52 protein-coding genes (1 of these 52 running past the window's edge) are annotated in these 57,671 nt (G+C 41.2%); 47 read left to right on the top strand and 5 right to left on the bottom strand.

Features of this window, described 5'->3' with window-relative positions; translation table 11 throughout:
• The 4 genes from MLE14_RS08895 to MLE14_RS08880 all read left to right on the top strand — a co-directional run.
• Window positions 1-124, top strand: the final stretch of a protein-coding gene (locus MLE14_RS08895; protein ID WP_243298011.1) for a sugar ABC transporter substrate-binding protein. Its footprint begins 1,121 nt before the window's first position; the window shows 124 of its 1,245 coding nt (coding positions 1,122-1,245); the start codon falls outside the window, past its left edge; it ends in the stop codon at window positions 122-124.
• Window positions 125-219: 95 nt separating this feature from the next.
• Window positions 220-1,173: a carbohydrate ABC transporter permease gene (locus MLE14_RS08890; protein WP_243298010.1), complete on the top strand. Its 954-nt coding sequence runs from the start codon at window positions 220-222 to the stop codon at window positions 1,171-1,173.
• 160 nt (window positions 1,174-1,333) lie between these two features.
• A complete protein-coding gene (locus tag MLE14_RS08885) occupies window positions 1,334-2,140 on the top strand; it encodes a carbohydrate ABC transporter permease (protein WP_243298009.1) in 807 nt (268 codons plus the stop codon).
• Between the two features lie 17 nt (window positions 2,141-2,157).
• Window positions 2,158-3,063: a Gfo/Idh/MocA family protein gene (locus MLE14_RS08880; RefSeq protein WP_243298008.1), complete on the top strand. Its 906-nt coding sequence runs from the start codon at window positions 2,158-2,160 to the stop codon at window positions 3,061-3,063.
• A 12-nt stretch (window positions 3,064-3,075) separates the two neighbouring features.
• Here MLE14_RS08880 and MLE14_RS08875 read toward each other — a convergent pair whose 3' ends face one another.
• The gene (locus MLE14_RS08875) at window positions 3,076-4,434 is read right to left on the bottom strand and encodes a hypothetical protein (RefSeq protein ID WP_243298007.1); all 1,359 of its coding nucleotides are present in this window, start codon (window positions 4,432-4,434) and stop codon (window positions 3,076-3,078) included.
• Between the two features lie 240 nt (window positions 4,435-4,674).
• On the opposite strand from MLE14_RS08875, the gene MLE14_RS08870 reads away from it, so the two are divergent.
• The 11 genes from MLE14_RS08870 (at window position 4,675) to MLE14_RS08820 (ending at window position 21,044) form a co-directional block, all read left to right on the top strand.
• On the top strand, window positions 4,675-5,691 hold the full coding sequence (locus MLE14_RS08870; protein WP_243298006.1) for an NAD-dependent epimerase/dehydratase family protein: 1,017 nt from the start codon (window positions 4,675-4,677) through the stop codon (window positions 5,689-5,691).
• Entirely contained in the window at window positions 5,692-6,744 is a 1,053-nt protein-coding gene (locus MLE14_RS08865; RefSeq protein ID WP_243298005.1) for a dihydrodipicolinate synthase family protein, read from the top strand.
• A gap of 14 nt (window positions 6,745-6,758) precedes the next feature.
• A complete protein-coding gene (locus MLE14_RS08860; protein ID WP_243298004.1) occupies window positions 6,759-11,651 on the top strand; it encodes a zinc-binding dehydrogenase in 4,893 nt (1,630 codons plus the stop codon).
• 702 nt (window positions 11,652-12,353) lie between these two features.
• Window positions 12,354-13,406, top strand: coding sequence for a Gfo/Idh/MocA family protein (locus MLE14_RS08855; protein WP_243298003.1), 1,053 nt, complete (start codon window positions 12,354-12,356; stop codon window positions 13,404-13,406).
• Between the two features lie 20 nt (window positions 13,407-13,426).
• Entirely contained in the window at window positions 13,427-14,479 is a 1,053-nt protein-coding gene (locus MLE14_RS08850; protein ID WP_243298002.1) for a Gfo/Idh/MocA family protein, read from the top strand.
• Window positions 14,479-16,026 carry an FAD-dependent oxidoreductase gene (locus tag MLE14_RS08845; RefSeq protein ID WP_243298047.1) on the top strand — a complete coding sequence of 516 codons (1,548 nt, stop codon included), beginning with the start codon at window positions 14,479-14,481 and terminating at the stop codon, window positions 16,024-16,026. Before MLE14_RS08850 ends, MLE14_RS08845 begins: the two co-directional genes overlap by 1 nt.
• 19 nt (window positions 16,027-16,045) lie before the next feature.
• On the top strand, window positions 16,046-17,029 hold the full coding sequence (locus tag MLE14_RS08840; RefSeq protein ID WP_243298001.1) for an acetylxylan esterase: 984 nt from the start codon (window positions 16,046-16,048) through the stop codon (window positions 17,027-17,029).
• Window positions 17,029-17,877 (top strand): sugar phosphate isomerase/epimerase family protein, encoded by an 849-nt coding sequence (locus MLE14_RS08835; protein ID WP_243298000.1) that lies wholly within the window; start codon window positions 17,029-17,031, stop codon window positions 17,875-17,877. The genes MLE14_RS08840 and MLE14_RS08835 overlap by 1 nt, the downstream gene beginning before the upstream one ends.
• Before the next feature lie 7 nt (window positions 17,878-17,884).
• Window positions 17,885-18,589, top strand: a complete 705-nt coding sequence (locus MLE14_RS08830; protein WP_243297999.1) for a hypothetical protein — start codon at window positions 17,885-17,887, stop codon at window positions 18,587-18,589.
• Window positions 18,586-19,560 carry a Gfo/Idh/MocA family protein gene (locus tag MLE14_RS08825; RefSeq protein WP_243297998.1) on the top strand — a complete coding sequence of 325 codons (975 nt, stop codon included), beginning with the start codon at window positions 18,586-18,588 and terminating at the stop codon, window positions 19,558-19,560. The genes MLE14_RS08830 and MLE14_RS08825 overlap by 4 nt, the downstream gene beginning before the upstream one ends.
• Before the next feature lie 1,067 nt (window positions 19,561-20,627).
• Window positions 20,628-21,044, top strand: coding sequence for a VOC family protein (locus tag MLE14_RS08820; protein WP_243297997.1), 417 nt, complete (start codon window positions 20,628-20,630; stop codon window positions 21,042-21,044).
• A 96-nt stretch (window positions 21,045-21,140) separates the two neighbouring features.
• On the opposite strand, the gene MLE14_RS08815 is transcribed toward MLE14_RS08820, so the two are convergent.
• On the bottom strand, window positions 21,141-21,557 hold the full coding sequence (locus MLE14_RS08815) for a VOC family protein (RefSeq protein ID WP_243297996.1): 417 nt from the start codon (window positions 21,555-21,557) through the stop codon (window positions 21,141-21,143).
• Between the two features lie 271 nt (window positions 21,558-21,828).
• On the opposite strand from MLE14_RS08815, the gene MLE14_RS08810 reads away from it, so the two are divergent.
• The 4 genes from MLE14_RS08810 (at window position 21,829) to MLE14_RS08795 (ending at window position 26,212) form a co-directional block, all read left to right on the top strand.
• A complete protein-coding gene (locus MLE14_RS08810) occupies window positions 21,829-22,623 on the top strand; it encodes a helix-turn-helix domain-containing protein (protein WP_243297995.1) in 795 nt (264 codons plus the stop codon).
• 96 nt (window positions 22,624-22,719) lie between these two features.
• Entirely contained in the window at window positions 22,720-24,192 is a 1,473-nt protein-coding gene (locus MLE14_RS08805; protein WP_243297994.1) for a DHA2 family efflux MFS transporter permease subunit, read from the top strand.
• A 165-nt stretch (window positions 24,193-24,357) separates the two neighbouring features.
• Window positions 24,358-25,122 carry a DUF2087 domain-containing protein gene (locus MLE14_RS08800; protein ID WP_243297993.1) on the top strand — a complete coding sequence of 255 codons (765 nt, stop codon included), beginning with the start codon at window positions 24,358-24,360 and terminating at the stop codon, window positions 25,120-25,122.
• A 295-nt stretch (window positions 25,123-25,417) separates the two neighbouring features.
• A complete protein-coding gene (locus MLE14_RS08795) occupies window positions 25,418-26,212 on the top strand; it encodes a LysM peptidoglycan-binding and 3D domain-containing protein (protein ID WP_243297992.1) in 795 nt (264 codons plus the stop codon).
• A gap of 63 nt (window positions 26,213-26,275) precedes the next feature.
• Here MLE14_RS08795 and MLE14_RS08790 read toward each other — a convergent pair whose 3' ends face one another.
• Complete coding sequence (locus tag MLE14_RS08790) at window positions 26,276-26,770, bottom strand: GNAT family N-acetyltransferase (protein ID WP_243297991.1); 495 nt, start codon at window positions 26,768-26,770, stop codon at window positions 26,276-26,278.
• Window positions 26,771-26,985: 215 nt separating this feature from the next.
• Between MLE14_RS08790 and MLE14_RS08785 the strand changes: the two genes are divergently transcribed.
• From MLE14_RS08785 to MLE14_RS08725, 13 genes are all read left to right on the top strand, one after another.
• Entirely contained in the window at window positions 26,986-28,329 is a 1,344-nt protein-coding gene (locus MLE14_RS08785) for a hypothetical protein (protein WP_243297990.1), read from the top strand.
• Window positions 28,278-29,018: a sensor histidine kinase gene (locus tag MLE14_RS08780; protein ID WP_243297989.1), complete on the top strand. Its 741-nt coding sequence runs from the start codon at window positions 28,278-28,280 to the stop codon at window positions 29,016-29,018. The genes MLE14_RS08785 and MLE14_RS08780 overlap by 52 nt, the downstream gene beginning before the upstream one ends.
• A gap of 19 nt (window positions 29,019-29,037) precedes the next feature.
• The gene (locus MLE14_RS08775; RefSeq protein ID WP_243297988.1) at window positions 29,038-29,685 is read left to right on the top strand and encodes a response regulator transcription factor; all 648 of its coding nucleotides are present in this window, start codon (window positions 29,038-29,040) and stop codon (window positions 29,683-29,685) included.
• A gap of 115 nt (window positions 29,686-29,800) precedes the next feature.
• On the top strand, window positions 29,801-30,460 hold the full coding sequence (locus MLE14_RS08770; protein WP_243297987.1) for a hypothetical protein: 660 nt from the start codon (window positions 29,801-29,803) through the stop codon (window positions 30,458-30,460).
• Window positions 30,461-30,542: 82 nt separating this feature from the next.
• Window positions 30,543-31,304 (top strand): hypothetical protein, encoded by a 762-nt coding sequence (locus MLE14_RS08765; protein WP_243297986.1) that lies wholly within the window; start codon window positions 30,543-30,545, stop codon window positions 31,302-31,304.
• A gap of 32 nt (window positions 31,305-31,336) precedes the next feature.
• On the top strand, window positions 31,337-31,567 hold the full coding sequence (locus MLE14_RS08760; protein ID WP_313897606.1) for an aminoglycoside 6-adenylyltransferase: 231 nt from the start codon (window positions 31,337-31,339) through the stop codon (window positions 31,565-31,567).
• Between the two features lie 97 nt (window positions 31,568-31,664).
• The gene (pfkB, locus tag MLE14_RS08755) at window positions 31,665-32,582 is read left to right on the top strand and encodes a 1-phosphofructokinase (protein ID WP_243297984.1); all 918 of its coding nucleotides are present in this window, start codon (window positions 31,665-31,667) and stop codon (window positions 32,580-32,582) included.
• A gap of 125 nt (window positions 32,583-32,707) precedes the next feature.
• Window positions 32,708-33,157, top strand: coding sequence for a cupredoxin domain-containing protein (locus tag MLE14_RS08750; RefSeq protein ID WP_243297983.1), 450 nt, complete (start codon window positions 32,708-32,710; stop codon window positions 33,155-33,157).
• Window positions 33,158-33,459: 302 nt separating this feature from the next.
• Complete coding sequence (locus tag MLE14_RS08745) at window positions 33,460-33,708, top strand: CsbA family protein (protein ID WP_243297982.1); 249 nt, start codon at window positions 33,460-33,462, stop codon at window positions 33,706-33,708.
• Between the two features lie 198 nt (window positions 33,709-33,906).
• Window positions 33,907-35,886, top strand: coding sequence for an excinuclease ABC subunit UvrB (gene uvrB / locus MLE14_RS08740; RefSeq protein WP_243297981.1), 1,980 nt, complete (start codon window positions 33,907-33,909; stop codon window positions 35,884-35,886).
• 7 nt (window positions 35,887-35,893) lie between these two features.
• Window positions 35,894-38,767 carry an excinuclease ABC subunit UvrA gene (uvrA, locus tag MLE14_RS08735; RefSeq protein WP_243297980.1) on the top strand — a complete coding sequence of 958 codons (2,874 nt, stop codon included), beginning with the start codon at window positions 35,894-35,896 and terminating at the stop codon, window positions 38,765-38,767.
• Between the two features lie 414 nt (window positions 38,768-39,181).
• Complete coding sequence (locus tag MLE14_RS08730) at window positions 39,182-40,351, top strand: DUF4097 family beta strand repeat-containing protein (RefSeq protein ID WP_243297979.1); 1,170 nt, start codon at window positions 39,182-39,184, stop codon at window positions 40,349-40,351.
• A gap of 54 nt (window positions 40,352-40,405) precedes the next feature.
• Entirely contained in the window at window positions 40,406-40,765 is a 360-nt protein-coding gene (locus MLE14_RS08725; protein ID WP_243297978.1) for a phage holin family protein, read from the top strand.
• A gap of 159 nt (window positions 40,766-40,924) precedes the next feature.
• Here the strand turns inward: MLE14_RS08725 and nagB are convergent, their stop codons facing one another.
• Window positions 40,925-41,686, bottom strand: a complete 762-nt coding sequence (gene nagB / locus MLE14_RS08720) for a glucosamine-6-phosphate deaminase (RefSeq protein ID WP_313897605.1) — start codon at window positions 41,684-41,686, stop codon at window positions 40,925-40,927.
• Between the two features lie 2 nt (window positions 41,687-41,688).
• Window positions 41,689-42,870 carry an N-acetylglucosamine-6-phosphate deacetylase gene (gene nagA / locus MLE14_RS08715; RefSeq protein ID WP_243297977.1) on the bottom strand — a complete coding sequence of 394 codons (1,182 nt, stop codon included), beginning with the start codon at window positions 42,868-42,870 and terminating at the stop codon, window positions 41,689-41,691.
• 387 nt (window positions 42,871-43,257) lie between these two features.
• On the opposite strand from nagA, the gene hprK reads away from it, so the two are divergent.
• The 15 genes from hprK (at window position 43,258) to trxB (ending at window position 57,370) form a co-directional block, all read left to right on the top strand.
• The gene (gene hprK / locus MLE14_RS08710) at window positions 43,258-44,193 is read left to right on the top strand and encodes an HPr(Ser) kinase/phosphatase (protein WP_243297976.1); all 936 of its coding nucleotides are present in this window, start codon (window positions 43,258-43,260) and stop codon (window positions 44,191-44,193) included.
• A gap of 16 nt (window positions 44,194-44,209) precedes the next feature.
• Window positions 44,210-45,022: a prolipoprotein diacylglyceryl transferase gene (gene lgt / locus MLE14_RS08705; RefSeq protein ID WP_243297975.1), complete on the top strand. Its 813-nt coding sequence runs from the start codon at window positions 44,210-44,212 to the stop codon at window positions 45,020-45,022.
• Between the two features lie 24 nt (window positions 45,023-45,046).
• Window positions 45,047-46,000, top strand: coding sequence for a nucleoside recognition domain-containing protein (locus MLE14_RS08700; RefSeq protein WP_243297974.1), 954 nt, complete (start codon window positions 45,047-45,049; stop codon window positions 45,998-46,000).
• Complete coding sequence (gene ppaX, locus MLE14_RS08695) at window positions 45,990-46,634, top strand: pyrophosphatase PpaX (RefSeq protein ID WP_243298045.1); 645 nt, start codon at window positions 45,990-45,992, stop codon at window positions 46,632-46,634. The genes MLE14_RS08700 and ppaX overlap by 11 nt, the downstream gene beginning before the upstream one ends.
• Complete coding sequence (locus MLE14_RS08690; protein ID WP_243297973.1) at window positions 46,634-47,170, top strand: acyltransferase; 537 nt, start codon at window positions 46,634-46,636, stop codon at window positions 47,168-47,170. Before ppaX ends, MLE14_RS08690 begins: the two co-directional genes overlap by 1 nt.
• A gap of 393 nt (window positions 47,171-47,563) precedes the next feature.
• Window positions 47,564-48,742: an ATP phosphoribosyltransferase regulatory subunit gene (locus MLE14_RS08685; RefSeq protein ID WP_243297972.1), complete on the top strand. Its 1,179-nt coding sequence runs from the start codon at window positions 47,564-47,566 to the stop codon at window positions 48,740-48,742.
• Window positions 48,739-49,377, top strand: coding sequence for an ATP phosphoribosyltransferase (gene hisG / locus MLE14_RS08680; RefSeq protein ID WP_243297971.1), 639 nt, complete (start codon window positions 48,739-48,741; stop codon window positions 49,375-49,377). Before MLE14_RS08685 ends, hisG begins: the two co-directional genes overlap by 4 nt.
• Window positions 49,378-50,652 carry a histidinol dehydrogenase gene (hisD, locus tag MLE14_RS08675; protein ID WP_243297970.1) on the top strand — a complete coding sequence of 425 codons (1,275 nt, stop codon included), beginning with the start codon at window positions 49,378-49,380 and terminating at the stop codon, window positions 50,650-50,652.
• Window positions 50,653-51,243, top strand: coding sequence for an imidazoleglycerol-phosphate dehydratase HisB (hisB, locus tag MLE14_RS08670; protein ID WP_243297969.1), 591 nt, complete (start codon window positions 50,653-50,655; stop codon window positions 51,241-51,243).
• Window positions 51,244-51,882, top strand: a complete 639-nt coding sequence (gene hisH / locus MLE14_RS08665) for an imidazole glycerol phosphate synthase subunit HisH (protein WP_243297968.1) — start codon at window positions 51,244-51,246, stop codon at window positions 51,880-51,882.
• The gene (hisA, locus tag MLE14_RS08660) at window positions 51,882-52,613 is read left to right on the top strand and encodes a 1-(5-phosphoribosyl)-5-[(5-phosphoribosylamino)methylideneamino]imidazole-4-carboxamide isomerase (protein ID WP_243297967.1); all 732 of its coding nucleotides are present in this window, start codon (window positions 51,882-51,884) and stop codon (window positions 52,611-52,613) included. Before hisH ends, hisA begins: the two co-directional genes overlap by 1 nt.
• Complete coding sequence (gene hisF / locus MLE14_RS08655) at window positions 52,610-53,368, top strand: imidazole glycerol phosphate synthase subunit HisF (protein ID WP_243297966.1); 759 nt, start codon at window positions 52,610-52,612, stop codon at window positions 53,366-53,368. The genes hisA and hisF overlap by 4 nt, the downstream gene beginning before the upstream one ends.
• Window positions 53,365-53,997 carry a bifunctional phosphoribosyl-AMP cyclohydrolase/phosphoribosyl-ATP diphosphatase HisIE gene (hisIE, locus tag MLE14_RS08650; RefSeq protein WP_243297965.1) on the top strand — a complete coding sequence of 211 codons (633 nt, stop codon included), beginning with the start codon at window positions 53,365-53,367 and terminating at the stop codon, window positions 53,995-53,997. Before hisF ends, hisIE begins: the two co-directional genes overlap by 4 nt.
• Before the next feature lie 825 nt (window positions 53,998-54,822).
• Entirely contained in the window at window positions 54,823-56,319 is a 1,497-nt protein-coding gene (locus tag MLE14_RS08645; protein ID WP_243297964.1) for a tetratricopeptide repeat protein, read from the top strand.
• A 97-nt stretch (window positions 56,320-56,416) separates the two neighbouring features.
• Window positions 56,417-57,370 carry a thioredoxin-disulfide reductase gene (trxB, locus tag MLE14_RS08640; protein ID WP_243297963.1) on the top strand — a complete coding sequence of 318 codons (954 nt, stop codon included), beginning with the start codon at window positions 56,417-56,419 and terminating at the stop codon, window positions 57,368-57,370.
• The last annotated feature ends 301 nt before the right edge of the window (window positions 57,371-57,671 follow it).

Below are 57,671 nucleotides of genomic sequence, written 5' to 3'. Positions count from 1 at the left end.
AATTGGCCGCGATATTATGTCACCGATTCAGGCAGAGGTTCAAGCGATGATGGCAGGAGAGAAGACACCTCAAGAAGCGGCTGATGCAGCTGCTGAAGCCATCAAAGCAAAATTAGGGCAATAAATAGGTAAAATGATAGTTTGACTCATACAAAATGGGGGTCAGACCCAGGTTTAATGGGGTCAGGCCCCTTACATATCTTCCAATGAAATAAGGTGATGATACTGATCAATCCAAAATTAGAAAATAAAGCGGTGATTTCAAAAAAGGTCAAACTGCCTTTAAAGGAGCGGATTAAGAAAGAGTGGAATCGGAATGCCATTGTGTATATCTTTTTAATTCCTGCATTGGTCCACTTTCTTATTTTTCAGGTGATTCCTTTTGCGTTCAGTTTTGTTCTCACTTTTATGGACTGGAGAGTGATTGGGACTTCTGAATTTGTAGGCTTCAAACATTGGGAGGCCTTTTTGAATGACAAGCTTGCCTGGAGAGCCATCTGGAATACGGTCTTATTTTCGATTTACTATATTATTCCTACCATGGCAATGGGGCTGATATTAGCCTTGATTATAAACTCTGGTATTCGATTTTCAAATCTATTTAAGGGAATCTTTTTTCTGCCGGTCGTAACCTCATTTGTTATCATTGCAGGCTTATGGGGCTGGTTATTTAGGGGAACCGAATCAGGCATGATTAACTATCTGTTAGGTCTTTTCGGTGTGGACCCCCAATTATTCCTGGCAGATTCAGGTCAGGCCCTTATGGTGCTGGCCGGTTTAAGTATCTTTAAGGTAAGCGGAAGTACCATGATTTATTATTTTGCAGGGCTGCAATCTATACCGAAGCAGTTATATGAAGCAGCGAAGATTGATGGGGCCTCCCGATCCAAAATTTTTTGGACCATCACGTTTCCGCTCTTGAAGCCAATTCATTTTTACGTAGCGATCATTACTACGATTGGTTCGTTTCAAGTATTTGATTCAACCTATCTCCTTACTGGCGGTGGACCCAATTACTCGACGACCACAATCGTGTACTATTTGTACGAGCAGGGATTTACGTCTCTTAACTTAAGCTATGCGTCCGTTCTGTCTTACGTTTTATTCTTTATTATCTTAACGATCTCGCTCATTCAAAGAAAATATTTAGGTAAAGATACCCCCATTTTCTAGTACTTTGCGTATAAAATTTTGGCAAAGAGGCGGATTCGACGTAGTGAAATTATTAGGAAAAAAGTATAAGTGCAACTACGCCTCTGTTCGTTCTTTGGCAAGGCTTGCCAATCGGCGAGTTTTCTTTACCTGCTAGAGTTACAGAAAGGAGTTTGGTCACTTGGTAAAACGGATTTTTTCATATACAGTGCTAGCCCTGTTCAGCATATGCTTTCTGCTTCCATTTTTGATTATGGTTCTGGGTTCCTTTAAGGATGTTCAATATGCTTTACTTGACCCATTATTTTGGATTCCGGATGATCCTACCTGGAAAAACTATATTTATATTTTTAATGATGGATTATTCCTGAGATGGATTTTTAATTCATTTGTCATTACGGTTATACCTGTGTTAAGTCAGATGTTGTTTTGTGCGATTTTAGGCTATATATTCGCGAAAAAGAAATTCTGGGGCAGGGAAGTCATTTTTTGGGTATTTATGGCGGTTATCATGATTCCGCAGCAGCTGCTCATTATTCCGAAGTACATTATGTTTGCGGATTTTGGCTGGATTAATACGTATTGGTCCTTAATTGTTCCTGAATTGTGGGGAATTATGGGGGTATTTTTAGTCAGACAATTCCTGCAAAACATCCCTAATGATATGGAAGAGGCTGCCTATATGGATGGAGCAAATGATATCCAGATTTTCTTTAAGGTTATTTTGCCTCTCTCTTTACCGGTTATTGCGACTGTCGGAACCTTTTCGTTTATTTCCAACTGGAATGATTTATTCCAGCCGCTGATTTACATGACCAATGAAAAAATGTTTCCAGTAACCGTTGGATTAGCATCCTTGCTTGGTAAGGAAGGAAACTTTGGCATCGAAATGGCCGGATCAACGATATCCTTTATCCCGACCTTCCTGATTTTCTTGTTCTTCCAGCGTTATTTCACAGAGGGAATCCAATTGTCTGGCTTAAAATAAACAAGGCGGTAGCGAACATGAGTGAATTTAAAATAGGCATGATTGGTCTGGATACCTCTCATTCTATTGCTTTTACTAGACTTTTACATGACACGAGTGATCCCCATTGGGTGGGTGGCGGCAAAATCGTAATGGCTTACCCCGGCGGATCTGAGGATTTTCAGCTAAGCTGGTCTCGTGTTCAAGGGTATACAAAGGATATGAAAACTAGATTCGGAGTTGAAATTACAGCTTCCATTGAAGATGTGGCTGCCGAATGTGACGCGATTTTACTTGTATCGGCAGATGGGAGAAAGCATTTGGAGCAATTCGCTTTGATCGCCCATTACCAAAAACCCGTTTTTATCGACAAACCATTTTGTGTGTGCAGCCGTGATGCGTATAAAATGCAACAATTGAGCTTGACCTATCAAACTCCCATCTTTAGCTGCTCAGCTCTTCGGTTTACGGAGAATTTAACACAAATTCTATCTAAAAAGGATCTAGGTCGGATAGTGGGTACAGATTGCATGGGACCATTAGATTTTGTTGAAACACAGCCAGGGTATTTTTGGTATGGGATTCATACGGTTGAAATGTTATTTGCGATTTTAGGAACTGGTGCAGACTCTGTTCGTGTATTCGAATCAGATGATCATGAATTTTTAATGGCCAGATGGAAGGATGGACGAATAGGAACCATTCGCGGTGATAAAAAAGGGAAGCTTCCATTTGGTGCGACCATTCATTTCGATTCTCGAAGTCAATATGTAAATGCCAGCCAAAATCAGACACCTTATTATGCTTCCCTTTTACAGCAAATAATAGGATTCTTTCAGGATCACGTTCCGAGAGTGGCGGTTGATGAGACAATTGAAATTATTAGATTCATAGAAGCTGCTAATGAAAGTAAGGAAACTGGCAAAGCAGTTCTCTTAAGATAACAGGTAAATCTGCTATTTAGCGACTTCATCCATGATAAAACTAAGCCTGTAGATGCGCCGTGGACGTCCTTTATATGTGATCTTTTCTTCACCGACAATATCAACGATTTCTGCATCCATCCATTTTAGCAAGATTCGATGAGCACTGCGGATTGTAATGTTAAGAGTTGATGCTAACTCCTGTGCCGTATAATCATATTTTTTATGCCGGGCAACCCTTGCCATTAATTTGGTCATATATGCAGCAGACATTCCGGCTTTTTCAGCTTTTTCTAACAGCTGTGCATCTGTGATTGATAAATCATATTGCTCGTATTGGGTGTCCGTTGTGATATCAACTGGTCCCAGAACGCTTTTATCTTCACGAACGATATAGCAAACGTTGCCTCCCAGTTCCTTTGCTTGGCCTAGAGCAAGGCGGGCATGGCTTCCGGCTTCCGCTGCTGTCCGGCCAAAGCCGACGCCAACACTAAGGGTAATTCCCATTTTATTGTTGGCTTCCTGAAGCAATGGGATAAATTTGTAACCCCTGGTTTCACGTTCAAATATGCCGCGTGTAGTGATAAAAGAGTACTCCTTGCCGCCTAAGCTGATTAAATGGCCGTCTAACTGTTTAATGTAATCCAATAACATTTGCTGGATTTGCAGTTTAAGCAGCTGGACATCGTGCTCTGAGGCATAGCCTTCAATCAGCTTTTTAAAATTATCTACATCAATTAGTCCGAACACAATTTGCGACTCTTTGTTTCTCCGTGTGGTAGTGGCCAGTAAAGCTCGCTCTAGCGATACAATCATATCCTGGTTCGTAGGAGTGACCCATTCATTTGGGATATTCATTTCCGTCAATTTAATGGATACCTCTTGGATTCCAGTAAGGGCAATTGCTCCATCCTGCTGATGGTTATGTACGTGGAATTTGATAATATCGCTGATCATCGGCGCTTGTGTGCTGCTCTTAAATACATTTAGCTCATATTGTTCTTCCTGCAGTTCATGGAGAATTTGTTCTACATATTTACGGTCAATCGTATCAATCGACAGCCGCTTTAAACCGTAGCTGTTTTTTACCATAAATAAGGAGCGATACAGGCCTGTCCCCATTAGAGGTACATAATGGACGGGTATAGGAAATTCTAATGTTTGTTTAGCCAATTTATAGAGGTGATATTCGGTGAACATTAATACATCGACATCGTGCATTAACTCTCTGGCCTCATCTGTGATATCGCTGTCGGGGGTAACGGTTGAGAAGATGGGTTTAAAATTAGGAAAGGATTTTAGCGTATATTTAATTTTTTGAATTAAAGCTTCTGGACCAATGACCCCTATGGTAATCTCTGAATGATCCTTTACTCCGTGATTGATTTGCATGTTCTGATCAACTCCTTATAGACACAATAAAGACACGTCTCTTAATAAATATATTAAAGATAATATAACTAATTGTCAAAATAGTTAAAAAATAATCTCTGGTAACATCTTCTTTTAGATTAAAAGACCATTTAAAGACTTGTCTTTTAATGAGTCGGTTCATAGAATGTAAGGTAATTATTCGCAATATTCTGTCATGAAGCGAAATAGAACTATTGATATTTAAAGAGGAGTGATGAAATGAAAACTGTTGCAGAATTAGAAGAATTTATGACGGCCCCGTCCAATCGGCTTGTAACTGATCTTCAATCTTTAGATGGTGACATCATGATCCTGGGAGTAGGAGGAAAAATGGGACCAACCCTGGCGAAATTGGCAAAAAGGGCAATTGATCAAGCTAAGTTAGATAAACGTGTAATCGGTGTTTCAAGATTTTCCTCAGGAACACTGCAAAAGGAATTACATGACTTTGGAATTGAGACAATTGCCGCTGATTTACTGGATGAAGATGAACTCCAGTCATTGCCGAAAATAAAGAACATAATTTATATGGCAGGTCATAAATTTGGAACCGTAGGGAATGAACATTACACATGGACTATGAATACATATCTGCCCGGCCGGGTTGCTGAAACGTTTTCGGACTCCCGAATTGTTGCTTTTTCAACTGGGAATGTCTATCCCTTAACTCGCGTTGTCAGCAATAACAGTTCTGAAGAAAAAGGGGTAAACCCAGTTGGCGAATATGCTCAGTCATGTTTAGGCAGGGAGAGAATTCTCTCTTATTTTTCGCGGAAAAATAACACACCTATGCTTTTATTTCGATTAAATTATGCGATTGATCTCCGCTACGGAGTGTTGCTTGAAATTGCTAGACAAGTAGCAAAAGAGGAGCCGATTGATTTAACGATGGGCAATGTCAATGTGATCTGGCAGGGAGATGCGAATGAATTTGCGATACGTTCCCTATTGCATTGTCAATCGCCTCCAAAAATTTTGAACATAACGGGCCCTGAAACCCTTTCCGTCCGCTGGCTGGCGGAACAGTTTGGCAAACGATTTGGAAAGCAGCCTCAATTTGTAAACGATGAGGATGATTTTGCATTATTAAATAATGCTTCACGTGCCCATCAATTATTTGGCTATCCGAAGGTATCCGTTCAGCAAATGATTCATATGATTGCGGAATGGGTGATGAATGATGGCGCTACCCATAATAAGCCGACTCATTTTCAAGAGCGTGAAGGAGTATTTTAAATGATGGATGCAGCAATTAAAAAAAAATTGTTTGAAGGAACCGTTATCCCCGCTCATCCGTTGGCCCTAACGAATGAGCGGAAGCTAGATGAGAGAGGACAGCGTGCGCTAACCAGGTATTACATCGATGCTGGGGTTGGCGGTGTAGCTGTTGGAGTGCATACGACACAGTTTGAAATCCGTGACCCGAGATTTAACCTCTTCGAAAAAGTGTTAGAGATCGCAATCGAAGAAATAAAAAAGGCAAACGTGCCTGATTTTATAAAAGTAGCGGGAATTTGCGGCCCTGCAGAACAGGCCATAAAAGAGGCTGCTTTTGCTAAGAGTATCGGATATGACTTAGGACTTCTCAGTATGGGTGGTCTTCAGGAATTAACCGAGAGTCAATTGATTGAACGCACAGAAAAAATCGCAGAGATTATTCCTGTTTTTGGTTTTTACCTCCAGCCTTCAGTAGGAGGCAGGGTCTTGTCGTATGATTTTTGGAAACAGCTAGCAGATATCCCAAATGTTTATGCCATCAAAATTGCTCCTTTTAACCGCTATCAGACACTGGATGTGGTCAGGGCGGTTGCTCATTCAGACAGGCGGGATGAAATTGCGCTTTATACTGGAAATGATGACAACATTGTCAACGATCTTCTGACTACCTTTCGGGTAAGAGTTGGGGATCACCTCGTTGAAAAAAGAATTGCTGGGGGTCTTCTGGGGCATTGGTCCGTTTGGACAAAACGCGTAGTTGAATTGTTTGAAGAGATAAAAGCCGTACGGGAACAAGACTATATTCCTAGTAAACTTTTAACAATAGGTCAGGAAATAACTGATGCAAATGGAGCATTTTTTGACGCAAAACACCAATTTAAAGGAAGTATTGCCGGAATAAACGAAGTATTAACAAGGCAAGGAATTCTGCAGGGGAATTGGTGTCTGCTTGAAAGCGAACAATTAAGTCCTGGTCAGAAAGAAGAAATTGATCGCATTTATGCGGAGTACCCTCACTTGCATGACGATGAATTTGTCAAAGCCCGTTTAGATAATTGGCTCCAAAATTAGAAGGAGGGAAGCCTTTGAAAAAAATAGTGGCTTATAATCGTTCGGTTAAATTAGTAGAAGACTCAAAGCCTGCCATTAAACCTTCTTATGTGCTGGTGAAAACTTTATATTCGGTTATATCACCGGGTACTGAACTCCTGGCGATTGAATCGAGTGAGGGAAAGCAAATACCGCTTGGGTATAGTGCAGTGGGGATTGCGGAGGAAGTCGGAGATCAAATAGAGGATTTAAAAGCTGGGGATATTGTTGCATGCTATGGGGCTCCATATGTACATCATGCTGAGTACTTACTGGTTCCGAAAACATTGATTGCTAAGGTTCCAGATCATGTCGATCCTAAAGAGGCAGCTCTCGCTGGGATTGGGGCGATTGCGATTCATGCACTTAGGGTTGCAGATTTACATTTTGGTGAAACAGTAGTCGTTGCAGGATTAGGTCTGCTTGGCCAAATGATAGCAAAAATCGCGAATGCGGCTGCCTATAATGTGATCGGATATGATCTTCATGAAGAACGGACCACCATGCTTCAAAGTGAACCTCATCTAAAAACACATACAACAATCGAAGGATTAGAAAATGAAATTTACACCTTAACAAATGGGCATGGTGCCGATGCTGTACTGCTTTGTATGGGAGGAAAACATACACCGCTGACAGGCGAGAGTCTTAAATGGATTCGAAATAAAGGCAAGGTAGTTATTGTTGGAGACGTTGAACCGGAATTTCCGCGGAGCCTCCTGTTTAGTAAAGAAGCCCAGATTCTGATCTCACGGGCTGGTGGGCCAGGCCGTTACGATAAGGTGTATGAAGCTGAAGCGATAGATTATCCTTATGGCTTTGTCCGCTGGACGGAAGGCAGAAACATTAAGGAATATATAAGACTTTTAAGTGAAAAAAGATTGGATGTTAGTGCATTTATTACGGATGTAGTTGAATTTGAAGATGCTTCAGTGGAATTTGAGAAATTACAAAATAAGAAAACGACTACACTTACTAAAATAATTAATTTTAAAAAGAAGTCTGAATGGTTTATAGATGAATCCCCTCATGTATTTGCTTTTACAGACAGCAGAAAGGAGGCTGCAAATTTCGATTCTTCCATCATTGATCTTGGCAGTCCGATTCAAACTGCACAAACGATTGATGCTGTATATTCAAAGGAAGACGGTGCCAATATTGTTTACACCACGGTCACGGGAAGTGCTTCATCTGGGGACTGGGCTAAGTTTAATGTAATCGATATCGATCATCAAAGGCTTCTTCATTCCTACCCATTAGAAGGAGCCTCAAATGCTTGGGCTCATTGTTTAACGCCAGATGGCCGAGTTTTTATCGGTGCTTCCAGGAAAATGTTTATGTACTCACCCGAAACAAAACAAGTTTCAGATTTAGGTGTTCCCATAAGCGGTGCAGAATCAATCTGGTCATTAACAAGTGATGAGCATGGCAACGTGTATGGAGGGATTTATTCTGCTTCGATAGGCGGCCGTGTTTTTAAAATTGAAGCGGAAACATTACAAATAACAGACTTACTGGGGGAAAGCGTAGATCCTGCCGAGGACTATATTCGATCGATCGCATATTATAACGGTTATGTATATGCAGGAACCGGTACAACCAATGGCCGGGTGTGGAAAATCGACCCGGAAACGAAGGTAAAAGAACGGATTGAATTACCGGGAACGCCAGAAGACCCAATTTACAAAGGTCAATACGATAGCATGGGGTCTGTTTATGGAATGAGTGTAGTCGATCACTATTTATTTGCATTCTTTAATGGACCATCGATTATCAGGGTTTATGACCTTGACAGACAGGAATGGCGGGAGCGGGGTTTAACCAATATCCGCGGGTTAATGGCAGTCACGGGCCAGCATGATGGCAAGGTTTATACAAGTAAGAAAGATCAATATATGTGGGAAATTGACATAGAGACATTGGAAGAAAGAATTGCGATGCCTTTTGATGGTTCGATTCGCAATAGTCAATGGATGGATGTACAGAATCAGACTGAATTTGAAGGGCTGGCTATGGTCACAATCTCGTTTGACGGAAAAATTGTTCTATCTGACCCGCGGATTCAAAAACGTGTTGTTTTGCCTCCGCTGGTAGATGGGCAGCCGCTGAATTTGCAGGCAATGGAAACGGGACCGGATGGAAAAATTTATATCAGCAGCTATATGGGGACAGAGGGGGCGGTCTATGATCCGGAAAAACAGGATCACTTATCCTTATATAAATTAGGGCAGGCGGAAGGAATGGGAAGCGTTGAGGATACTCTTTATTTTGGTTTATATCCAAAAGCCGAAATCGTTGGCTGGGATACAAATCATAATATCCCCGAATCTGGCCCAGCCTTGCTCTTTGAAATTGGTCATGAACAAGACCGCCCATTTGTTCTGCAAGAGGGAGCGGGGAAATTATTAATCGGGACTATTCCTGGCTACTCCGAACATGGCGGGGCTTTAACGGTCTATGACCCAGAGGCATCGAAGGATGCCAATCAGCCCGTTTTTGAAGTTTACCGAAACATTGTAGAAAATCAAAGTATAGCAGGTTTGGTTTATAAGGATGGAATGATTTATGGATCAACGACGATCCATGGCGGTTTAGGTTCAGACCCAATCGCCATAAAAGCCAAACTATTTGCCTGGGACCCTGTAACAAAAACAAAGACTCGGGAATGGGATCTTGGCTTAGATGGATTAAATGAGACTGTACCAATGATCAGCGGATTAACAGTTGGTCCAGATGGGCTGATCTGGGGAGCCGCAAATGGCTATGTTTTTGCTTTTAATCCGCAGACGTATGAAATCGTGAAATCGAAAAATGTGTACCCTGAGATTACAAACTATGGGCGCTGGAGACCGGTTAAACAATATTGGGGAATAGATGGACTCCTCTATACAAATGCAGGAGGAACACTAACCGTCATAGAACCTAATACCATGGAAAGTAACATCATTGCCGAAGATGTTTCGATATTTGCTCTAAATAAGAAAAACGATATTTATTTTGCCCAAGCTACGAAGGTACTGAAAAGACCAGCCGAACAGCCAAACAATCTGACTTGGATTATTCCAGAGGTGCTGATTGTGGATACCCCGGCGGAAATTCGTGTTGAGGCGGAGATGTACGGCTGGACTGTAAATGTATCGAAAATAGCTAAAATAGAAAGTTCTAATCCGGAAATAGCGATTGTCGAAGACGGAAAAATTATTCCAAGGCAGCCAGGGATCGTTACTTTTTCTGGTACATATATGGGCATTTCCTTGCCGATGCAGGAAGTGAAAGTTAAAATTCCGGAGCCTGTCCAATCATATTTAAAAGTTATAAATAATAGTTTTGAACAAGTTGATGAATCAGGCGAAATAGATGGATGGTCGCTTTTCAAAGGAAAACAGAGGGATTCATCTTTCTCTACAACTGAAAAAGCTCGTTCAGGTCAAAGAAGCTTGAAATTGGTTGATGAAACGACAAATGGAAAAACTGAATATCAGTCGGATTTCATTAGAATTGAAACAGGTCGGATATACACAGCTGGTGTTGATATCTTTATTAGCGGTAAAAGCAATGATGAGCCAAACGATTTACCGACTGCAAACAGCCAGTCATTTTTCCAAATTCGTTACTTTGATGAATACGGAGAGGAAGTAGAAGCCGTTGAAATCACAAATGATAAACTCCGGATTCCTATTGAAGAGTGGTTTCATGTAAAGATTACAAGCACGGCACCGGAACACGCAAAATATGCAAGACTGATTTTAAACGGCTACTATGGATGGATGACGGCAGAATATTATGATGACGCCTACATATATACGGTTGTAGATCCAAGAGAATTACCTGGGATAGAAGTGATGGCTGTAGAAAGTAAGGATCTCATTTTTGGCTCTGATTTAAAACTTATGGTAAGAGCTAATCAAGATGCTCTGATTGAAGTAAGAGAGGGAGATGTCATTGTTGCAGCCGGAACGGGTCAGGGCGATGAGCAGGTAACATTGGTAATCCCAGCACCGTCTGAAGGAGCTCATCAATACCAGGTGTTTGTATATAAAGAGGGAGTTGGTTATGGTACACCAGTTGCTCTCCCAACTGTTAACGTTTATGGTCTAACCAGTTTAGAAGCAGATCCCGAAAGAATTGAATTGATCGTTGGCGCTGAAAAAGAGCTTAAGATTTCGGCTATCTATGGACCAATAGTTATTGATGTTTCTCATTCCGCTGCGTTATCTTCCAATCCTGAAGGCATTGTCGCGATGGATGGAAACATCGTCAGAGGTATGAATGAAGGGGAAGCAACAATCATAGCTGAATTCAATGGTCAATCTTGTGAGGTGCCAGTCGTCGTTTCTATTTCTCAAGAACCTGTCAAAACCTACTTGCCTATTGTGAATCATGACTTTGAGACTATATTGCCAGACGGAACGATTCCAGGCTGGTCGATTAGAGCTGAAAAGGCAGGATATACTTCGATTTCTTCGTCTGAAGAACAGTCGTTATCAGGCAATAGAAGTATCAAATTAATAGACGCTACTACAAGTGCTTATACAGCATTGCAGTCAGATTTGATCGAAGTAGAGCCTGGAAAGGAGTATACAGCTGGTGCAAGTGTATTTTTAGGAAATCCTCCAATTAACCCCGATACGGGCTCGCCATTTTCAAGCAGCCGAACCTTATTTCAGGTAAGGTACTATGACGAAAACCGACAGGAAATTCCGATTACAAGCGGTTTAGGAATTACCTTCGAAGCACCAAGAGGAAGCTGGATACAAAAGGAGTTTACTAGTGTAGCTCCAGCCAATGCAAGATATATTCGGATCTTACTATCCAGTTCGAATGCATGGGTAACAACTGCCTATTATGACGATGTTTATCTGTTTACCATGGCAGAAACAGCTGAATAAGGACGTTTCTTAGCCAACTTTAGCGGATCCTTATTCCGTTATCAGAACGAAAACCTGAACTTTAAGGAATGAAGCGGATTCTGATTCCGCTATTCGTACAAAATCAATCAAATTTGACGAAAAAAAGCGCAAATAACGGAACGAGGAACCGAAACCAAGCTTCAAACCAGGATTTTTGAATAAATAGCGGAATGAGGAACCATTAGATAAGTTTCGCGGATCCTCATTCCGTTATCAGAACGAAAACCCGCACTTAAAAGGGCTGAAGCGGATTCTGATTCCGCTATTCGTACAAAATCAATCAAATTTGACGAAAAAAAGCGCAAATAACGGAACGAGGAACCGAAACCAAGCTTCAAACCAGGATTTTTGAATAAATAGCGGAATGAGGAACCATTAGATAAGTTTAGCGGATCCTCATTCCGTTATCAGAACGAAAACCTGCACTTTAAGGGCTGAAGCGGATTCTGATTCCGCTATTCGTACAAAATCAATTTTCACGAATAAACAATCGTAAATTTTCAGGGTATCGGAACGTATGTCCATTCAAATTCTAAAACACGGTTTTTGGCAAACATTTCGGAACGTATGTCCGTAAACAAAATCATCACAGTAAAATCGAATTGAACCCGCGGGTCAACCTTACTTAATTCAACCTGCGAAAGATAAGTTTCTTACTTTACAAAAAAGGTGCTGATTAAAATGGAACTTCTTAAAGTGGCTCTCATTGGAGTGGGAGCGATTGCAGAGTCCACCCATTTAGTGTATGTAAAAGAGCATCCAGATGTATCAATTGAAGCAATTGTAGATGTCAATCTCGAGCGTGCCAAGAAATTAGCAGAAGCTCACGGTGTTCGCCATTATTTTTCCAGTATCGATGAATTAATTGCGTCCATTCAAGTTGATGCCGTAATTATCTCAACACCAAATCAGACGCACATGCCGATTGCCAAAAGGGCGGCGGAGCACGGAATTCATGTTTTTGTGGAAAAACCAATCGGCACAGATGTAAGCGAGGTAGAAGAGTTCCTTGAGGTTGCCAGGAAAAATAATGTGATTACAATGGTCGGGATGCCCCACCGTTTTCGCAGAGACGTCCAGGTTTTAAAGGAATATGCCGAGCAGAATACGTTCGGGAATGTCTATTATGTAAAAGCAACATTATTTAGACGTCGCGGAACTCCAAAGGGCTGGTTTACAAATAAAGCTCTTGCTGGCGGCGGGGCGATGATGGATATAGGTGTCCATGTCCTTGATTTAGCCTGGTGGCTGATGGGACAGCCAAAGGCACATTCGATTACAGGAAAAACCCTATCAGGTCTGGGAGACTATCAAACTAAGTTTGTATCAAGCTGGGAATCAAAGAATAAGAGCTTAAATGCCAATCATGTATTTGATGTAGAGGATTTTGGCGCAGCATGGATTCGTTTTGAAAATGGAGCCGTTTTATCCCTTGAAATTTCTTGGGCAATTAATGGTGATCAAAATGAAGCGATATCCATTGATATTTTCGGGGATAAGGGCGGGGCAACGTTATCTCCGCTTGCCATTTTTAAAGAAGAAAACGGGGTATTAGGCAAGACCACCCCAATTTTTCAGGAAAATCAAATTTTTAAAGATGAAATGCATCATTTTATTGAGTGTATCCGCACAAAAGCGAAGCCATTGATTACGGGTGAAGATGGATATGAAGTGTTAAAAATGCTTCTTGCCATCTACGAATCTTCGGAAAAACAGAAGGAAGTTATTCTTTAATTAATCAAGGGGGAGTTAACATGCTAAAAGTTGGCGTAATTGGAGTAGGTTCAATTTCGAAATACCATATTGAACCTTATTTAGCGAATCAGCAAGCAGAATTAGTCGCATTTTGCGATATTAATGAAAAGCGGCTTGAAGAAAAAGGAGCTCAATACGGTGTAAGCCAGTTATATCGTGACTACAGAGAATTATTAAAAAATGAAGAGATTGATGCCGTCAGTATATGTACATGGAATCATTCACATGCTGAGATCGCAATTGCTGCTTTGGAGGCGGGGAAGCATGTGTTGGTTGAAAAACCTTTGTGTGTGAGTGTTGACGAAGCGATGGCCGTTCAGGATGCCGTTCAACGAAGCGGAAAAATCCTGCAGGTCGGTTTCGTACGTCGCCATGGTGACAACGCGAAGCTCTTAAAAACCTTTATTGATCAAGGGGATCTTGGAGAAATTTATTATGCGAAAGCTTCTTGCCTAAGAAGGTTAGGGAATCCGGGCGGATGGTTCAGTGACCTCTCTAAATCAGGCGGCGGGCCGTTAATTGATTTAGGTGTGCATATGATCGATATTTGCTGGTACTTAATGGGCAAACCGCGTCCTGTTTCCGTTAGCGGCAATACGTATAAAAAATTAGGGAACCGAAAGAATATTAAGAATTTGTCCTTCTACAAAGCTGCGGACTACAACCCTGAATTGAATGATGTAGAGGATTTAACAAATGCGATGATCCGCTTTGAAAATGGGGCTTCCTTAATCGTTGATGTCAGTTTTACGCTCCAAGCCAAAAAGGATGAACTCTTTGTAAAGTTATATGGAGATAAAGGCGGAGCGGAAATCGAACCAGAGCTGGCACTGGTAACGGAGAAGTATAATACGATTTTAAATGTTACGCCTCAAATTGACAGTCTAACCTTTGACTTCAATAAAGCCTTCCATAATGAGATTCATCACTTTGTTGAATGCTGTCTAGAGGGTAAACAGCCTCTTGCCCCAGTTGCAGATGGGGTCGAAGTGATGAAAATGCTCCGGGCTGTCTATGAATCTGCCGAAAAAGGAAAGGAAGTCTATCTTTGATGAATCGCTTAGATGCTGATCTTATCATAGTAGGAGGTGGACTTGGCGGGATTGCAGCAGCATTAGCAGCTTGTGACCATGGCTTGCGTGTCATTCTAACAGAGGAAACAGACTGGGTTGGCGGACAGGTTACTGTGCAGGGGGTTCCTCCAGATGAGCACCCATGGATTGAGGAATTTGGCTGTACCCGCAGATACCGCGATTACCGCAATAGAGTAAGAGAGACCTATCATAGGACGATGAAGTTTGAAACGCCAAACCACCCCATCAATCCGGGAAACGGATGGGTCAGTAAAATTTGTCATGACCCGCGAGTTTCTGTCCATGTTTTACAGGAAATGCTGATGCCCTATCTGTTAACTAATCAATTGGTTTTGAAGCGGAACACCAGTCTTACCGGAGTGAAGCGAAAAGGAAAGAAGGTTCATGAAGTCTATTTTGATAACAGTCATCAGCCTCTTAGGGCTTCCTACTTCATCGATGCAACCGAAACAGGGGAGGTTCTTCCCTTAGCGGAAATGGACTATGTTACCGGAGCTGAGGCAAAAGCAGATACAGGTGAGCCTCATGCCTTAGATATTCCAGATCCAAATGATATTCAAGCTTTTACCTTTGTTTTGGCGATGGAGTATCGGGAAAATGAGAGTCATGTGATTCCAAAACCAGGAATGTATAACTTCTGGAAAACCTTCCATCCGCCGATTTGGCCAGATAAATTACTTAGCTTTTATGCACCAAACCCTATCACATTAGAAACACGACGATACACACTATTCCCTGAGGAATCCGGTTTTTCTTTATGGGAATACCGCCGCATCTATGATCAAAAACAATTTCTTTCCCCTATTCCAACAGGAGATATCACCTTAATGAACTGGCCGCAAAACGATTACTTTTTAGGCAATATTTATGATGTACCGAAAAACGAAAAGAAAAAGAATATCTATCAAGCAAAGCAGCTTAGTCTTTCCCTGCTTTATTGGCTGCAGACTGAGGCACCGCGGCCTGATGGAAAAAAAGGCTATCCTGGGTTAAAGCTCAGGACTGACATTTTCGAAACAGATGATGGATTAGCGAAAGCGCCATATATCCGCGAATCCAGACGAATTAAAGCAGAATACACCATTGTCGAACAGGATGTATCGCCAGAATTTAATGAAGGAAAAACAGGAAAGCTCTACGAGGACAGAATCGGAATAGGTTCATACAGCATTGATCTCCATCCAAGTATGACGGGGCGATCTTATGTGGATGTTAAAGCTTTACCTTATCATATTCCGCTTGGAGCATTGATTCCAAAGGATGTCGATAACGTATTAGCCGGCTGCAAAAACATTGGCACTACTCATATTACGAATGGATGCTACCGGCTGCATCCGACCGAATGGAATATTGGAGAAGCATGCGGGGCTTTAGTGGCGTTTTGTTTGAAAAATCAAACGGATCCTAAGTCTGTCCGAAAAAATAAAACTTTACTTAAAGCGTTTCAAAACGTTTTGCGGCAAGACGGATTTGAGCTTGAATGGCCGAGAGAATTTTATTTATAAATGGGTGTGATGAGTAGCAATGGGAAGACATGTTGGGGATTTTCCGCTCAAAGCATTATGGGAGTATAAACCTGAGCTTAACAATAAGCCAGATGACTTTGAACGATTTTGGCAGGAACAAAAAACCCGAATTGAAAAACTGGAACTCCCACGAGTAAGCGTAGAATGGAGAGACTATCCGACTCCTGATATAACTGTAGCCGATTTGCGGCTGGAAAGCTGGGATCAGACTCCACTGACAGGGATTTTAGTCAAACCGAAACAAGTGAATGAAGGACCGGTCATTCTTCATTTTCATGGGTATACAGGGAGCTGTGGCTTAGCGATCGATTATTTGAAATGGGTCTCCTTAGGTGTTTCTGTTATTGCGTTTGATGTTCGAGGGCAAGGAAGTTCGCCGGACTATGGAATTTATAAAAAAGGAAGCAGAATCCCTGGCTGGATGCTGCGCGGGATTGACGATCCAAATTCCTATTACTATACGAATGTGTATCGGGATATCCTATGCCAATTAAAGTGGATGAGGTCTGAGGCTGCTCCTGTAAAAGCAACCAAGTTAGGGGTCATGGGCTCTTCACAAGGCGGGGGGATCGCACTTAGTGCAGCAGGGTTAGATGGGGCCATCGACTTTGTGGTGTCTGATTGGCCATTTATCACTCACTTCGAACGGGCAATTGAAGTAGCACTGTCTGGCCCTTATATGGAAATTGTAAATTATTTTAAATGGAATGATCCTCAATACGAAACTTTTAAGAACGTAATGAAGACATTAGGGTATATCGATACTGTTCATTTTTGCGGATGGATTCACTGTCCGATTTTGATGGCAATCGGATTAGAGGACGCCGCTACACCTCCTTCGACTGTTTTTGCAGCATACAACCACTTAGCAGCTCTTGATAAGAAAATCGAAGTATACCCGCAATTCACACATGAAATGAATTCCTTCCATGATGAAAAGAAATTGATGTTTATTAAAAAGCAAACAGAAGGTGGAATATGATGAAGATTAGTGCAAGCATGTATAGCTTAGCCTCAGCTGTTAAAAAGGAAGGCTGGTCTGTAGTTGATTTTATCCGGTATGCCAATAGCATTAACCTGGACGGGGTTGAACTTCTTGATTTTTATTGGAAAAACCGGAATAACAAGGATCAAGAAATGAAGGAAGCTTTAGAGGCCTTGGCCCATCATAATCTTCAAGTTTCAGCTTATGATGTGACCAACAATTTTGTTAAGACATCAAGGGAAGAGCGGTCAGCCGAAGCTGCTAAAGTTATAGATGGAATCTATACGGCAAAACGATTGGGGACTGATATTGTCCGTGTGTTCTGCGGTGATTTGCATGGAGATTTGACCTATGAAGACGGACAGGGTTGGATTGTGGAGGGTCTCAGGGAATGTGCCAAAGTAGCTGAGAAAGAGGAAGTCTATTTAGCGATTGAAAATCATGGATTGCTCGCTGGTAAAAGCAAACAAGTAAAAGAAATCATTCGGATGGTGGATAGCCCTTATGTGAAATCAACCTTTGACACTGGCAATTTTCTTTTAGTTCATGAAAGTCCAAAAGAGGCGTATGATTATTTAAAGGACGAGATTATCCATGTTCATTTTAAAGATTTTCGCAAAAAAGATCCTAATGATGCCGTTAAAGGATTCCGATCTACGGAAGGTGTCGAGGTAATCGGTGTTGTGCCGGGTGACGGTGAAGTCGATCTCAATTATATTGTAAACGGACTAAAAACCAATGGTTATAATGGCTGGCTGTCGATTGAGTATGAAGGTTTTGACGACGCCAAAGAAGCAAATAAGGAAGCTGTGCAGCGGTTAAAATATCTGTTGGATAGGGGGTAGGTTTTTAATGAATGTTGTATTTGCCCAGAATCACAGGCTGGACGATCAAACTGGCATTAGACATGTCACTTTTGCAGAAACTCCCGAACACCTCACCAATGAAAATACGACGTATGTTGTATGGTCAGATAATCAGCTAGAATCTTATTTTAATAAGGGTCATCAACTATATATTCCTTACAGTCGAATTAAAAAAGAGCATGCTGATTTGGATAGGGTTTTCGTTTATTTTGATCTGGAGAGTTTTTTATTTTTTAAAAAAATCTCCGAGGAAATAGTGTCCCAATCAAAAGGTGTATTACGGTTTAGAAGACTGGTCGATAGGGAGACTAATTCTTCTATTATTACTGAAGATTTGTATGTGTTATCAACTGTTTTTGGAGTGCCTGAAGAGGTTAAAGTTCTCAAGTCCAAACAACAGGATCATCCTTCTCATGTCATTTTGACTGTCCTTTTCGATAAGGGAACGCTGGCTCATCTTGAGTATACCTTTGATGCAGGGGAAAGAATTGAGTTTGAATGGAGCGGGGTCAAAACCATCCTGGAATTTAATAGTGAAGAGATGAATCCGTTTCTGCCTACCGATCATTCTTCACTTCCGCTAGTTTATACGGTAGATTCCATCATTGAACATGCGCATAAACTGAGTCCAGATTTTTTAGCGGAAATGGACAGGTTTCATGTTCTTGTTAAAGGAGGAGTAGAAGGATGAAGATTGGTGTGATGAGCTTTGCCCATATGCATGCATACAGCTATGCCAGTGCATTGTCACAGCTCCCTAATGTTGAATTGGCCGGTATATTTGATGAAGACGTGAAAAGGGGAGAGGAAGCAGCCGCTGCCTTCAAAACATCCCATTATAGGGACCAGCAAATTTTCCTTGAAATAGACATGGATGCTGTTATCGTATGCAGTGAAAACGCCCGGCATAAAGAAATGGTGATTGAGGCTGCCCGTGCTAAAAAACATATCCTTTGTGAAAAACCGATAGCCACCTCGATTCAGGATGCGGAAGAAATGATCAAGACGTGTCAGGACAACGGGGTCATTTTGCAAATCGCATTTCCTGTCCGTTTTAGCAATCCGATTCAACAGCTGAAACAGCTTGTTGATAGCGGGGAACTTGGAGAAATTGTTGCATTCCGGACTACAAACCGCGGGCAAAATCCTGGGGGATGGTTTATAGATCCGAGGTTATCTGGCGGAGGGGCGGTTTTAGATCATACCGTCCACATGGTAGATATTATGCGCTGGTTATTAGGGAAAGAAGTAAAATCCGTTCATGCACTAGTCGATTCCTTTTTTCACAACGTCGATATTGATGATGCGGGGATTCTTACACTTGAATTTGAAAATGGTGTGATAGCTTCACATGATGCAAGCTGGTCACGCTTTGCGGAATATCCGACATGGGGAGACGTAACCATTGAAGTAATTGGAACGAAGCAGACCGTAAGAGTAGATGCTTTTAAGGAACATCTTCGCAAATCTTCAAGCGGATCCAAGTCTCTGACTCATGTTTTTTATGGGAATGATATGGACATGGGGCTGATTCGGGACTTTGTTGAGTGTGTCGAACAAAAAAGACAGCCTTCGATCACAGGGAAGGATGGATTAAAGGCGTTGGAGGTTGCTCTTGCTGCGTACCAATCTAGTGAAAGTAAGCAGACTATTTATTTATAAGTTAACTTTCGTACTAGAGCAGATAAGTTTTATTGGTTGACTAGATAGAACTGTGCGGTTCTGCGGCACGGATGTCCTTTTTCGCAGTAATGGGACCAGGTACCGAAACTATGCTCTAAACAAGATATTTGAACAATTAACGGAATGAGGATCCATTAAATAATTCTGGCGGATCCTCATTCCGTTATTAGAACAAAAACCTGCACTTCAGGGGTTGAAGCGGATTCTGATTCCGCTATTCGTACAAAATCAATCAAATTTCACAAAAAATAGGCAAATAACGGAACCAGGAACCGAAACCATGTCCAAACAAAGATTTTTGAATAAATAGCGGAATGAGGATTCATTAAATAATTCTGGCGGATCCTCATTCCGTTATTAGAACGAAAACCTGCACTTCCGGGGCTGAAGCGGATTCTGATTCCGCTATTCGTACAAAATCAAGCAGATTTGAGAGAAAAATAGGCAAATAACGGAACCAGGAACCGAAACCATGCTCTAAACAAAGATATTTGAACAAATAACGGAATGAGGATCCATTAAATAATTCTGGCGGATCCTCATTCCGTTATTAGAACGAAAACCTGCACTTCCGGGGCAGAATCGGATTCTGATTCCGCTATTCGTACAAATTCAATCAAAATTTGAGAGAAAAAAAGCCAATAACGGAACCAGGAACCGAAACCATGCTCCAAACAAAGATTTTTGAACAAATAACGGAATGAGGATCCATTAAATAAGTTTGACGGCTAAAAAAGAGGATTAATTTTCAGGGGTAGCGGAAGTAGGAGTTACGTTAGCATTATTTACGGACACTGGTTCCTTTATTTGTGACAAGACGCGTGATTTTTAAATTAATAGGACATTGAGTCCGCTATTTTAGCCAAAAGGCAGTAATTTCAAGTTGATTTTAAGCAAATCATGGAATGTATGTCCGATCACATCATAAAAATAGTAGTTTTTAAGGAAATAACGGACCTATGTCCTCTGAGAATTTTGTTTTGCAGGAAATTCCGATCTTATTACGAAATATAGAAAGTGGAAATTTTATTGGGGGGATAAACAGAATGGGAGAAACGTTAGTAAGAGTGGGGACCACTTATATTCCTGTGAAGGATGTGGAAAAATCTTCGAATTGGTATGTCAATAAATTGGGAGCTGAATTGAGCTACCAAGATTGCGATAAAGCTATTATCAACTTTGCCAACCAAAGTTTTTTCCTGGTTAAAGCGGGTGAGAATCAAAGTGCTAATTTCTATGATGCCAATGGAAATGAGCGGTTTTCGGTTACGTTTGAGGTGAACGGACTCAATTCTTTAGAGAGAATACATCATGAGTTTATCGAAAAAGGCATAAACACCGGGGCTATTGAGGACCGCGGGCATGCAGGAAGGAACTTTGTATTCAGTGATCTGGATGGAAATAAATTTGATGTCTGGAGTGAGCTAAGCCCTTCTTTTAAAGAAAAGAATGATATATTGTAAGCAACAATTTAACTTTTTAAGGGAAACAGCAACCTAGGTATTATCAGAAACAATAAAAAAGGAGTGGAGGATAAAACGCTACCCCTCCATTTTTATTTAAAAGTGAGGATCAGTTACAATTGTAAAAGTTACACCAAACTTGTCCGTTACATTAGCTTGAGCGGGGGTAAAAGAGGTTTCCTCCAAAGGACCGTTCACCCATCCGCCATGTTGCAAGGCTTCGTAAATTCGTTTGGTTTCTCCCACTTCGTTTGTTGTTAAAAAGATTTGATTTCCTTTATGAAGGGGAAACCCAGGAGAATCATACAGGATCAGATCAGTTTCTCCAACTTGTAACCTTGCATGTGCTACAAGGTCCATGATTTTTTCCAGAAAAGTCATTCCAGGAAATTCTGGAATCTCTCTATAAGTTTGGATTGAGATGACTTTGGCATCCAATTCTTTTTCGTAAAATTGTATCGCTTCCTTTGCATTTCCATCCATCACCAAAAGGGGAATTGCCCGCAGTGTCATGGAGATTCACCTCCTTGATTTTATTATTAATTTTAATTGTAGTATTTTAATATTGACTTTGCTTTCTTCTCAATTGCTATCTTGAGCGACCAAAAGAAAACGATTTTTTATGATCTATAATAGTTAAAATCCTTTGTTTGAATACGAACATTCGTTCTGATATAATCAAATTATACTGACTGTCTTTAATCACCAGGTTTAGGCGGTGAGGGTTTGGTACTTGAGTTAGCAATTATTATAAGGCTAATTAGATGATGGAAGGGGAGAAATTATGACTTACCCATATTCGGAGATAGACGAGGCTATTACATATATTCATCAAAATATCAATGAGACCCTCTCGCTAACCCAATTGGCTAATCATGTCGCCTATAGTCCGTATCATTTTACTCGTATTTTTAAAGAAAGAGTCGGACTCTCACCGCTATACTATGTTTCTTCCCTGCGACTGCAAAAGGCAAAAGAATTGTTATTACGAACTGATTTGAGTGTAAGAGATATTGGGCTGGAGATTGGTCAACAAAGTCTGGGAACGTTCACATCTCGTTTTACTGAACGAGTTGGTATGTCACCGTCCCAGTTTCGAAATTCAGTCTTACAAGCAGAGGATCATTTCCAATCATTGAAAAGTCTTAGCAATTGGCGAACATCCAATCCTGCTGAAACCCGACTGGCTAGAATTGAAGGGACTGTCCAATCTGAGCTTCCTTTTCAGGGGGTTATATTAATTGGTTTATTTCCTAAACCGATTCCTGAAGGTCCCCCTAACTATGGAACACTACTTCCTTCTTTGGGAAATTTTTGTTTTAAAAACGTGAAACCAGGTATTTATTATTTAATGGCAACATCAGTCTCTTGGGGGATGCAATCCACGGATATCTTGCTTCCGTATAATACTTTGCGCGCCCGATTGAAGGAGCCGATCATCGTTGATCCCCATACTTCTGTATTACATCGAACTGTCACGCTTCACACTCCTCGTATGGACGATCCTCCCATCCTGATTTCCCTGCCTTTGCTGATGAATAATTTTCTTAAACGCGTTCGCCAATATAGCAATCGATAAGAAATGAAATGAAATGTTACGTGATAAGATAATAAGGTGTGACAAAATCATTGAAAACACACAAAACTTAATTTACCCGCAAAAGGAGAATTTATGATGTCTAGAGGAAATGCCGGGACATTCGGGAGCAGAGACAACTTTTTGTTGGTCATGATTATGATTCTCGGTGTGTTTGTAGCAATTTTGAATGAAACACTTTTAAACGTAGCATTGACAAAAATTATGGAAGAATTCGGAATTGAACCAAGTACAGCGCAATGGCTGACCACGGGATATCTTCTTGTTATAGGCGTGCTTATACCAGTCACTGCTTATTTAATACAAAGGTTCACGACAAGACGCTTGTTCCTTGGAGCTATGGGCTTATTTACAATCGGGACATTTATAGCAGCTATCGCACCAGGGATCGAATTGCTTATAATCGGAAGACTATTTCAAGCAGCGGGTACAGGGCTGCTCTTTCCTTTACTAACAAATGTGGTATTTTCTATCGTTCCTATTGAAAAAAGGGGTTCGGCCATGGGGACAATTGGAATTGTTATTACGTTTGCGCCTGCGATTGGACCTACTTTATCAGGAATCATTGTTGAACATTTCAGCTGGCGAGTTCTCTTTTACGGCGTTCTGCCAATCGCATTGATTGTTATTATATTCTCATATATGAAGCTCAAAAACGTGACGGAGACAACTAATCCGAAGATTGATCCGTTATCACTTCTGCTTTCAACATTAGGTTTCGGGGGCATTGTGTACGGATTCAGCAGTTCGGGTGAAGGACAAGGGGGTTGGTCGAGCAATGAAGTGCTGATCCAAATTGCAATCGGCGTTGTTTCTTTAGTCCTGTTTACTTGGCGGCAATTGACAATTTCACAACCATTGCTAGATCTAAGCACATTTAAGTACAGGATTTTTAGAATGTCAACCATTATTATGATCATTGTGATGATGGCGATGTTTTCTGCGATGATGCTGCTGCCTATTTTTCTCCAGAATGCGTTGGGGTATAGCCCTTTAGAGGCTGGATTGGTTATGTTGCCAGGCGGAATTGTCATGGGGATTATGTCCCCAATTACAGGCCGTTTATTTGATAAATTCGGTGCCAAGTGGCTGGCACTTATTGGATTAGGGCTGGTCGCAATGACTCTGTGGCAGTTTGCCTTTATTACACTATCAACCCCCTACAGCACGATTATGATCTTCAATACACTATTAATGTTGGGGATTTCGATGGTCATGATGCCTGTTATGACCAATGCTTTGAACGAACTGCCACCTGTATTGTATCCGCACGGCACTGCGATTATCAGTACGCTTCAGCAGGTCGCTGGCGCAGTGGGGACAGCGCTGCTGGTATCCATTATGACCAATCGTTCTGCTCGTTTTATAGAAAATAATATGCTGATGGAAGATGCAGCTGAATTGCGGATTCTCGCGACGGTAGCCGGAATGAAAAGTGCGTTTTTGTTTGGATTTGGACTAGTAGTTACCGCATGGATCATATCAATATTTATAAAACGGCCTATACCGCAAGACCAGAGATTGAAAATTAAGCAGGGTGCTACAAACTGATAAGCGTAAACTGATTTTTAGGCAGACTGAAGACACGAATGGACATTACCAAATATGGGTAATGTCTTATTTTTTTATGGACGGAAAATAATAGTGTTGACAAAACAATAGACAAATTTATATTATGTTTACATAAACATAGACAAAGTGAGGTTGTGTTTGTGAATGGAAGGCGAAGAATGGTTTTGGAGCGCAACGATTGAGGAGCTGGAACATGGATATATCTATGATCAGGAAACAGGTGAATATGTTTGTCTGATTTGCAATCACCGCTTTGAAGACGGGGTGATCTATCCAATGGGTGAGGTCCTATATGAAGCAAGAAAGGCTATTGGTCAGCATATAAAAGATGTTCATCACTCCATATTTGAATATCTTATCAATATGGACAAAAAATACACGGGTCTTTCTGATCATCAAAAAGAGTTGCTCATGTATTTTAAACAAGGGTTATCGGATAAAGAAATTGTTCGTCAACTTAAAGGCGGCAGCACTTCAACTATAAGAAATCATCGGTTCAAGCTAAAAGAAAAAGAGAAACAAGCAAAGGTGTTTCTCGCTATCATGGGACTTTTAAAATCTGAAAAAGAGGAAAGCGCAGAAGAATTTGTTACTTTCCACAAGGGGGCGAAAATGGTGGATGATCGTTATGCGATTACAAAGGAAGAACAAGAAAAGGTGTTAGCAACCTATTTTAAACAGGGGCCGGATGGACCGCTTGATTCTTTTCCAAGTAAAGAAAAGAGAAAGATTATTGTACTTCAGCAGATTTTGAATCGTTTTGATATCAATAAAAAGTATACGGAGCGGGAAGTAAATGAAGTGATTAAAACGGCATATCCTGATTTTGCAACAATCAGGCGTTACTTTATTGAATATGGGTTTATGGAGCGAAATAAAGAATGTACACAATATTGGGTTAAACAATAGTGTACGAAAAAAGCTGTTAGCAAATGATCCTGGCAGCTTTTTTTAGTGCTAGAACATTGGACCCAATTATTCTTTATTGTTATTTCATACTAAACGATTACATTTTGATTTCGATTATGTACAAGCTTTAGGGATTTCCATTCGTTTTTGTGAAAAAGGGACTATACATGCTCGACTCTGTCATATTGTTATGAATCTGTCATTCTAGTCATTAATTTAATACCTCCCCGTTCTTTTTCTGTAAGAAAAATTTGATAAGATGTCCACATAAAAGAACGGCTATAGGAGGAACAATATGAAAAAAAGAGTTTTATCTTTTATGGCATCAGCAGCAATCCTGGCAACAGCCGCTGCCCCTGTTCAGGCAGAACAAGTAGTCGTACATAAAGGAGACACACTTTGGGGTTTTTCCCAACAATACGGGGTTTCCGTCGAATCTATCAAAAAATTAAATAATTTAACAAGTGATCTGATTTACCCAAATGACGTTCTCGAAATATCCCCTTCTAAAACTGTCGTTGTAAAAAAGGGTGATACCTTATGGGGGATTGCACAAGACAATGGGATATGTGTAGAACAATTAATGGAATGGAACAGCCTGACTTCTGATTTAATCCACCCAGGCTTACATTTAACCATTTATACTGACGTACAAAATGATAGAAATCAAGAGACTGAAACAATCAAAACAGAAGGTACGAATACGAAAGAAAATACGAACTCAGAAACTGTCTCACTTAAACAGACATCTACAAGCAACCAAGTTAGCACCACTCAGCAAACAAATGCTGAACCAGAAGGAAAGGAAATTATCGTAGAAGCAACCGCATATACGGCTAGCTGTGAAGGATGTTCAGGTATTACAGCAACTGGCATTAATTTAAAAGAAAACCCAGATGCTAAAGTAATCTCCGTTGACCCATCTGTAATTCCGCTAGGTTCAAAGGTTTATGTTGAAGGATATGGATATGCAACAGCTGCCGATACGGGCGGGGCTATTCAAGGGAACAAAATTGATGTGTTTATCCCTGACTATGAAGAAGCTGTCCAATGGGGCAGAAAACAGGTAAAAGTTACGATTATTGAATAGAAAAAAACAGGGACACGGTAACAGAACCGTGTCTCTGTTTTTTTGTAAATGGTAAGTTTGCCGCTATTGAGTAATCATATATTGATAATTAAGGACATCCTGCCACTCCCCGAATTTATAACCAACCTCTTTAAAACGTCCCATATATTCAAACCCAAATTTTTCGTGCAGCTTAATACTTTCTTCATTTCCAGCGGTGATCCCCGCAATCACTGTGTGATAGCCCAGCTTCTTGGCGCGGCGAAGAATCTCCTTCATAAGAGCACTTCCAATCCCGTATCCCCGGTGCTTAGATGATATATAGATAGATAGTTCGGTAGATTGTGAGTATGCTGGTTTTTCCCTAAACTTGCTCAAACTGCTATATCCGACAACTTCTCCATTTAATTCTGCGACAATGAGAGGATACCTTTCATTGAACTTTTCAAACCACAGCGTTCTTTCTTCCAATGTTTGTTCCTCTAAGTCAAATGTAGCAGTAAGTGTGCGAACCGCTTCATTATAAATTTCAAGCATCGCAGGTAAGTCATTTAAAACTGCCTCTCTAATATGAAGCATGTGGATTCCTCCTGTAATATTATGATAATCCCGTTAGTAGCCGATAATAAATTTTTAATCCTAATTATAGATGAAACTCCATAAATGAAATAGTGTTTTTTGATGCGATCGGAATAAAGGAATTTTTCGGTAGAAAATAGAACTCATCAAAGGATGTAATAGGATGATGTCGCATAATGATGTAACAAAAACAAATTGAATGTAGGAGAATCGGAATGAGGGTTTGCAATTATTATTTAAAACAATGGTTGCCTAAGATGATTTGGGTCGTAATGGCTTCCCTAAGTTTGTATCTATTTTTCTTAGATTTCCCTGTTCGTCTAGACTCTTACCAAACCGTTTGTGACGCCCCAAATAATGGCTGTTTGGAAACGAGTCAGCTCACTGTAAAGGAAGTAAATCAATTAGAGGAAATGGGACTTTCTCTTAAATCGTATACGGGATTTAGAATTGCACTGGACATTATCGAGGGACTTGTATTTTTCGTGATTTCAGGTTTGCTTCTTTTTCGAAAAGAAAGCATGGTTTTTAATCTGTACGTTGCCTTGGTGTTCCTTTCCTTAGGTGCTGGAATTTCGCTGTCTTTTCCAGAACAATTCCCAGAGTGGACGATTTTTTATCATTTCATTAGCATTTTTGGGGGAACCTACCTGATTTTATTCCTCATTTTGCCTGATGGGAAATTTGTTCCAAGCTGGTCCCTGTTAGCGGCGCTTTTATGGATAGTTGCAGGTGCCGGTACACTTTATCTTCCCGGGAGCTTTATAGATATAGAGACGTGGCCGATCTGGACCAGTATTGTTACTTGGGTTATCCTTCACCTCATTCTTGTATTCTCTCAAATCTATCGTTATATAAAAAAATCGGATCGGATTCAGCGCCAGCAAATGAAATGGTATCTATACAGTATAGCCATGTATTTTATAGCATTATTATGTTTAAACTTTATCGGACCGTTAGGTGTTACCTTAAAATTTGCAACTGAGCTGTTTTATACAGCAAGTTCAATCTTGATTCCAATCTCTATTGGGTTTGCTATTTTTAAATATAAACTTTGGGATATTAATGTAGTTATTCATCGAACTATTCTTTATGGGGCACTCAGTTTATTTGTAATATTGTTCTATGTCCTGATGGTTGGTTTATTAAGCCTTTTTTTTCAATCTGAAGATAATCTTCTTGCTTCTATAATTACGGCCGGAATTATTGCCGTCTGTTTCCAGCCATTAAAAGACAGGCTTCAATCCATTGTAAATCGGCTTATATTCGGAGACAGGGATAATCCCTATAAGATATTAAATCAATTAAACTCGATTCTGGAAGCATCGAAAAGTACCGATCACGTTCTTCCGCTGGTTGTAAAAACATTATCGCAAGCATTAAAAATTCCTTACGTAGCCGTTCAATTAAATGAAAGAGGCTCTAACCAGATTGTTGCCTCAATAGGAGAAGCACAGGAAGCAGGAGTGGAGATACCCTTGCTTCATCAAGGACAGAAGCTTGGACATTGCTGCTTTCTCATCGTTCTTCTGCTGAACCTTTTAGCAAGGCAGATTTAAAAGTGCTGCATGACATGGCAAGGCAAGTGGGGATCGTTTCCCATTCCATTCTTCTTTATAAGGATTTACAATGGTCCAGGCAAAAACTTGTCAATGCACGTGAAGAAGAACGGCGCAGGCTGCGCAGAGATTTACACGATGGGCTAGGGCCAAGTCTGGCAAGCCTCGCCATCAAAATAGATGTTGCTCAAAGTATTATGGACCAAGACCCTTTCAAATCACAAAAACTTTTAATAGAAATGGATTCACAAATTAAACAATTGATTCAAGATATCCGAAGACTTGTTTACTCCTTAAGACCATCTACCTTAGATGAACTTGGACTCTTATCTGCGATCCGAGAACTGGCTTCCCAGTATAAAATGGGTCCGATTCACTTTATAGTACAGGGACCCGAATCATGTCCTCCTCTTCCTGCTGCAGTAGAAGTAGCTGTATTTCGAATCGTTCAGGAAGCTATTACAAATGTAGTTCGTCATTCTGGCGCAAAACAGTGCATAATCGATATTACACTTGATAAGACGCTTCTGCTTACTGTTATAGATGATGGACTTGGGCTTTCTGATAACCTTCAATTTGGAATTGGAATTAAGTCGATGAAGGAGCGGGCAGAAGAGCTTGGAGGAAGTTTTTATGTTCATTCACCGTCGGCTGGCGGAACGGAGATTAAAGCAGAGCTGCCTATATAAGATAGAAAGGAAATCCAATATGATTAAGGTTTTGGTAGTAGATGATCATCCTTTATTTCGTGAAGGGATCTCGACCCTTCTGCAATCAACAGAAGATGCTGAGTTGATTGGCGAAGCAACAAACGGAGAAGAAGCGATTGAGATGGCAGTTAAGCTAAGACCTGATGTGATTTTAATGGACTTAAATTTGCCTAAAAAGAACGGAATCGAAGCAACCCGTCGTATCACGAAACAATTTCCTGAAATCAGCGTGTTGGTTTTAACAATGTTTGATGATGATGATTCAGTATTTGCAGCCCTAAAAGCAGGTGCAAAGGGTTATTTATTAAAAGGGGCTAATCGTGCTGAAACGATTAGGGCCATCCAAGCGGTTGCCAATGGAGAGTCCATCTTTAGCCCGGCCATTGCTGGAAGGCTGCTTCAATTTTTTAAAGGATTTCAGCCAGTCCCTTCCACTATTTTTCCTCAGTTAACGGAGCGTGAAAGAGATATTCTGGAACTCATCGTTGAAGGCAAAGAAAATGCTGAGATTTCAAAGAAATTAGGGATTGCGTTAAAAACGGTACGAAATCATATCTCTAATATTTACAGCAAGCTTCAGGTTGCAGATCGTGCAGCAGCAATTGCTCAAGCAAAAAATGAAGGAATGGGAAGAAAGGAATACTGATTCCCGGAGTGGCCCCAAAAAGTTCCCGACCTATGCGGGTAACGACTCCCATGACAATGGGAAAACCTGGATGATATTTTTGAATAGAAAAATGTCATGTAAAGGGGCTAGTATAATGCAAATATCTCAAAAATTCTTTAGTTTTACAGGGTATTTAATCGTAATTGGGGCGTTGATTAGTGCGGTTGGTAATGCGTTAAAGCCGTTGGAGCCTGCCACCCAAGAGGGGATTGAGTCTTTTATTTCAAGGTCATTGCTTTCAGACACGCTTTTGATTGCGGGAGTGCCTTTAGTTATTTTGGGTTTAGCGGGTTTGTTTCTTCGCCAATCTCCTAAACTGCCTAAATGGGGGTGGGTCGGATATGTGTTAACAGGAATCGGCTTAATTTACGTAGATATTGTTCAGCCTGTCATTCGGCTCGTCGCGTATCCTATTGTTTTAACTGATGCAAGGACCGAGGAAGAGATTTATAATGCAGTCACGACGATATACGATCAGGATCCTTTTGGCTATATGTTTCCGCTTCTCATCATGAGTTTAATAGGTCCTATTTGGTCAGCGGTTAGCTTTTGGAAAGCAAAGGTTTTTCCAGTTTGGATGGCTATTATGATGCTTATGATTTTACCATTGTTTATCATTTCTCCAATGCTCGGTTTCGATAATTTTCCTGTATATGTATATGTTGTAATCGGAATTTACGGATATAAACTGATTTCAGATAAAAGTGCGGTAGAGAATAACGTCCCTGATCAGCCCGCAGTAGTAACTAAATAACTAAACCTTTAGAAAGTGCTCGTGAAGAACGGGCACTTTTTGTATAATTTAGGCAATAGGATGGGTTTTAGGAGGAACTTAAATGCTGCCAACCTCTGAAATTTTAGCAACTTGGAAAAAATTTGATGATTTTCCGATGGATACGTTAACGAAGGCATGGTACTACCATCAATCAGATGGAAAAAAGCAGCGCAGTGTGGAATTAATGAGGGAGCATCGAAGCAAGCTTGGTGTGACAGGAAATTGCTTTGATCTGGCATTTTGGCTGCTGGATGAATTCAAAAAAGACGGTGTGGTTGCGTATCCAGTTGGTCATGACATCGATAATGACGGTGCCCATGTAGCCGTGCTGGCGGTTAATGAAAAGGGAAATCGGTTTTTATGTGATTTAGGTGATCAGTGGCTGACTCCGATTCTAATAGATTCGAACAGTGAGGATTTTTCGGAAGAGGTTCTAAGCGGATTCTTTCCAGGAGCAAAAGTGCAGGTCAAAACTGTGGAGCGGGGGATTGAAGTTTTGTACCACCGGCCAAATGGAAAGATTTCAAAGCAGACCTACAATTTAGAGCCAATTCCGCCAGATGTGCTGTTGAATGCTGCTGAGAGGTCGCAAAACAATATTTACCCCAAACCCCTGTTAGAATGCAGGCTTCCATATAAAAACGAAATAGCACATTGGGAATTTTACAATTGGGAGAGTTTTTTAAGCACTAATCACGGACTGTATCCTGATTCCCCATTAAGCACTGTTGATGCATGGGTGGAAAGAATCCATCAAAAGACTGGATATGACAGGAAGTTTTTGTATGATTCTTTGAAAATATATCGGGATCTAGGGGAATGATGAAAAAAATTGGATAAGAGGTATAGGGATGAATATGGTTTTTTGAAGAGCATGTGAGTTCGGCGGTTTTGGAAAAACTAAAATTGGTTTACTCACACTACGAAGAAAGTGATATCTGGCAGGCTCTGCGCGAAACTATGAATCTGTATCGGGAGCTTGCCGTTGATACAGCTAGCAAGCTAGGAATCGAATATCCTCATTTAGCAGATCAAATGGCTGCTCAATTGGTTAGAAAGTTTGATAACGAGTACCAAGCTGATTGAATTAAAATGAAATTAATTGAGACAGAACCACCTAAACTTGACCTGAAAGATGTAAAAATGATTGAATGTCATTAAATCAGGTAAAAGGTGTGACAAAATGATTTATACATGTACGTTAAACCCTTCGATTGATTATGTGGTTGAGATTGAAGAAGTCATCATGGGAGATTTAAACCGCGCGCAAAAGACTTCCTTTTATCCAGGCGGAAAGGGAATAAATGTATCCCGTGTATTGCGAAATCTTGGGCTACCCTCAACAGCACTTGGTTTTGCAGGCGGTTTTACCGGAAAATTTATTCAAGATTTCTTAGAACATGAGGGGATTCAACATTCTTTTGTGGAACATGAGGAACCGACTCGGGTGAATATTAAGCTAAAAACCGATGAGGAAACTGAAATTAACGGACGGGGTCCGCAAATCACGGAGGAACAGCAAAAGCGTCTGCTGGAACAAATTGCAGCGATTACACCTCATGATGTGTTAGTATTAGCCGGGAGTTTGCCGCCTTCATTACCGGTATCGTTTTATGAAGAGGTGGCCGCTTATTGCAAAAATAAAGAGATTCCTTTTGTGGCGGATACAGGCGGAATCGTACTTAAACGCTTATTGTCCTATAACCCTATTTTAATCAAGCCGAATCAGCATGAGTTGGGAGACCTGCTCCATACTAAGATACATACGATCGAGGATGTTCTCCAGAATGGTGAGGCTTTATTGGAACAAGGCCCGGAAAATATTATGGTGACATTGGGCGGGCATGGAGCGGTTTTTATGAATAAAAAAGTTAAAGCTGTTGCGACTGTTCCAAAAGGGAAATTGAAGAATTCAGTAGGGGCAGGAGATTCGACGGTTGCAGGTTTTTTAGCGGTTTATCAGCAAACGGGCGATGTGTTGGAAGCATTTAAGACTGCCGTTGCATGCGGGAGTGCCACTGCTTTTTCGGACGACTTATGTACAAAAGCTGAAGTAGAGCATTTATTGCCTCAGGTTCAAATACATATCATAAAAAAATGACGCATGAAATACACAGGGCGTCATTTATTTTTTTAAAGAAATAATAAATTCTTGTAAAAAATAGACAAGTATTCCCTACTATCGTGCATATGCTTGTACTAGAACATTTCTAGGAGGATGAGGGTATGCGCTTTTTGGTATTAACGAAAAAAAGTCTAGTGACGGGCTTTGCGGTACTAGTGCTCGCATTAATTGGATCATTTCTATTTTTAATGAGTTCAGACGATGAGCCTGTATTTGGATTCTTACAGACATCCAATGAAGAGGTGAGAGACATTCACCTGATTACAGCTGAGTTTAAGACGACAACACCAGATGGAAAGGAAATGGAAGCCTATCGCTGGGATCCGGGAACTATTTTTATTGAAAAAGGCGAAAAGGTTAATTTGAAGCTCTACGGGATTAATGGAATGGAGCATCCTTTTTATATCGAAGGGACTGATATAAAAGGAACCGTAAGAAAAGGGGAAGAGACTGTAGTATCTGTTCAATTCGACGAGGAAGGTGTATATAAGCTCATTTGTACGACGCACCAGGGTCATGCGCCAATGGTTGGTTATATTATTGTTGATTAGTATTTTTACTAAAAAGGATGAGGTGTAAGCGCCTCGTCCTTTTTATGTTTATTCGGGCTTAAGGTACATATACGAAAACATCCTTATTTTAGGCGGAAAAATGGGCTCTAAAAAGCGGCCACAGTGACCAAAATTAGGGTGTAGGCGAAAAAACGGTCTCTGACAAACCTCATCATTGACCCAAATTAGGTTGTAAACAATCATTCCCAAATCCCTCTTGCTTTTATTTCAATGAGAAAACCATTATAATAGGAAGCAATCATGATAGACGGCTTTTAAATTATAAATTTTGAGGGATCCCTATGGTTGAAAAAGTGATAGCCGCTCTGTTTTTGCCAGCTTTGTTAGTTGTCCTTTTTTCGAGAATCACATATAGCTCTGTTGTTGGTCTTATCGTTACGGTCGCTCTCATCACTGCATCAGCTTATAAAGGTTTTACACACACCTGGTATGTCAATGTGATTGATGCAGTTTCGCTGACGGTTGGATTTTGGTATGCACGCAAAATGCTGTACGATTTAAAAAATAAACCAAGGGAAGAAGAGATGTAGGAGAGGTATTCCATCTAAAGGAAGGGCCTCTTTTTCATTTGCGATTTGTTGAATGTGGCTTTTTTTAAAAATGTCGAACATATATTCGATTTAGGTATGGTTATTTATAGATAGTTTGTGGTAGAATGAAAAATATGTAAAAAGAACGTATGCTCGTCTGTTTAAGGGTTCAGGGTGTTTAAGATAGGAGGTATGTCAGTGAAAGATCAGTTTCAGCTTGTATCGAAGTATCAGCCTCAGGGAGACCAGCCGGAAGCTATCCGCAAGTTAGTCGAAGGAATCCAGCAGGGGAAAAAACACCAGACTTTGCTGGGGGCAACTGGAACAGGAAAAACCTTTACTGTTTCCAATGTGATTCAGGAAGTTAATAAGCCAACTCTAGTTATAGCCCATAATAAGACGCTGGCTGGTCAGCTATACAGCGAGTTTAAAGAATTTTTCCCGAATAATGCCGTTGAATATTTTGTCAGTTACTATGATTATTATCAGCCAGAAGCCTATGTTCCGCAAACCGATACCTTTATCGAAAAAGATGCAAGTATTAATGATGAAATTGATAAGCTGCGGCACTCCGCCACCTCTGCTTTGTTTGAACGAAAAGATGTCATTATTATTGCGAGTGTATCTTGTATTTATGGTTTGGGTTCTCCAGAGGAATATAGTGAGCTTGTCTTGTCACTTCGAAATGGGATGGAGATTGAGCGAAATCAATTACTTCATAAGCTGGTAGACATCCAATACACGAGAAACGATATTGATTTCCGGCGGGGAACATTTCGGGTCCGCGGCGATGTCGTTGAAATTTTTCCGGCTTCAAGAGATGAGCACTGTATTCGGGTTGAATTTTTCGGGGACGAAATCGAACGTATCCGTGAAGTCGACGCTCTTACTGGGGAAATTTTAGGTGACCGGGATCATGTGGCAATCTTTCCTGCATCTCACTTCGTTACGCGTGAAGAGAAAATGAAATTGGCGATTGAAAATATTGAAAAAGAGTTACAGGAACGACTTGCGGAACTTCGCGCAGAGAATAGACTGTTAGAAGCTCAACGTTTAGAGCAAAGAACGAAGTATGACCTGGAAATGATGAGGGAAATGGGCTTTTGTTCAGGGATTGAAAACTACTCGCGACATCTGACATTGCGTCCGCCGGGGTCTACTCCGTATACACTTCTAGACTATTTTCCTGATGACTTTTTACTGGTAGTGGATGAATCGCATGTGACGCTTCCGCAGATTCGCGGGATGTTTAACGGGGACCAAGCCCGAAAACAGGTACTGGTTGACCATGGTTTCCGTCTTCCATCAGCGATGGATAACCGTCCGCTCAGATTTGAAGAGTTTGAGAAAAGGGTCAATCAGGCAATCTATGTTTCTGCTACACCAGGACCATATGAACAAGAACATTGCCCAATCATGATTGAACAGATTATTCGTCCAACAGGACTGCTTGATCCGACGATTGATGTCCGCCCAATTGAAGGACAAATTGATGATCTCATTGGTGAGATCCAAGAACGGGTGAAAAAGAATGAGAGAGTTCTCGTTACTACGTTAACGAAAAAAATGGCAGAAGACTTGACGACCTATTTGAAGGAGGTCGGAATTAAAGTTCGTTATCTCCATTCTGAAATTAAGACCCTAGAAAGAATTGAAATTATCCGTGAATTGCGGCTTGGGGTTTTTGATGTTCTCGTAGGCATTAACCTTCTAAGAGAAGGTTTAGATATTCCGGAAGTGTCGCTTGTCGCAATTTTAGATGCTGATAAAGAAGGATTTTTACGTTCCGAGCGATCATTAATTCAAACGATTGGCCGGGCTGCCCGGAATGCCAACGGACATGTTATTATGTACGCGGATAACATGACTGATTCGATGAAGAAAGCAATAGATGAAACGATGCGGAGACGAACTATTCAAGAGGAATACAACCGGAAGCACGGGATTACTCCGCAGACGATTCAAAAAGGCATCCGCGATGTTATTCGTGCAACCTACGCAGCTGAAGAACAGGAAGGATACAAACCAGCAGAACCGAAGAAGCAGCTGTCTAAGGCTGAACGTGTAAAATTAATCGAGAATTTAGAAAAGGAAATGAAGGAAGCTGCCAAGGCACTGAATTTCGAGCGGGCAGCCGAGCTTCGCGATTTAGTATTAGAGTTGAAAGCGGAAGGATGATCTTTTCATGGCGAAGGATCAAATTATCGTCAAAGGGGCAAGAGCCCATAATTTAAAAAATATAGATGTCACCATTCCAAGAGATCAATTAGTTGTGCTGACAGGACTTTCAGGATCAGGAAAGTCCTCGCTGGCATTTGATACGATTTATGCAGAGGGTCAGCGCCGCTATGTAGAATCTTTATCTGCATATGCCAGACAATTTTTAGGGCAAATGGACAAACCGGATGTTGATACGATTGAAGGACTATCGCCTGCGATTTCGATTGATCAGAAAACAACGAGCCGAAATCCCAGATCTACTGTAGGAACGGTTACAGAGGTCTACGACTATTTGCGTTTACTTTATGCAAGAATCGGAAGGCCGATCTGTCCGAATCATGGGATTGAAATTACTTCGCAAACGATTGAACAGATGGTAGACCGGATTATGTCCTATCCGGAGCGGACTAAACTGCAGATCCTTGCACCGATTGTTTCTGGCCGAAAAGGCACACATGTCAAAACACTAGAAGACATTAAAAAACAAGGGTATGTCCGAGTTCGCGTCAATGGGGAAATTTACGACCTCAGCGATGACATTACATTAGACAAGAATAAAAAGCATTCAATCGAAGTGATTGTAGACCGGATTGTAGTTAAGGAAGGCGTCACTTCACGGCTGGCTGATTCATTGGAAGCTGCCCTCAAATTAGGCGATGGAAAAGTGCTGGTTGATGTAATCGGCCAGGAAGAGCTGCTTTTTAGCGAACATCATGCCTGTCCACATTGCGGATTCTCTATCGGAGAATTGGAACCGCGGATGTTTTCTTTTAACAGCCCATTCGGTGCTTGCCCAGATTGTGATGGACTAGGTACGAAGCTTGAAGTGGATGAAGAGTTAGTCATTCCTGACTGGGACCTTACACTTAACCAAAATGCTATAGCAGCCTGGGAGCCGACTAGTTCACAATACTATCCACAGCTTCTGGCTGCAGTTTGTCAGCATTACGGAATTGATATGGATATTCCGGTCAAAGATATTCCAAAACATTTGATGGATAAAGTTTTGTATGGCTCAAAAGGCGATAAAATATATTTTCGATATGAAAATGATTTTGGACAGGTCCGAGAAAACTATATTGAATTCGAAGGTGTCATCGGGAATATAGAAAGACGTTTCCGTGAGACAACCTCAGATTACATCCGTGAACAGCTTGAACAATATATGGCGCAGCAGCCATGTCCTACCTGTAATGGACATCGCCTTAAGCAAGAAAGTCTTGCTGTTAAGGTCCAGGGACTCCATATCGGAGAAGTTGCCACCATGTCGATTACAGAGGCCCTTTCCTTTTTTGACAGTCTAACCCTGACTGAAAAGGAAATGATGATTGCCCAGCTTATTTTAAGAGAAATTAAAGAAAGACTAGGATTTTTAGTGAATGTAGGGTTAGACTATTTAACCTTAAGACGTGCTGCCGGAACGTTATCTGGTGGTGAAGCACAGCGGATTCGCTTGGCTACCCAGATCGGATCGAGACTGACAGGAGTTCTTTATATTTTGGACGAACCGTCAATTGGCCTTCATCAGCGGGACAATGACCGTTTGATTGAAACCTTAAAAAATATGAGGGATATCGGGAACACACTTATTGTTGTGGAACACGATGAAGATACGATGCTTGCTGCTGACTATTTAATCGATGTTGGACCTGGAGCAGGCGTACACGGCGGGCAAATTGTGTCTGCGGGTACGCCAGAGGAAGTGATGAACGATGAAAACTCGTTAACCGGACAATATTTATCCGGGAAAAAGTTCATTCCTCTCCCTGACGTAAGACGAAAGCCTGATGGACGCTTTATCGAGGTTGTGGGAGCGAGTGAAAACAATCTTAAAAATGTGAATGTAAAGTTTCCGTTAGGTACGTTTACGGTTGTGACAGGTGTATCTGGTTCCGGAAAGAGTACATTAATAAACGAAATCCTATATAAAGCACTTGCATCAAAACTGTATAAACAATCAAAGGTGAGACCTGGAGAGCACAAAAAGGTAAAAGGAATCGAACATTTGGATAAAATTATTGATATTGATCAATCTCCTATTGGCCGTACTCCGCGTTCCAATCCGGCAACCTATACAGGCGTGTTTGACGATATCCGTGATGTTTTTGCACAAACCAATGAGGCAAAGGTACGGGGATACAAAAAAGGCCGCTTCAGTTTCAATGTTAAAGGCGGAAGATGTGAGGCTTGCCGCGGGGACGGAATTATCAAAATCGAGATGCACTTCTTGCCAGATGTGTATGTTCCATGTGAGGTTTGTCATGGAAAACGCTATAACCGTGAAACATTAGATGTAAAATATAAGGGGAAAAATATTTCTGAAGTATTAGATATGACCGTAGAGGATTCTCTTGAATTCTTTGAAAATATCCCAAAAATTCACCGGAAGCTGCAAACGATTGCCGATGTAGGTCTCGGCTATATGCGTTTAGGACAACCGGCTACCACCCTTTCCGGCGGGGAAGCCCAAAGGGTAAAGCTTGCGTCTGAGCTGCATCGACGTTCAACAGGTCGCTCTTTGTATATTTTGGATGAACCTACAACAGGTCTGCACGTTTATGACATTGCCCGGCTGCTCGAAGTTCTGCAGCGCTTAGTGGATAATGGAGATACCGTTCTGATTATTGAACATAATCTCGATGTGATTAAGGCCGCCGATTATATTATTGATCTTGGTCCAGAGGGCGGAGATAAAGGTGGCACCATTGTTGCAACCGGAACGCCTGAAGAGGTCGCCAATAATGAAAAATCTCATACTGGCCGCTATTTAAAGCCTATCTTAGAACGGGATCAGATCCGCATGAAAAAATTAATTCAGGAATCCGAAGTTTATTCCTGAAAGACGCATAAAGATAACTGCTCTTAAAATAGAAGGGCAGTTATTTTTTTACAATTTAAGTATAAAATTTAGCAAAGAAGTAAATTCGACTCAGTCAAAATTTTCAGGAATAAAGTATGATGGGCAGGAGACATGAGTCAAGCGATACATTAGGACGTGGCGTTTCGAGCGTGATAAGTGCAACTAGGCAAGTGCCGAAAGGCTTTGCGCTAGCTATGTTTTTTTTATAGGAGAAACTTCTTCGCGATTTAATCGTATGTATAGAGAGAGCAGATTATAGCAATAAAGCATAAAATTACGTCTACATACGTAAGAGGACTCATGCTAGCGACTGATTTTTTATTGAAGCTGATTGCTATACTTTAGATAGATCTGATTTATAGGTTTTATACAGAAAACTGGGAGGGAAACCAAATGAAAGAAGAAAGAAAGCGGATATTAAAAATGGTTGAGAAGGGGACTATTACAGTTGAGGAAGGCTTAATGCTTCTTGAAAAGCTAGAGGAACAGTATAATGGGAAAAATAAAGCTTATAGCCCTGCTTCTGAACACGCTGCTCCTAAAATCTATACTGATTTAGATAAACAGGATCCTTTTTTTGACGATGAAAAGTATACAAAGGATGCCAACAAGCAGTACACATCCAGCCAATCATTTCAGCAGGCGAAAAATAAACTTTTTGACTTTGTCGATCAGGCTGTAAAGAAAATAAAAGAAATTGATTTTGATCTGCAATGGATCAAAGGAGTTGAAATCACACATATTTTTCAGCATACAGATGCTCAAATTTCTGAGGTGGAAATAGATATTCCTTATGGTTCTCTTGAAATTATTCCTTGGGATGAAAAGGACATAAGATTGGAATGTCAAGCGAAGGTATATAAGGTAGACGATCAGGATGAAGCAAGAAATGTCTTTTTAAAGAGTTCCATATTTGCTGTGAAGGATGGAAGATTGCGCTTTGTTTCTCAGCCGAAGATATTAAAAGTTGATGCGGTGGCTTATATCCCAAAACAGCAGTATGAATCGATTTGGGTAAAACTGATGAATGGGCCAATAAAAGCAGAATCGATTCTTGCCAATAAAACGATTTTAAAATCAGTGAATGGCCAAATCGTTGTAGAAGGCATTCGCGGAAAGCATTTAGATGCTGAGTCAACGAATGGATCTATCACTTTAAATTCCTGCTTTCTTGAAACCTTAGAGAGCGAGTCGATTAATGGAAAGTTGACGGCAATTGGAGAATTTAATAAAGTGGATATGCAGTGTTTAAATGGCAGTGTCACTTGTGATGTGAAAAACTCAGATGTTCATACAGTCAGGCTGAAGGCTGGAACAGGAAGCATCCATCTGACAGTACCGGATGATATCGTTGCACAGGGAGAGCTAAAATCCAGTCTTGGAAGCGTTCATGTAAACCTTGAAGCTGATATTCAAGCTGAGAAAAGTGAAGTGTTACAAAAGAAGGTTACCTTCCTTACTGCCAAATCGGGAGAGCCAAAGGCCTATATTTTTGCTGAAGCTAAAACAGGCTCTGTCACAGTAGAAGGAAAGAAAAAAGAAGGAATTAAGATTGAGAAGTAGAAGTGAAGGGTAAGTAATAAAAAAGATTTATAAACTAAAGGGGTTCTTTATACAATGAAGTGGCTTGTTGGAATTATAATTAATGCTGTTATTTTTATCGCATTGGCCGGGTATTTCACGGATGGGCTCTATGTGGAGAGTTTTACTGCCTCCATCATTGCGAGCTTTGTTTTGTCGATTTTAAATATCATAGTTCGGCCAATATTAGTAATTCTGACACTTCCGGTCACTTTTATTACATTAGGATTTTTCCTCTTTGTGATTAATGCAATTACCCTTGTTATAACAGACTCCTTAATGGGTGACGCCTTTGAAATTAGCAGCTTTGGCTTTGCCGTTTTTATAGCCATCTTAATGGCCCTTGCTAATTTAATTATTAATGTGGCAGTAATCAAACCGCTGCAGAAAAAATAGAAATACAAATAGAAATGAGCCTGGTAATCCATCTTTACCAGGGCTCATTTTTTTCGATTAAGCTATATTGATATACGTTATAAATCCACTCGCTTTGGGCGAACGATCCGCCTTTCCCCCTTGATTGTGCCTCACTGTCGGGTCTCGGCCGGCTCGTTTTTACCCGATTGAATAGGATTTTCTGATCTCGTTTTGGTTAATTGCTGATAAGGCTTCTTCATCAGCGATTACGGTAACATCATCATGAAGATTTAAAATCGAAGCCGGGAATGATTCATCGACCGTTCCATCGAGAAGACGTGCAATTGTGTCTGCCTTTGATTGCCCCGAAACCAGCAATAAAATCCGTTTGCTTTCCATAATCGTTGCGATTCCCATTGTAATTGCTTTTGCAGGCACATCATCCATACTGGAAAAGAAGCGAGCGTTGGCTTTCCGTGTTTTTTCTGCTAACTCAACCACATGGGTACGGCTTAAAAAGGAAGTACCTGGTTCGTTAAAGCCAATATGCCCGTTATGTCCGATCCCTAATATCTGAAGATCTACCCCTCCGGCCTTCACAATCTTTTCTTCGTAGTTTTTACATTCTGCTTCTAAATCTTTAGCAGTTCCATCGGGTATCAGCTGTTGATTACGCGGAAGGTCAATATACTGAAAGAGTTTTGACTGCATATAGTAGTGATAACTGTTCCGGTCTGATTGCAGCAGGCCAACATATTCATCCAGATTCACACTTGTCACATGAGAATATGAGGTTTGCCCTTGTTGAAAATCATGGACAAGCTCACGATATACTCCCTCAGGTGTGCTACCTGTGGCTAAACCAAGGGTACATGGGGTTCGCTTTTTCACAAGAGATATGATTTCTTTTGCTGCAGTCTGACTCATTTCCTGATAGTCTTTACATGCAATGATCCTCACGATTATCCCTCCTTGCTATAAGCAATTTCTCCGCGGCAAACTGTTAACGTTACATCAAACTCCTGATCAAGCAAGACAATATCTGCATCTTTACCGGGGGACAGGCTGCCTTTTCTTTCAAAGAGACCCAGCTCTTTTGCGGGATTGACTGAAGTAAATTGAATCGAATCCTTCAATGTAAAAGAAGTATCTTCTATAATAAGCTTAACTGCATCCTTCATTTTTAGTACGCTTCCTGCTAAAGTTCCATTAGCCAGTGTTGCTTTTCTGCCTTCCACTTTTACTTCTTGACCGCCTAAGTCATATATTCCATTTTTTAGACATTTGGCACGCATCGAGTCTGTAATCAGTACGATTCGGTCTGTCCCTTTTGATTGTATGGCGTGCTGAATCATTTTAGGATGAACATGAATTCCATCTGCTATGATTTCAGCAGTCAGCTCGCGATGCAGAAGAGCGGCTCCGACTACGCCTGGGTCCCGGTGGTGGAGCGGTCGCATCGCATTATATAAATGGGTGACATGGCTTAAGCCTTTGCCAATTGCATGTGTAACTTCATCATAAGTAGCATTGGAATGGCCGATAGAGGCAATAATGCCATGGCTTTTTAAGTATTCTACTAAATCGTAGCCGTTTGGACGTTCAGGTGCTAAAGTAACGATCCGAATACTGTCATCGGAAAGCGAACGCCACTTTTCAAAAAGCTCTATATTTGGCTCTTGGATAAAAGATGGATGCTGTGCTCCTGCTTTATCAGGGTGCAGAAAGGGTCCTTCCAAATGGACACCGGCCATTTCAGCTTTTCCAGGCGTGTTTGCCGATTTACGGTAAGAGGCAATCGCTTTTAGAGCTGCTTCTATTGCTTCAATGCTTTGTGTGGCGGTTGTCGCCAGAAAGCTAGTCGTACCTTCCTGGGGCAAAGTTCTTGCCATCGTTTCATATGCCTCATCAGATGCATCCATCGTATCGGCTCCGCCTACGCCGTGAATATGCACATCGATAAATCCCGGCACAACCTTTTGCCCTTTTGCATCGAATTGATTTTCGATATGTACAGGGGCTGTTTCCATTGAACCGACTGAACGGATTGAGCCATCTGCAATATGAATATATCCATTCTCGATTACTTTGTCCTCGGTATAAATTTCCCCATTAATTAGTAGCCATTCCGTACTTCCAAACATTTGAACATCTCCTGATCCTTTTTCTTTTAGTATAGTAAAGGAAGGATTAAATGTCTATACCACTTTAGCCTATCTCAAAGCAGAATAAAGGGAAAACTGCTATAAATTTAGTAATTAATTAATAAATTGTACAATTGGTATATACAAATATTATTAACACATTATTTAAAAACTGTACATTTCAAACGTGACACAAGATGGGTTACAATGTAGAGTGGAACTATACCTTCATGAGATCACGAATAAAAGAGACAACCAACTTCTATTATTCCAAATGTATATATTATCAATGCCTGTTTTGGTTTACTAAACTAAAAGTTATAAAGCAGGGCTGTTTTTTGATATAACTATAATGTTCTCCAATATAGTGAAGGAGGAGGATTTTGCATGGCAAAAGTGCGAACAAAAGATTTAATAGAAAAATTTGACCTGGAACTGGTAAGTGGCGAAGAAGGGATTAATCGCCCGATTATGACTAGTGACCTAAGCCGTCCCGGATTGGAGATGGCTGGTTTTTTTGAATATTATCCAGCAGAGCGGGTTCAGCTCCTTGGTAAAACAGAGTTAACTTTTTTCAGTCAGCTTTCATCTTCTGAGAAAAGGGAAAGAATGGAACGGCTCTGTACAGACATTACGCCAGCGATTATTGTTTCTAGGGATTTAGAGATTCCTGAGGAGCTGATTGAAGCTTCCAATCGGGAATCTGTGCCTGTCATGAAATCGAATCTAAAGACAACCCGATTGTCGAGCCGGTTAACCAACTATCTGGAAAGTATGCTTGCACCATCAACCGCAATGCACGGTGTATTGGTGGATGTGTATGGAGTAGGTGTATTAATTACTGGCAAGAGCGGAGTTGGCAAAAGTGAAACTGCGTTGGAACTAATCAAAAGGGGACACCGTCTCGTTGCTGATGATTGTGTGGAAATCAGACAGGAAGATGAAAATACGCTGGTTGGAAGTGCACCAGAGCTCATAGAACACTTACTTGAAATCCGCGGATTAGGGATTATCAATGTGATGACCTTATTTGGAGCTGGAGCTGTACGCTCTTATAAGCGGATTACAATCGTTATGAATCTTGAACTTTGGGACCCAAACAAACAGTACGACCGCCTTGGACTGGACGAAGAAAAAATAAAAATTATCGATACGGAATTGCCAAGATTAACGATTCCGGTCCGTCCAGGACGAAATTTAGCGGTTATCATTGAAGTGGCAGCCATGAATTTCCGCCTGAAACGTATGGGATTAAATGCGGCCGAACAGTTTACAAATCGTTTGCACGATGTAATTGAGGATAGTGATCACGATCATTCATAGGAGAGGATGAGGTTTAGTGGAGAGTACAATTACACCAATTGATCCAATTGCATTCTCGATTGGAGCTCTAGATGTCAGATGGTATGGAATCTTAATTGGTCTTGGGATTGCAATCGCCTTTTTAATGGCAGTTCGTGAGGGAAAGAAAAGGGGAATTGATAGCGAAGTTATTGCAGATTTACTGCTTTGGGCAGTTCCCATCAGTATTGTATGTGCAAGAATCTACTACGTCATTTTTCAATGGGATTATTATTCACAAAATCCGGGGGATATCATAAAAATCTGGGAAGGCGGAATTGCAATTCATGGAGCGCTGATCGGTGCCGTTGCAACCGCAGTTATTTTTTGCAGAATAAAAGGAATCTCTTTCTGGAAGCTAGCTGATATTGTTGCCCCGAGTTTATTGGTTGGTCAAGCGATTGGCCGCTGGGGAAATTTTATGAACCAGGAGGCTTATGGCGGGGAAGTAAGCAGAGAATTTTTAGAAAGCCTATTTATACCCGATTGGATTATTAATCAAATGTACATTCAAGGTGCGTATCACCATCCGACTTTTCTATATGAATCTCTTTGGAATTTTGTCGGGATTTTCGTTCTGCTTGGGTTGCGCAGAGTCAACTTGCGCAGAGGCGAAATCTTCTTATCTTATCTCATCTGGTATTCAATCGGCCGCTTCTTTGTCGAAGGCATGCGGACGGATAGCTTAATGCTTACTGAATTTTTGCGGGTTGCGCAAGTGCTGTCCCTTGTATTGATTGTAGTGAGCATTGCAATTATAGTATTTAGAAGAATGAAGGGCTATGCGCGTGAAAGGTACTTAGACAACTAGCGAACACTTGGAGGAATGTTGGCAATGCTTATCTCGTCATGTAAAAAAGGACTCATGGTGGGTTTAAAAACAGCATGGACATTAGGAAAAGTTATTTTCCCGATTACGTTGCTTGTTTCCATTTTACAATATACACCTGTTTTACCTTGGCTGATTGATTTGATTTCCCCGATTATGGGTGTTTTTGGACTGAGCGGCGATGCCGCTATTCCTTTAGTGCTTGGGAATGTTCTGAATCTGTATGCTGCGATTGGGGCGATTTTATCGATTGAATTAACTGTGAAGGAAGTATTTATTTTAGCAGTCATGCTTTCTTTCTCTCATAATTTATTTGTTGAGACAGGTGTTGCCTTAAAAGTAGGAGTGAAGCTTTGGGTCGTGCTTGTTGTGCGGCTTGGATTGGCTGCACTTGGTGCGATTCTTATTCATTTGCTCTGGAAGGGCGGCGGTGAAATTGCCCGCTATGGCCTGGTTCCAGCTGAAACCAGTACTCCTGATACATGGAGTGCGATTATCTTGGCGGGATTAGAAAAAGCTGCATTAGGGATATTACAGCTTGCTCTGATTGTGATTCCGCTCATGATTGTTATACAAATTCTAAAAGATTTAAAATGGCTGGAAGCATTCTCGAAAAAAATGGAGCCAATTACTAGGGGCTTAGGTATGCAGGCAAACACATCGATGACTCTAGTGGCGGGTCTGACGATTGGATTAGCGTACGGTGCCGGTATTATGATACAGGCAGTGAAGGAGGATGGTGTCAGTAAAAAGGATGCGACCTTAGCATTTATCTTCCTGGTTGCCTGTCACGCGGTTGTTGAGGATACTTTGATTTTTGTCCCTTTAGGCATACCGATTCTTCCATTATTTATTATTAGGCTTTGTACGGCTATCCTCCTGACTATAGTGGTTGCAGCAGTTTGGAAACGGATGGACTGGAATAAAAGAAAGGAACCTTCGTATGGACATACAAATTGACACAGTATTATTTGACTTAGATGGAACATTAATCGATACCAACGAATTAATCATTCAATCATTTCTTCATACGATGGAAAACTATTTTCCCGGTCAGTATGAGCGCGAGCATGTTCTTCCCTTTATGGGACCAACCTTGCAGGAAACATTTGAAAAATTAAACCCCACTAAAGTAGAAGAGATGATTGGAACATACCGTGAATTCAATCACCGTGAACATGATCGGTTAGTCAAAGAATTTGAAGGTGTGTATGAAACAGTGGAGGCATTGATTCGCAATGGGTACAAAATTGGCATTGTCACAACTAAAATTAGAGAAACCGTGCTAAAAGGACTAAAGTTAACGAAGCTTGATCCATTTTTTCCGGTAATCGTTGCTTTAGATGATGTTAAAAAAGCAAAGCCTGATCCGGAGCCGATAGAAAAAGCATTGCAGCTGCTTGATTCCAAACCAGAAAATACAATCATGGTCGGAGATAATCATCACGATATTTTAGGCGGGAAAAACGCTGGAACAATGACGGCCGCTGTAGCCTGGTCTGTTAAAGGTGAAGACTATCTGGCCCAATTCAAGCCAGACTATATGCTTCAAAATATGAAAGACCTATTAAAGATCCTGGGTGTGGAAGATTAATGAGAAAAACCGAACGTTTCCCTGTGGAAGGTGCCAATTCTTTGTGGCATGTTTATAAAACAGTTCCCTTTTGGAAAGTTGTCAAAAATTTTATTGTAATTCAGCTTGCCCGATACACACCCTTTCTCTCTGTGAAAAGTTGGCTCTACCGCGTTTTCTTAAGAATGGAGATAGGAGAAAAAACATCATTTGCCCTCATGGTCATGCTCGATGTCATGTTTCCTGAAAAAATTAAGGTGGGCCGAAATACGGTGATTGGCTATAATACAACGATCCTTGCACACGAGTATTTAATTAAAGAGTACCGGCTCGGACCGGTTATCATTGGAGACGAAGTGATGATCGGTGCTAATACAACGATTTTGCCGGGTGTAACCATTGGGGATGGTGCTATAGTATCTGCAGGTACTTTAGTGCATAAGGATGTCCCGGCAGGCTCGTTTGTCGGAGGCAATCCAATGCGTATCATTTATACAAAAGAAGAACGGGAGCTGCGGGAAAAGCAGGACGCAGAAAGAAACAAGAATGGTTCGTAAGAGCTGTTCTTGTTTTTTTTATTCGTTAAAATTTAAGCAAAGAGGTTGATTCGACGCGGCAGTGAAAATTTTTTGAATCTGTAAAATCATGCATTTCGAACGGGGTTGTGCCAGCCTGGTGCAAATAGTATCCGTAGCAGAATGAGGAACCATTAGATAAGTTTGGCGGATCCTCATTCCGTTATTCGAATGAAAACCAGCATTTTAATGAAAAAGCGAAAATTGATTTGTGACAAATGGGGTTATTTTATTTTTCAAAAATAAATCCCATAATATCTCTTCTTTCCATTGACGAAACTAAGAGGAAGGAGTACACTACTATTAACTTTAATTTACTACCATATTAGCGAACTAAAGGATTTTGAATATTTCCTGAATAGGTGATTTGATTTTATGACAAAGCCATTTATGTTTGAGAAGCCGCTTGGGATGCGGGATACGCTTCCTAAGATATATAAAAGAAAGCGAAAAGTTGTTCAGCAATTGGAAACCGAGTTGAAAAGCTGGGGGTATCAAATGATTGAGACGCCGACCTTAGAATATTATGAAACCACGGGAAGAACGTCGGCGATTGATGACCAAAAGCTTTTTAAATTATTAGATCAGCAGGGCCATACCCTCGTACTTCGTCCGGATATGACTGCACCAATTGCCAGGGTTGCCGCATCAAAGCTAGCTCAGGACTCTACACCTTTACGATTAAGCTATCAGGCTAACGTTTTTCGTTCACAGCAGCGGGAAGGAGGGCGGCCAGCTGAGTTTTCACAGGCTGGAGTTGAATTAATCGGGGACTCCACGATTAGTGCAGACGGGGAAGTGATTGCCTTGCTTGTCTCTTCTCTGCGAAAAGCAGGACTTGATGGATTTACATTAGCGATTGGCCATGTAAAGTTTGTAGATTCCTTTTTCTTTGAGGTTTTAGGAACGGAGGAAAGAGTCCAGGGGTTAAAGCGGTTTTTATTCGAAAAAAATTACGTCGGGTACCGAGAGCATATTCAGGCACTCTCGCTTTCATCAATCGATAAAGAGAGACTCAATCAATTTTTAAATTTAATTGGGGACGAGTCGATTATTGAACGGGCAAAAGAACTTTCTTCAGATCCGGCTGTTCTTGAAGCGATTCAGCAGTTGGAATTACTATTTTGTATTTTGTGTGATTACGGAGTGAAAGAGTTTATCAAGCTGGATTTAACGCTTGTAAGCCATATGACTTACTACACAGGGATTTTATTTGAGGCTTACGCCAGTCAGGTAGGTTTTCCGATTGGAAACGGCGGACGTTATGATAAGCTTGTCCGTCAATTTGGCATCAATGAAGCTGCTACAGGGTTCGGTATTTATATTGATAGATTATTAGAAGCCTTGCATTTTGATGAAGAAACAGATGAGACGATCCTGATTATATATAGTGCGGAGCACCGCAAAATGGCGATTGAGAAGGCTATAGAACTTCGGAATCAGGGACAGGCGGTTATTATTCAGGATATTTCTGGGATTAAGGATCTCGATAAGTTCGTAAAATCGTTTGCTGATGTTTACTACTTTTTTGGTGAAAGGGGGAGGGACGCATGAGGGACTGGCTGACGATCGCACTGCCAAAAGGAAGAATTTTTGACGAAGCACTCGATTTATTGCGGCGGGCAGGTTACCAGATTCCACCAGACTTTGATGAATCGCGGAAACTGATCATTGAGGTCGAGGAGGAAGGGATGAGGTTCATTCTCGCCAAGCCGATGGACGTCCCGACCTATGTCGAGCATGGGGTTGCGGATATTGGGATTGCGGGTAAGGATGTCATGCTTGAAGAAGAACGTGACGTGTATGAGCTGTTAGACTTGCAAATCAGCCACTGCTATCTGGCAGTAGCGGGGCTGCCACGTACAGAACTGAACGAAGTAGCTCCGAAAATCGCAACGAAATATCCGAACGTAGCGTCGAGCTTTTTTAGAGCGAAGGGTGAGCAGGTCGAAATTATAAAGCTAAACGGTTCGATAGAATTAGCCCCTCTCATTGGCTTAGCCGACCGAATTGTAGATATCGTATCAACCGGGAGAACGTTAAAAGAAAACGGCTTAGTTGAATACGAAAAAATTGTATCGATTACTTCGAGGCTTATTGTGAACCCTGTCAGCTACCGGTTAAAGGATCAGATAGTCCATGACATGGTGAATCGTCTGACTGAAGTGGTTGAAAAAGGAGGTCTTTAGGTGAAAATCTATACGAGCTTCGATGCTCCGTCGCTTCGCAGATCCGTTGAAAACGGGACATTGGAACAGCGAAAAGCGGTGCTTGATATTTTAGAAGAGGTCCGAAAAACAGGGGATGATGCACTCTATCATTTTACAAAGCAATTTGATGGGGTAGCACTGACCACTTTAACTGTTTCAGAAAAAGAGATGACGGAGGCCTATGAAAAAATTGATTCTTCTCTCGTAGAGATTATGAGGCAAGCAGCACGAAACATCCGGGAATACCATGAGAAGCAAAAGAAAACGGGCTGGATGATGACTAGAACGGATGGAACGATTTTGGGGCAAAAAGTGACGCCGCTGGATTCGGTCGGAGTCTATGTCCCAGGAGGAACCGCTGCCTATCCATCCTCCGTTTTAATGACGGTTGTTCCGGCAGTTGTTGCTGGAGTGGAACGAATCGTGATGGTATCTCCACCACAAAAGGATGGAACGATAAATCCTAGTGTATTGGTCGCTGCAAAAGAAGCAGGTGTGACCGAAATCTACAAGGTAGGTGGAGCGCAGGCGGTTGCTGCACTAGCTTATGGAACCCGAACCATTGCCCCTGTAGATAAAATTGTAGGACCAGGCAATATTTATGTGGCTCTAGCCAAACGAGAAGTATTCGGGATTGTCGATATAGATATGATTGCAGGACCTTCTGAAATTGTCGTTCTAGCGGATGAAACGGCTAAACCGCATGAAGTGGCTGCGGACCTTTTATCGCAAGCAGAGCATGACCCGCGTTCTTCTTGCTGTTTAGTAACGACTTCTAAAAGCTTGGCAGAAGCTGTTCAAAGAGAAGTTGAGCTGCAGCTTAGAACATTGCCGCGCGAACAAATAGCACGAGCGTCCATTGAAGATTATGGAGCGATTTATGTAACTGACAGCTTAGATGCAGCTATCGAGGTAGTAAATGCGCTAGCTCCTGAGCATTTAGAAATGATCATTGAAAAAGCTCAGGAAACATTGGCAAAAATTAAACACGCTGGAGCTATTTTTGTTGGCCGCTACAGCAGTGAGCCAGTCGGAGACTATTTTGCCGGTACGAATCACGTTCTCCCGACAAACGGAACTGCTCGTTTTTCAAGTCCGCTCAATCTGGATGACTACCAGAAAAAATCAAGTGTGATTTTATACAGTGAGGAAGCTTTTAAACAAAATGCAAATAAAATTGCTGCCTTTGCTCGTTTAGAAGGACTAGAAGCTCATGCAAGGGCGATTGAAAGCCGGTTCAAGGAGGAAATATAGATGACAGCAAGGGAAGCCTCTGTTTCGAGACAGACAAAAGAAACTCAAATTGATTTGGCATTTGCGATTGATGGAGAAGGGAAATCGGAATTATACACGCCTGTCCCATTTTTAACCCATATGCTTGATCTTTTTACAAAGCATGGTCATTTTAATCTGACCGTCAATGCTAGCGGTGATGTGGAAATCGATGATCACCATACGACCGAGGATATTGGGATATGTTTAGGACAAGCATTAAAAGACGCGCTTGGCGACAAAAAGGGAATTAAGCGCTATGGGAATGCGTTTGTGCCAATGGACGAGGCTCTGGCCCAGGTTGTGGTTGATTTAAGTAATCGACCGCACCTGGAATTTCGCGGAGTACTTCCGGCAGCCAAAGTCGGAACCTTTGATACGGAGCTTGTTCATGAATTTTTATGGAAACTGGCGATTGAGGCCCGCATGAATTTACACGTCATAATCCATTACGGTTCTAACACTCACCATATGATAGAAGCAGTCTTCAAAGCATTAGGAAGAGCATTAGACGAAGCGACTTCGATTGATCCGCGCGTTAAGGGGATTCCATCAACGAAAGGGATGTTATAAATGATTGGTGTGATTGATTACGGGATGGGGAACCTTTTCAGTGTCCAAAAAGCATTAGAACGGCTTAAGGCTCCTTTTTTCGTTTCTGAATCAATAGACGAGCTAGAAACAGCTTCCGGATTGATTCTTCCTGGAGTCGGGGCTTTTCCCGATGCGATGAAAAAACTGACCGAGACGGATATGGTTCCCTTTATTGAACGGAAAGCTGCAGAAGGTATCCCTTTACTTGGAATCTGCTTAGGAATGCAGCTTTTGTTTACCAAAAGTGAGGAGCACGGTGAACATAATGGGTTGGGGCTGTTAGAAGGTGAAGTGGTTCGCTTTCCGGGAAAAACAGAGGAAAACCAAACGTATAAAGTACCTCATATTGGCTGGAATAATCTCGTGTTTCATAAGCGGGACAATCAACTGTTATCTGGATTAGAGGAGGATTTTGCCTATTTTGTCCACTCTTACTATGTTCGGGCAGACGAGGATGCTGTCATTGCCTACAGTGACTATTTTGATGTAAAAGTACCAGCAATTGTAGGCAGAGACCATATATTTGGGATGCAATTTCATCCGGAAAAAAGCAGCAAGCTAGGAATGCAGCTGTTATCTAATTTTACAAAGCTAGCAGGTCAAGGAGAGAGAAGCTGATGTCATTTACAATATATCCTGCGATTGATATGCGCGGAGGAAAATGTGTAAGGCTCATCCAAGGGGATTACAGCCAAGAAACCGTATACGGTGATTCACCATTTGACATGGCCGAACAATTCGCTAATGACGGAGCTGCTTGGATTCATATGGTTGATTTAGACGGGGCCAAGGCTGGTGAAAAAATCAATCATCCCTTTGTCGTACAAGCAGCGAAAAAATTGACCTCCTCGATTCAAATTGGAGGAGGTATACGCTCAGAGGCAGATATTGAATTTTACTTGGAAAACGGGGTTGACCGCGTCATCCTTGGGAGTATCGCCGTGACCAATCGGGATTTTGTTAAAGACATGCTGAAAAAATATGGTGCAAAGCTTGCGATTGGAATTGATGCCAAGGAAGGGTATGTTGCGACTCATGGATGGTTATCGACCTCTTCTTTAACGGCAGTGGAATTAGGAAAAGAACTGGCAGAAGCAGGAGCTGAAACCTTTATTTGTACGGATATTGCAAAGGATGGAATGCTCTCTGGCCCAAATATCGAATCCCTGCTGCAAATTGCGGAAGTTACGGGTAAAAACATTATTGCTTCTGGCGGGATCAGTTCTTTAGAAGATTTGCGGGCACTCCGAAAATTGGCGGACAAAGGGATTAAAGGGGCAATCGTCGGGAAAGCCCTTTACGAGCAGCGTTTCACACTGCGAGAGGCTATTGAGGAGGTATCGTCATGATTACGAAACGGATTATCCCTTGTCTGGATGTAAAAGAAGGACGGGTTGTGAAAGGAATTCAATTCGTCCAGCTTCGGGATGCTGGCGACCCGGTGGAGCTTGCCCGATTTTATGATGAACAAGGTGCGGATGAACTCGTATTCTTGGATATTTCCGCTTCCCATGAGGGGAGAAAAACCATGGAAGACGTTGTTCGCCAAGTAGCATCTGAATTAGCGATCCCCTTTACAGTTGGAGGCGGAATCGGAAGCTTAGAGGATATGAAGCGAATGTTGAGGGCTGGAGCTGATAAGGTTAGTATCAATACAGCCGCCATTTTAAATCCTGAATTAATCCGTGAAGGAGCCGACTACTTTGGGTCTCAATGTATGGTTTTGGCGATCGATGCAAAATACCATGAAGAGCTTGGAACGTGGAAAGTTTATACTCACGGGGGACGGAAAGAAACCGGGCTGGATGCTATTTCCTGGGCGAAACAAGCAGTAGAATTGGGAGCAGGGGAAATTCTGCTCACTTCAATGGACGCTGATGGGGAGAAAGCGGGCTTCGATGTAGCACTGACAAAGGCTATCAATAATGCTGTGAGTGTACCGGTGATTGCTTCTGGTGGCGCCGGCAAGAAAGAGGATTTCCTTGAGGTTTTTGAAGAAGCAGGAGCAGATGCAGCATTGGCAGCCTCGATTTTTCATTATAAAGAAACCTCTGTCAAAGAAGTGAAGGATTATTTAAAGGAACAGGGGGTACATGTACGATGAACGTAAACGAAATAAAATTTGACGAAAATGGCCTCGTTCCTGCTATTGTTCAAGACTTTGAAACAAAGGAAGTTTTAACACTTGCCTTTATGAACAAAGAATCTTTGCAAAAGTCTATCGAAACAAAGGAAACTTGGTTTTATAGTCGTTCGCGTCAGGAGTTATGGCATAAAGGTGCCACAAGCGGACATACGCAAAAAATCGTATCGATGACGTATGACTGTGATGGTGACGCGATTGTGGTTCAAGTGATTCCTAATGGACCAGCGTGCCATAATGGCACAGCCAGCTGTTTTACGAAAACATTTTATGAAGACAAGACCGTTGCAGAATCTAGCGTTTCAGCCGAATTTTTACTTGAGTTAGAAAAGGTAGTAGCGCAGCGGGAAGCGGAGCGACCCGAAGGCTCTTATACCACTTATCTATTTGAAAAGGGAGTAGATAAGATTCTTAAAAAGGTTGGGGAAGAGGCATCAGAAGTGATCATTGCAGCGAAAAATCGCGACCATGGCGAGCTTAAATGGGAAGCAGCTGATTTGATCTATCACCTTCTTGTTTTACTGAAAGAACAAGATCTGCCTTTTACGGAAGTTTTGAAAGTATTAAAGGAAAGACATACAAAAGAATGACGGATTCGACAAAACGACGTATGCATGCGTCGTTTTTTTAGTGCATTGGTACTCACTGATAGATTTTTTTGCATTTTTAAAAGAGGCGGTGGTGAAATAAGCGAACTCAGGGGCTGATAACAGAACTTAGAAGTGGATAACCGAACTGAAGCGTGAGATAACAGAACTTAGAGGTAAAATAAACGAACTCAAGAATCGATAACCGAATTCAGAAGGGTAATAAACGAACTCAAGAATAAATAACTGAACTCAGGAGGGCTATAACCGCACTCACAAGTATTTAACCGGACTTAGCAACGAGATAACCGCACTCACAAGTATTTAACCGAACTTAAACACACGAGATAACCGCACTCAAGAGTATATAACCGAACTTAATCACGAGATAACCGCACTCACAAGTATTTAACCGGACTTAGCAACGAGATAACCGCACTCACAAGTATTTAACCGAACTTAAACACACGAGATAACCGCACTCAAGAGTATATAACCGAACTTAATCACGAGATAACCGCACTCACAAGTATTTAACCGGACTTAGCAACGAGATAACCGCACTCACAAGTATTTAACCGAACTTAAACACACGAGATAACCGCACTCAAGAGTATATAACCGAACTTAATCACGAGATAACCGCACTCACAAGTATTTAACCGAACCCAAGCGCGACATAACTGAACTCAGAATCTGGATCAAGCATCCCAACCCTGTACCTGTGAAAATCCAAAAATGGACAATCCCAATTCTTCCCTTATACCTTCTCGCCTTGCCCCACATATGGTATACTACTGTAGTTACTAAGATTAGACGGAGGATTTCATGAGTAAACATTTCAAAGTAGAGCAGACAAGTGGAAAAATCCTTTCATTTACCCCTACGGGAGAGTACTACTTCACAAAGGGGTTAAAAGCGTATCATCGAGGGGATTTGAATAAAGCGAAGAAATATTTAGAACGAGCTTATCATCTAGAGCCTTCAGAGCCTCTAATTGCTTGTCAGCTTGCGATGGTGCATACGGAAATTGGACAGTACCAATCCTCCAATGAGCTTCTTCATCTAATCTTGGAGCAATTGGATGACCATATGACGGAATGCTACTATTTTCTGGCAAACAATTATGCTTATTTAGGGCATTTTAGAGAAGCATTTCAAAATGCGCAAAAATATGTAGAAGCTGAACCAAACGGCGATTTTCGTGATGATGCCGAGGAATTGCTTGAAATTATATCAATGGAGCTTGGCTTGGATGATGCTGATTTAGAGGAAGAAGATGAATTAATTCGCCAGCAGGATGAGGCCCGTTTATGCTTAGAAGCGGGTGAATTTGAAAAGGCGATTGACCTGCTTAATGATGTGATTGAATCTCATCCGGATTACTGGTCAGCTTACAATAACTTAGCCTTGGCCCATTTTTATTTAGGAAATGTAAAAAGGGCGAATCAAGTCTTAGAAACGGTATTAGAAAAAAATCCCGGAAATCTGCATGCTTTATGTAATTCCTTGATTTTTGCCCATTATCAAAAAGATTTTCATCAGGTTCATAATTTGTACGATACATTGAAAAATATTCATCCGATTATGCTTGAGCATCGTTACAAATTAGGCGCAACCTTTGCCTTGATTGGAAAGTATGAACTGGCCTATCAATGGTTGCGCAAGCTTCAGAAACAAGGATTTGATGGAGACGGTGCTTTCTTTTACTGGCTTTCAGTTTCTGCTTACTATACGGGGAAAAAGGAATTCGCAAAGGATATGTGGAAACGGGTGATTGAATTGTCTCCTGAACGAAAAGGGCAGGAGCCCTGGATTCAGGATGAACGAATGTTAATCAATGATCCTGCTATGATCGAAAGAATCTGGAAAAGCGAAGAAGACCCTCAACGTTTATTTGCCTTATTTTTATTAACGGTATCGGATGATAAAAAACTATGGATATCGAAACGGACTCTCCGAATATCTCCGCTATCTGCTGATGAACTGCAGTATTTCAACTATTGTCTATCTGAAAAATGGGAAGAGGAATCGAATGGTTTATCGATTTCGATTGCACATCAGGTAGCTTTAAACCTTTATAACTGGGAAGGGAAAACCATTACCTGGAAAAATAGCGGTTTGTTTTTAACCTGGTTTACAGCATTTCTTGAATTAAAAGGAAAACCGCTGCAGGATGCAAATGCATTGGCGGGCGCTCTTTTTTACTTTTGGAAAAAGCTAAGAGGAGAGGCTGTTACTCAGAAAGATGCTGCGGATGTCGCTGGTGTTTCTGTTTATTCATTGCGGAAATATACTCAGGAAATTAAAAAGGTATTGCTGTAGAAAATTTTTCTAAGCATTATATTAGACGATTTCGTCCGTAAACTATACGATAGATGGGAACACTATATTTTAGTACTGTAAAAGGAGTGACAGTCCAGTGGCTGAAGAAAAAATTTATGATGTCATAATCGCTGGTGCTGGTCCTGCAGGTATGACAGCTGCTGTTTATACATCGCGTGCAAATCTGTCCACTCTCATGATTGAGCGTGGAGTTCCTGGCGGACAAATGGCCAACACAGAAGATGTTGAAAACTATCCTGGATTTGAAAGCATACTAGGTCCAGATTTATCGAATAAAATGTTTGAACATGCTAAAAAATTTGGAGCCGAATACGCTTATGGTGACATTAAAGAGATTGTTGATGGCGAAGAATATAAAATTGTCAAAGCAGGTTCTAAAGAATACAAAGCCAGAGCTGTCATTATTGCAACAGGTGCTGAATACAAAAAATTAGGCGTACCTGGTGAAAACGAATATGGCGGACGCGGTGTATCCTACTGTGCGGTTTGTGATGGAGCGTTCTTTAAGCAAAGAGAATTAGTTGTCGTTGGCGGCGGAGACTCTGCTGTTGAAGAGGGTGTTTACTTAACCCGGTTTGCCTCAAAAGTAACGATTGTCCATCGCCGTGATGAATTGCGCGCTCAGAAAATTTTGCAGAAGCGTGCCTTTGAAAATGAGAAGGTTGATTTCATTTGGAATCATACCGTTAAAGAAATCCACGGGGAAAATGGAAAAGTCAGCAGCGTCACTCTTGTTTCAACTGAAACGGGCGAAGAGCGTGAGTTTAAGACTGATGGAGTCTTTATTTACATCGGGATGGTTCCGCTCTCCAAACCATTTGCAAATCTGGGGATTACCAATAGCGCAGGCTATATTGAAACCGATGAAAAAATGGAAACTCGTGTACCAGGAATTTTTGCTGCAGGTGATATTCGTGAAAAATCATTGCGTCAAATTGTTACGGCTACTGGTGATGGAAGTATTGCCGCGCAAAGTGCTCAGCACTATGTAGAAGAACTTTTAGAAAAACAAAAAGCACGTCAGGCTTAAAATTTAGGGTAAATTTTACAAAAAATAATACCAATTTAAACCTATTGTAACAGCATTGAAACATTTGTTCTGTATGATAGAGGTAGAAATTGACCCCCTTTTGAAACATATATATTCATGTTTCGCACAGGCTCCTTTTGCCTGTGTTTTTTTTTATAAAGGAATCTTTAAAAATAGGCTCTATAATATTTGTTGGGGTTTGAACACAACTTTTTATTCATAAAAAAAACACGTAAACATCCAATTCTTTTATACTTGAATTGTCGAGAAACAAGACAAAAGAAATGGAGTTACGTGTATA

It is taken from the genome of Bacillus litorisediminis, assembly GCF_022808645.1.
In the GTDB taxonomy this organism is placed as follows: Bacteria; Bacillota; Bacilli; order Bacillales; family JC228; genus Bacillus_BF; species Bacillus_BF litorisediminis.
This window is presented reverse-complemented; position numbering and strand designations above follow the sequence as displayed.

Coding starts and splice junctions, on each gene's coding strand:
- MLE14_RS08890 (WP_243298010.1), top strand. CDS start 220: ATGATACTGATCAATCCAAAATTAGAAAATAAAGCGGTGATTTCAAAA.
- MLE14_RS08880 (WP_243298008.1), top strand. CDS start 2,158: ATGAGTGAATTTAAAATAGGCATGATTGGTCTGGATACCTCTCATTCT.
- MLE14_RS08875 (WP_243298007.1), bottom strand. CDS start 4,434: ATGCAAATCAATCACGGAGTAAAGGATCATTCAGAGATTACCATAGGG.
- MLE14_RS08870 (WP_243298006.1), top strand. CDS start 4,675: ATGAAAACTGTTGCAGAATTAGAAGAATTTATGACGGCCCCGTCCAAT.
- MLE14_RS08865 (WP_243298005.1), top strand. CDS start 5,692: ATGATGGATGCAGCAATTAAAAAAAAATTGTTTGAAGGAACCGTTATC.
- MLE14_RS08855 (WP_243298003.1), top strand. CDS start 12,354: ATGGAACTTCTTAAAGTGGCTCTCATTGGAGTGGGAGCGATTGCAGAG.
- MLE14_RS08850 (WP_243298002.1), top strand. CDS start 13,427: ATGCTAAAAGTTGGCGTAATTGGAGTAGGTTCAATTTCGAAATACCAT.
- MLE14_RS08845 (WP_243298047.1), top strand. CDS start 14,479: ATGAATCGCTTAGATGCTGATCTTATCATAGTAGGAGGTGGACTTGGC.
- MLE14_RS08840 (WP_243298001.1), top strand. CDS start 16,046: ATGGGAAGACATGTTGGGGATTTTCCGCTCAAAGCATTATGGGAGTAT.
- MLE14_RS08835 (WP_243298000.1), top strand. CDS start 17,029: ATGAAGATTAGTGCAAGCATGTATAGCTTAGCCTCAGCTGTTAAAAAG.
- MLE14_RS08830 (WP_243297999.1), top strand. CDS start 17,885: ATGAATGTTGTATTTGCCCAGAATCACAGGCTGGACGATCAAACTGGC.
- MLE14_RS08825 (WP_243297998.1), top strand. CDS start 18,586: ATGAAGATTGGTGTGATGAGCTTTGCCCATATGCATGCATACAGCTAT.
- MLE14_RS08820 (WP_243297997.1), top strand. CDS start 20,628: ATGGGAGAAACGTTAGTAAGAGTGGGGACCACTTATATTCCTGTGAAG.
- MLE14_RS08815 (WP_243297996.1), bottom strand. CDS start 21,557: ATGACACTGCGGGCAATTCCCCTTTTGGTGATGGATGGAAATGCAAAG.
- MLE14_RS08810 (WP_243297995.1), top strand. CDS start 21,829: ATGACTTACCCATATTCGGAGATAGACGAGGCTATTACATATATTCAT.
- MLE14_RS08805 (WP_243297994.1), top strand. CDS start 22,720: ATGTCTAGAGGAAATGCCGGGACATTCGGGAGCAGAGACAACTTTTTG.
- MLE14_RS08800 (WP_243297993.1), top strand. CDS start 24,358: ATGGAAGGCGAAGAATGGTTTTGGAGCGCAACGATTGAGGAGCTGGAA.
- MLE14_RS08795 (WP_243297992.1), top strand. CDS start 25,418: ATGAAAAAAAGAGTTTTATCTTTTATGGCATCAGCAGCAATCCTGGCA.
- MLE14_RS08790 (WP_243297991.1), bottom strand. CDS start 26,770: ATGCTTCATATTAGAGAGGCAGTTTTAAATGACTTACCTGCGATGCTT.
- MLE14_RS08785 (WP_243297990.1), top strand. CDS start 26,986: ATGAGGGTTTGCAATTATTATTTAAAACAATGGTTGCCTAAGATGATT.
- MLE14_RS08775 (WP_243297988.1), top strand. CDS start 29,038: ATGATTAAGGTTTTGGTAGTAGATGATCATCCTTTATTTCGTGAAGGG.
- MLE14_RS08770 (WP_243297987.1), top strand. CDS start 29,801: ATGCAAATATCTCAAAAATTCTTTAGTTTTACAGGGTATTTAATCGTA.
- MLE14_RS08765 (WP_243297986.1), top strand. CDS start 30,543: ATGCTGCCAACCTCTGAAATTTTAGCAACTTGGAAAAAATTTGATGAT.
- pfkB (WP_243297984.1), top strand. CDS start 31,665: ATGATTTATACATGTACGTTAAACCCTTCGATTGATTATGTGGTTGAG.
- MLE14_RS08750 (WP_243297983.1), top strand. CDS start 32,708: ATGCGCTTTTTGGTATTAACGAAAAAAAGTCTAGTGACGGGCTTTGCG.
- MLE14_RS08745 (WP_243297982.1), top strand. CDS start 33,460: ATGGTTGAAAAAGTGATAGCCGCTCTGTTTTTGCCAGCTTTGTTAGTT.
- uvrA (WP_243297980.1), top strand. CDS start 35,894: ATGGCGAAGGATCAAATTATCGTCAAAGGGGCAAGAGCCCATAATTTA.
- MLE14_RS08730 (WP_243297979.1), top strand. CDS start 39,182: ATGAAAGAAGAAAGAAAGCGGATATTAAAAATGGTTGAGAAGGGGACT.
- MLE14_RS08725 (WP_243297978.1), top strand. CDS start 40,406: ATGAAGTGGCTTGTTGGAATTATAATTAATGCTGTTATTTTTATCGCA.
- nagA (WP_243297977.1), bottom strand. CDS start 42,870: ATGTTTGGAAGTACGGAATGGCTACTAATTAATGGGGAAATTTATACC.
- hprK (WP_243297976.1), top strand. CDS start 43,258: ATGGCAAAAGTGCGAACAAAAGATTTAATAGAAAAATTTGACCTGGAA.
- MLE14_RS08700 (WP_243297974.1), top strand. CDS start 45,047: ATGCTTATCTCGTCATGTAAAAAAGGACTCATGGTGGGTTTAAAAACA.
- MLE14_RS08690 (WP_243297973.1), top strand. CDS start 46,634: ATGAGAAAAACCGAACGTTTCCCTGTGGAAGGTGCCAATTCTTTGTGG.
- MLE14_RS08685 (WP_243297972.1), top strand. CDS start 47,564: ATGACAAAGCCATTTATGTTTGAGAAGCCGCTTGGGATGCGGGATACG.
- hisG (WP_243297971.1), top strand. CDS start 48,739: ATGAGGGACTGGCTGACGATCGCACTGCCAAAAGGAAGAATTTTTGAC.
- hisB (WP_243297969.1), top strand. CDS start 50,653: ATGACAGCAAGGGAAGCCTCTGTTTCGAGACAGACAAAAGAAACTCAA.
- hisH (WP_243297968.1), top strand. CDS start 51,244: ATGATTGGTGTGATTGATTACGGGATGGGGAACCTTTTCAGTGTCCAA.
- hisA (WP_243297967.1), top strand. CDS start 51,882: ATGTCATTTACAATATATCCTGCGATTGATATGCGCGGAGGAAAATGT.
- hisF (WP_243297966.1), top strand. CDS start 52,610: ATGATTACGAAACGGATTATCCCTTGTCTGGATGTAAAAGAAGGACGG.
- hisIE (WP_243297965.1), top strand. CDS start 53,365: ATGAACGTAAACGAAATAAAATTTGACGAAAATGGCCTCGTTCCTGCT.
- MLE14_RS08645 (WP_243297964.1), top strand. CDS start 54,823: ATGAGTAAACATTTCAAAGTAGAGCAGACAAGTGGAAAAATCCTTTCA.